The following is a 55119-nucleotide window of genomic DNA, read 5'->3' on the forward strand; positions in this document are numbered from 1 at the left end:
GCATTGGAACCACCTGATCCCATCCCGAACTCAGCAGTGAAACGATGCATCGCCGATGGTAGTGTGGGGTTTCCCCATGTGAGAGTAGGTCATCGTCAAGATTAAATTCCAGAACCCCTGTTTGCTACCGCAAACAGGGGTTTTGTTTTGGGCGGTCGAAAATGCGCCGGGAGGTGGCTGAGACCTTTAGCGCTTATGTCCGGCCTTTCTATGCAATGACCCTGCGCATGGCTATCATGCGTGCCTCATTGTGAGGCGATACTTGCATGCTGACGTTGTTAAAACTTCTGAAAGACGGCCGATTTCACTCCGGAGAAGCACTTGGCGCCGCCCTGGGCGTCAGTCGAAGTGCAGTCTGGAAACAACTCCAGCACCTTGAGGCAGAGCTGAACCTGCCCATCCATAAGGTTCGTGGCAAAGGGTATCAATTGGCTTCGCCGCTGGTGTTCTTGAGTGCTGAGGAGATCGCGCTGTTTGCGCCCTCGTTGGCGTGGCCTGTTCATATTTCCGACTCCATTGACTCTACCAATGCCGAAGCACTGCGCCTTGTCGAGACAGGCTCTGCGGCGCCGTTCCTAGTGCTGGCGGAGCAGCAAACAGCAGGAAGAGGCAGGCGTGGCCGAAAGTGGGTCAGCCCCTTCGCGCAAAATGTGTATTACAGCCTTGTACTGCGTATAGAGGGTGGTCTTCGACAGCTTGAGGGTTTGAGTCTTGTTGTCGGCCTGGCTGTCATGCAGGCCCTGCGTGAGTCGGGTATGCGCGGGGCTGCCTTGAAGTGGCCAAACGATGTGTTGGTTGGGCAGAAAAAAATTGCCGGGATATTGCTGGAATTGGTAGGGGACCCTGCTGATATCTGTCACGTTGTCCTTGGAATCGGGATCAATGTGAATATGCAGAGGGCTGACGAGGTTGATCAGCAATGGACCTCGGTGCAGCTCGAGACGGGGGCTCCTGTCAATCGTAATGTCTTGGTGGCCCAGCTCGGTTTGCAGTTGCAAAGCTATCTTGATCGTCATAGAGCCGCTGGCTTCGCAGCACTTCAGGCGGAATGGGAGCAGAGTCATGCGTGGCAGGGCAAGGCGGTATCGCTCATTGCAGGTGTCAACCAAGTGGATGGCGTGGTGCTGGGTGTCGATGGGCAAGGTGCTTTGCGTTTAAGCGTCGATGGGGTCGAGAAAATATACAGTGGTGGTGAGTTAAGCCTGAGGTTGCGTGATGATTCTTGAGCTCGACTGTGGGAATAGCTTTATCAAATGGCGTGTGCTCGGCTCAGGTGGGGTAGGCGCTTGCGCAGAGGGCGTTGCGGGTTCGGATGTCGCGTTGATAGAAAGCCTGGTGGCGTTGCCTGGCTTGTCGCTGACGCGCTGCCGGTTGGTGAGCGTTCGTGCCCAGGAAGAAACAAGCAGGCTTGCCGAGGCGCTGGTGGAGGCTTTTGGCGTTGCTGTTTCCTGTGCGGCCTCTGCGCGTGAAATGGCAGGCGTACGTAACGGCTACGAGGATTTCGAGCGTCTTGGGCTTGATCGGTGGCTGGCAATGTTGGGTGGATTCAAATTGGCTTCAGGTGCTTGCCTCGTGCTTGATTTTGGTACGGCGGCGACTGCAGATTTTATTGCTGCAGATGGCGAGCACCTCGGCGGCTTTATTTGTCCTGGTATGCCGCTCATGCGAAACCAGCTGCGTACGCACACGCGCAAGATCCGTTACGACGATGCCGCTGCCGAAAGGGCTCTGGAGCGCCTTTCTCCTGGTCGTACGACCGTAGAGGCGGTCGAGCGCGGCTGCACGCTGATGCTCAGGGGGTTTGTGTTGACTCAGCTTGAGCAGGCCCGTAGCTACTGGGGTGATGACTTCACTGTGTTCCTGACCGGTGGAGATGCCGATCTGGTCCGAGATGCCGTGCCCCAGGCCCGACTCGTTCCTGACCTGGTTTTTGTCGGGTTGGCGATGGCGTGTCCTTTATCTTGAGGTGATTATGCGTTGGCTGTTTTTGCTTTTACTCGTCCTCAACGCCTTCTACTACATTTGGCACCAGCAAGAAGCGCCTCTGCGCGCCAAGGATGTCACGCCCTTGAGTCTCTATCGGGGTTCTCAGCAGGACATTCGACTGCTGAGTGAATCGTCGGATGCCGTGGTCCGCAGGGATCGGGCAAAAGCGTCCGATGCGCAAAGCACCTGCTTGTACATCGGCGGCTTTGCGGATCAGCACGAAGCGCAATCTCTCGAGCAGCGTCTAATTAGCCTGGATATAAAGGTCAAGCTTCAGTTGCTGAGTGCGCCCGACGTCACGGGTTACTGGCTTCGCGTAGCCCCGGAAAGCCGACGCCTGGCGGATGATCTGCCCTTTGAAAACCTTGCTAAGGAATTCAATGAGTTAAAACATAAAATAATGCTGTGCGAAGGCATTGCAACTCTCGAATAGTTTGCATAGAATGGCGCCCGCTTCGCAGTGAAGACCTTTAAGGCCTTCAGTGAGAAGCGAGGTCAACGCAGCTAACCTCATATTTTTAAATGAGAAAATGCTTGACAGAAGGCCGGCGTGATGTAGAATGCCGGCTCGCTTAGGAGGGGTTCCCGAGCGGCCAAAGGGATCAGACTGTAAATCTGACGTCTACGACTTCGAAGGTTCGAATCCTTCCCCCTCCACCATTTTTAGCGTGAGCTGCAAGCTCCGCGGGTATAGTTTAGTGGTAGAACCTCAGCCTTCCAAGCTGATGATGCGGGTTCGATTCCCGCTACCCGCTCCAAGTTTGCAGGTTGTGCACGGTGTTTTGCTCTTGTAGCTCAGTTGGTAGAGCACACCCTTGGTAAGGGTGAGGTCAGCGGTTCAAATCCGCTCAAGAGCTCCATATAACAAGGCAGATATGAAAATATCTGCCTTTGTTTTAACAGCTGCCTCGGCTTGATTGTGTTGTGCTTGGCTTTGTAGCTGGGTGTTTTCAAGTCTCTAGGGGTTGGTTGTTGTAAAGTCTTTTTCAGGCCTGCATAATGGTCGGCCTGATTTTGTTTTAGGTCAGTAGCTCAATTGGCAGAGCGACGGTCTCCAAAACCGTAGGTTGGGGGTTCGATTCCCTCCTGACCTGCCAGATTCACGTGGTGTGTCTGGCTTTCTTTTCACAGGATCTTCATAGATGACTCCTAAGGCTGAAGCTCAAAGCTCTCGTTTCGATCTCGTCAAGTGGCTCGCCGTAGTCGCATTGGTGGTCGTGGGCGTTGTTGGCAATCAGTACTACTCTGCTTCGCCGATCCTGTACCGCGTCCTCGCTTTGCTCGCCCTTGCTGCTGTAGCTGCCTTTGTGGGCCTGCAGACTGCTAAAGGCAAGTCGTTCGCGGTCCTGGTAAAGGAAGCTCGCACCGAAATCCGTAAAGTCGTTTGGCCGACTCGCCAAGAAACCACGCAGACCACGTTGATCGTTGTGGCTGTTGTTCTGGTTATGGCGTTGCTGTTGTGGGGGCTTGATTCCCTGCTCGGCTGGCTTGTTTCCTTGATTGTTGGCTAAGGGTGTCCCGTGGCTAAGCGTTGGTACGTTGTGCATGCTTACTCGGGTTACGAGAAGCATGTTATGCGCTCTTTGCTAGAGCGCGTAAAGCTCGCAGGCATGGAAGATGGCTTTGGCGAAATTCTGGTTCCCACTGAAGAAGTGGTTGAAATGCGGAATGGCCAGAAGCGTAAAAGCGAACGCAAGTTCTTCCCTGGCTACGTGCTGGTTCAGATGGACATGAATGAAGGTACTTGGCACTTGGTCAAGGACACTCCTCGTGTCATGGGTTTTATCGGCGGTACTGCTGATAAGCCTGCTCCGATCACCGACAAAGAGGCAGAAGCAATTCTGCGTCGTGTTGCTGATGGTAGCGACAAGCCCAAGCCGAAGACTTTGTTCGAGCCGGGTGAGGTTGTTCGTGTCACAGATGGTCCGTTTGCTGATTTCAACGGCACCGTCGAAGAAGTTAACTACGAAAAGAGCCGGATCCAAGTGGCAGTGCTCATTTTCGGTCGCTCTACTCCGGTAGAGTTGGAGTTCAGCCAGGTCGAGAAGGTCTAGCTGGGCAAGCATCCCAACCCCGCAGCCTTAGGCTGTGGGGTTTTGTCGTCACTGGGATAAACGCGCAAGTAACCGGGGAGCCTTTCGAGGCGTTAGAACCCGTAATTGGAGTGCCTCATGGCCAAGAAGATTACCGCTTACATCAAGCTGCAAGTGAAGGCCGCTCAGGCCAACCCTAGCCCACCCGTCGGTCCAGCTCTGGGTCAGCACGGCGTGAACATCATGGAATTCTGCAAGGCCTTCAACGCCCGTACTCAGGGTCTTGAGCCAGGTCTGCCGACTCCAGTGATCATCACTGTATACAGCGACCGTAGCTTCACTTTCGAAACCAAGTCGACCCCGGCTTCGGTTCTGCTGAAGAAAGCTGCTGGTCTGACTAGCGGTTCCGCTCGTCCTAACACCGTTAAGGTTGGCACCGTGACTCGTGCTCAGCTGGAAGAAATCGCGAAAACCAAAAACGCGGATCTGACTGCAGCTGATATGGATGCAGCCGTGCGTACCATCGCCGGTTCTGCTCGTAGCATGGGCCTTAACGTGGAGGGTGTGTAATGGCTAAGCTGACCAAGCGCCAAAAGGCTATCGCCGGCAAAATCGAAGCAGGCAAGTCCTACAACTTTGTAGACGCTGCTGCCCTGCTGACCGAGCTGTCGACTGTCAAGTTCAGCGAGTCCGTTGACGTTGCTGTAAACCTGGGTGTTGACCCACGTAAATCCGACCAGGTCGTTCGTAGCGCAACTGTGCTGCCACACGGTACCGGTAAGACTGTACGTGTAGCTGTCTTCACCCAAGGCCCGGCAGCTGAAGCTGCTCTGGCCGCCGGCGCTGACCGCGTTGGTATGGACGACCTGGCTGCCGAAATGAAAGGCGGCGACCTGAACTACGACGTAGTTATTGCTTCCCCGGATGCAATGCGCGTTGTAGGTCAGTTGGGTCAGATCCTCGGTCCACGTGGTCTGATGCCTAACCCGAAAGTCGGCACCGTGACTCCAGACGTAGCTACCGCGGTTAAAAACGCCAAGGCTGGTCAGGTTCGTTATCGCACCGACAAAAACGGCATCATTCACACCTCCGTTGGCAAAGTCGGCTTCGACGCCGTCAAGCTGAAGGAAAACGTTGAAGCCCTGATCGCTGATCTGAAGCGTATCAAGCCAGCTTCCTCGAAAGGTATCTACGTCAAGCGCGTTACCCTGAGCACCACTATGGGCCCAGGTCTGGTCATCGACCAAGGCTCGCTGGACGTATAAGACACAGATTGGCGCGAGAGATTGCGCCAATTGAAAAAATTGGGGTCCCTGCCTGGCGGGGGCTATCCAAGACCGTAGGCGGCGCAAGTCTTAAACCACAAGCCTACGCAGATGGTGCTCCCGGTTCCTTACCGAATCAGACACCAAAACGACATCCGGCTTCGGCCAGATGAAACGGTAACAAGCAGGAGTTAAACCCGTGGCAATTAATCTCGAAGACAAGAAGGCCATCGTCGCTGAAGTCAACGAGGCTGCCAAAGCTGCTCTGTCCGCTGTCGTGGCTGATGCCCGTGGTGTGACAGTAGGCGCTATGACCGGACTCCGTAAAGAGGCTCGTGAAGCTGGCGTATACGTACGTGTTGTACGTAACACCCTGCTCAAGCGCGCTGTTGCTGACACTGAATACAGTGTTCTCAACGACGTGTTCACCGGCCCGACTCTGATCGCGTTCTCCAAAGAACATCCAGGCGCTGCTGCCCGTTTGTTCAAAGAATTCGCCAAGAGTCAGGATAAGTTCGAGATCAAGGCAGCTGCGTTCGAGGGCAAGTTCCTCGCAGCTAACCAAATCGACGTACTGGCAACACTGCCGACCCGCGACGAAGCCATTTCGCAGCTGATGAGCGTGATTCAAGGCGCTACCAGCAAGCTGGCTCGTACTCTGGCTGCAGTTCGCGAGCAAAAAGAAGCTGCCGCAGCCTAAGGCTGAGCGACTTCTCTCGCGTATTTTTGTTTATTTCGATGGCCGCGTAGGCCGTCCCCCAATTCAGGAAATACAGCAATGTCTATCTCCCAAGACGATATCCTCAACGCCGTAGCTGAAATGTCGGTTCTGCAGGTTGTTGAGCTGATCAAAGCTTTCGAAGAAAAATTCGGCGTTTCCGCTGCCGCTGCTTCCGCTGGCCCAGCTGCTGCTGCTGCCGTTGTTGAAGAGCAAACCGAATTCAACGTCATGCTGACCGAAGCTGGCGAGAAGAAAGTAAACGTGATCAAGGCAGTACGTGAACTGACCGGTCTGGGCCTGAAAGAAGCCAAGGCTGTAGTTGACGGCGCTCCTGCCCTGGTTCTGGAAGCTGTTGCCAAAGACGCAGCTGACAAAGCCAAAGCAGTACTGGAAGAAGCAGGCGCTAAAGTCGAGCTGAAGTAAGCATCGACCTTGCGTCTCCAGCCCAAGCGTTAAGCTGAAGGCTGATGGCTGGTGGCTCTTGCCACCGGCCTTTTTCCGTTCTTGGCTGTCGACTCGGTCGCCGCCATTAACGCGCTGTAGCCACCCGATGCGGTGGTGCAAACCATGGGGTTTGCAAGATTTTCTGGCTGCTCCCGTCGGAGGGGCCAAACAAGCAGGTGACCAAGCTGGGGAACGCTGATGGCTTACTCATATACTGAGAAAAAACGTATCCGCAAGGACTTTAGCAAGTTGCCGGACGTCATGGATGTCCCGTACCTTCTGGCTATCCAGCTGGATTCGTATCGTGAATTCTTGCAGGCGGGAGCGACCAAAGATCAGTTCCGCGACGTGGGCCTGCATGCGGCCTTCAAATCCGTTTTCCCGATCATCAGCTACTCCGGCAATGCTGCGCTGGAGTACGTCGGTTATCGCCTGGGCGAACCGGCATTTGATGTCAAAGAATGCGTGTTGCGCGGTGTTACGTACGCCGTACCTTTGCGGGTAAAAGTCCGCCTGATCATTTTCGACAAAGAATCGTCGAACAAAGCGATCAAGGACATCAAAGAGCAAGAAGTCTACATGGGCGAAATCCCATTGATGACTGAGAACGGTACCTTCGTTATCAACGGTACCGAGCGTGTTATCGTTTCCCAGCTGCACCGTTCCCCGGGCGTGTTCTTTGACCACGACCGCGGCAAGACGCACAGCTCCGGCAAGCTCCTGTACTCCGCGCGGATCATTCCGTACCGTGGTTCGTGGTTGGACTTCGAGTTCGACCCTAAAGACTGCGTGTTCGTGCGTATCGACCGTCGTCGCAAGCTGCCGGCCTCGGTACTGCTGCGCGCGCTCGGCTATACCACTGAGCAAGTGCTGGACGCCTTCTACACCACCAACGTATTCAGCCTGAAGGATGAAACCCTCAAGCTGGAGCTGATCGCTTCGCGTCTGCGTGGTGAAATTGCCGTCCTGGACATCCAGGATGAAAAAGGCAAGGTCATTGTTGAGGCTGGCCGTCGTATCACTGCGCGCCACATCAACCAGATCGAAAAAGCCGGTATCAAAGAGCTGGAAGTGCCTCTGGACTACGTCCTGGGTCGCACTACCGCCAAGGTCATCGTTCACCCGGCTACAGGCGAAATCCTGGCTGAGTGCAACACCGAGCTGAACACCGAGATCCTGGCCAAAATCGCCAAGGCCCAGGTCGTTCGCATCGAGACCCTGTACACCAACGACATCGACTGCGGTCCGTTCATCTCCGACACTCTGAAGATCGACTCCACCAGCAACCAATTGGAAGCGCTGGTCGAGATCTATCGCATGATGCGTCCTGGCGAGCCACCGACCAAAGACGCTGCCGAGACCCTGTTCAACAACCTGTTCTTCAGCCCTGAGCGCTATGACCTGTCTGCGGTCGGCCGGATGAAGTTCAACCGTCGTATCGGTCGTACCGAGATCGAAGGTTCGGGCGTGTTGTGCAAGGAAGACATCGTCGCGGTACTGAAGACTCTGGTCGACATCCGTAACGGTAAAGGCATCGTCGATGACATCGACCACCTGGGTAACCGTCGTGTTCGCTGCGTAGGCGAAATGGCCGAGAACCAGTTCCGCGTTGGCCTGGTGCGTGTTGAGCGTGCGGTCAAAGAGCGTCTGTCGATGGCTGAAAGCGAAGGCCTGATGCCACAAGACCTGATCAACGCCAAGCCAGTGGCTGCGGCGGTGAAAGAGTTCTTCGGCTCCAGCCAGCTCTCGCAGTTCATGGACCAGAACAACCCGCTCTCCGAGATCACCCACAAGCGCCGTGTTTCGGCACTGGGCCCAGGCGGTCTGACCCGTGAGCGTGCAGGCTTTGAAGTTCGTGACGTACACCCGACGCACTACGGTCGTGTTTGCCCGATCGAAACGCCGGAAGGTCCGAACATCGGTCTGATCAACTCCCTGGCTGCGTATGCGCGCACCAACCAGTACGGCTTCCTCGAGAGCCCGTACCGCGTGGTGAAAGACGCTCTGGTCACCGACGAGATCGTGTTCCTGTCCGCCATCGAAGAAGCTGATCACGTGATCGCCCAGGCCTCGGCCACGATGAACGACAAGAAAGTCCTGGTCGACGAACTGGTAGCGGTTCGTCACTTGAACGAGTTCACCGTCAAGGCGCCGGAAGACGTCACCTTGATGGACGTTTCGCCGAAGCAGGTAGTTTCGGTTGCAGCGTCGCTGATCCCGTTCCTCGAGCACGACGACGCCAACCGTGCGTTGATGGGTTCCAACATGCAGCGTCAAGCTGTACCGACCCTGCGCGCTGACAAGCCGCTGGTGGGTACCGGCATGGAGCGTAACGTAGCCCGTGACTCCGGCGTTTGCGTCGTGGCTCGTCGTGGCGGCGTGATCGACTCCGTTGATGCCAGCCGTATCGTGGTTCGTGTTGCCGATGACGAAGTTGAAACTGGCGAAGCCGGTGTCGACATCTACAACCTGACCAAATACACCCGCTCGAACCAGAACACCTGCATCAACCAGCGTCCGCTGGTGAGCAAGGGTGATCGCGTTCAGCGTAGCGACATCATGGCCGACGGCCCGTCCACCGACATGGGTGAACTGGCACTGGGCCAGAACATGCGCATCGCGTTCATGGCATGGAACGGCTTCAACTTCGAAGACTCCATCTGCCTGTCCGAGCGTGTTGTTCAAGAAGACCGTTTCACCACGATCCACATTCAGGAACTGACCTGTGTGGCACGTGACACCAAGCTTGGGCCAGAGGAAATCACTGCAGACATCCCGAACGTGGGTGAAGCAGCGCTGAACAAGCTGGACGAAGCCGGTATCGTTTACGTAGGTGCTGAAGTCGGCGCAGGCGACATCCTGGTAGGTAAGGTTACTCCGAAAGGCGAGACCCAACTGACTCCGGAAGAAAAACTGCTGCGTGCGATCTTCGGTGAAAAAGCCAGCGACGTTAAAGACACCTCCCTGCGCGTACCTACCGGTACCAAGGGTACTGTCATCGACGTACAGGTCTTCACCCGTGACGGCGTTGAGCGTGATGCTCGTGCACTGTCCATCGAGAAGACCCAGCTCGACGAGATCCGCAAGGATCTGAACGAAGAGTTCCGTATCGTTGAAGGCGCGACCTTCGAACGTCTGCGTTCCGCCCTGGTAGGCCACAAGGCTGAAGGCGGCGCAGGTCTGAAGAAAGGTCAGGACATCACCGACGAAGTTCTCGACGGTCTTGAGCACGGCCAGTGGTTCAAACTGCGCATGGCTGAAGATGCTCTGAACGAGCAGCTCGAGAAGGCCCAGGCCTATATCGTTGATCGTCGCCGTCTGCTGGACGACAAGTTCGAAGACAAGAAGCGCAAACTGCAGCAAGGCGATGACCTGGCTCCAGGCGTGCTGAAAATCGTCAAGGTTTACCTGGCAATCCGTCGTCGCATCCAACCGGGCGACAAGATGGCCGGTCGTCACGGTAACAAAGGTGTGGTCTCCGTGATCATGCCGGTTGAAGACATGCCGCACGATGCCAATGGCACACCGGTCGACGTCGTCCTCAACCCGTTGGGCGTACCTTCGCGTATGAACGTTGGTCAGATCCTTGAAACCCACCTGGGCCTCGCGGCCAAAGGTCTGGGCGAGAAGATCAACCGTATGATCGAAGAGCAGCGCAAGGTCGCAGACCTGCGTAAGTTCCTGCACGAGATCTACAACGAGATCGGCGGTCGCAACGAAGAGCTGGACACCTTCTCCGACCAGGAAATCCTGGATCTGGCGAAGAACCTGCGCGGCGGCGTTCCAATGGCTACCCCGGTGTTCGACGGTGCCAAGGAAAGCGAAATCAAGGCCATGCTGAAACTGGCAGACCTGCCAGAAAGCGGCCAGATGCAGCTGTTCGACGGCCGTACCGGCAACAAGTTCGAGCGCCCGGTTACTGTTGGCTACATGTACATGCTGAAGCTGAACCACTTGGTAGACGACAAGATGCACGCTCGTTCTACCGGTTCGTACAGCCTCGTTACCCAGCAGCCGCTGGGTGGTAAGGCTCAGTTCGGTGGTCAGCGTTTCGGGGAGATGGAGGTCTGGGCACTGGAAGCATACGGTGCTGCTTACACTCTGCAAGAAATGCTCACAGTGAAGTCGGACGATGTGAACGGTCGGACCAAGATGTACAAAAACATCGTGGACGGCGATCACCGTATGGAGCCGGGCATGCCCGAGTCCTTCAACGTGTTGATCAAAGAAATTCGTTCCCTCGGCATCGATATCGATCTGGAAACCGAATAACACGTGACGCGAATCGAGAGCGGGGCCGTTTAGCCCGCTCTCTGCTCCGCCAGGAGGAAAGGCCTTGAAAGACCTACTGAATTTGCTGAAAAACCAGGGTCAAGTCGAAGAGTTCGACGCCATCCGTATTGGATTGGCATCGCCTGAGATGATCCGTTCGTGGTCGTTCGGTGAAGTTAAAAAGCCGGAAACCATCAACTACCGTACGTTCAAACCTGAGCGTGACGGCCTGTTCTGCGCCAAGATCTTTGGCCCGGTAAAGGATTACGAGTGCCTGTGCGGTAAGTACAAGCGCTTGAAGCACCGTGGTGTGATCTGTGAGAAGTGCGGCGTTGAAGTTGCACTGGCCAAGGTTCGTCGTGAGCGCATGGCGCACATCGAGCTGGCTTCGCCGGTTGCCCACATCTGGTTCCTGAAATCGCTGCCGTCCCGTATCGGCTTGCTGATGGACATGACCCTGCGTGATATCGAACGCGTTCTCTACTTCGAGAGCTATGTCGTTATCGATCCAGGCATGACCACCCTTGAAAAAGGTCAGCTGCTGAACGACGAGCAGTACTTCGAAGCGCTGGAAGAATTCGGTGACGATTTCGATGCCCGCATGGGTGCCGAAGCTGTCCGTGAACTGCTGCACGCTATCGACCTGGAGCACGAGATTGGCCGTCTGCGTGAAGAGATTCCGCAAACCAACTCCGAAACCAAGATCAAGAAGCTGTCCAAGCGTCTGAAGTTGATGGAAGCCTTCCAGGGTTCCGGCAACCTGCCAGAGTGGATGGTGCTGACCGTTCTGCCGGTTCTGCCGCCAGACCTGCGTCCGCTGGTACCGTTGGATGGTGGTCGTTTCGCGACTTCCGACCTCAACGACCTGTACCGTCGCGTGATCAACCGTAACAACCGCTTGAAGCGCCTGCTCGACCTGTCCGCTCCGGACATCATCGTGCGCAACGAAAAGCGTATGTTGCAAGAAGCTGTCGATGCCTTGCTCGACAACGGTCGTCGTGGCCGCGCTATCACCGGTTCGAACAAGCGTCCTCTGAAATCCCTGGCTGACATGATCAAGGGTAAGCAAGGTCGTTTCCGTCAGAACTTGCTCGGTAAGCGTGTTGACTACTCCGGTCGTTCGGTAATTACCGTAGGCCCGACCCTGCGTCTGCACCAGTGCGGTCTGCCGAAGAAGATGGCTCTCGAGCTGTTCAAGCCGTTCATTTTCGGCAAGCTGGAAATGCGCGGTCTCGCGACCACCATCAAAGCCGCCAAGAAAATGGTCGAGCGCGAACTGCCAGAGGTTTGGGACGTTCTCGCTGAAGTGATCCGTGAACACCCGGTTCTCCTCAACCGTGCACCGACCCTTCACCGTCTGGGTATCCAGGCGTTTGAACCGGTACTGATCGAAGGTAAGGCTATTCAGCTGCACCCGCTGGTCTGTGCTGCGTACAACGCCGACTTCGACGGCGACCAAATGGCCGTGCACGTACCGCTGACACTGGAAGCCCAGTTGGAAGCGCGCGCGTTGATGATGTCGACCAACAACATTCTGTCGCCAGCCAACGGTGAGCCAATCATCGTTCCGTCGCAGGACGTTGTACTGGGTCTGTACTACATGACCCGTGAAGCGATCAACGCCAAGGGCGAAGGTCGTGTGTTCGCTGACCTGCAGGAAGTTGACCGTGTGTTCCGTGCCGGCGAAGCCGCACTGCACGCCAAGGTCAAGGTGCGGATCAACGAAACCGTCAACGACCGTGACGGCGGCAGCGTGACCAACACCCGTATCGTCGACACCACTGTCGGCCGTGCGCTGTTGTATCAAGTTGTGCCAAAAGGTCTGTCGTACGATGTCGTCAACCTGCCGATGAAGAAAAAGGCGATCTCCAAGCTGATCAACCAGTGCTACCGCGTGGTTGGTTTGAAAGAGACCGTGATCTTCGCTGACCAGTTGATGTACACCGGTTTTGCTTATTCGACCATTTCCGGCGTTTCCATCGGCGTTAACGACTTCGTTATCCCGGATGAAAAAGCCCGCATCATCGGTGCAGCCACCGACGAAGTGAAAGAGATCGAAAGCCAGTACGCTTCCGGCCTGGTAACCCAGGGCGAGAAGTACAACAAGGTGATCGACCTTTGGTCCAAGGCGAACGACGAAGTATCCAAGGCGATGATGGCCAACCTCTCGAAAGAGAAAGTCATCGACCGCCACGGCGTCGAAGTTGACCAGGAATCCTTCAACTCGATGTACATGATGGCCGACTCGGGCGCGCGGGGTTCTGCTGCGCAGATCCGTCAGCTCGCCGGTATGCGTGGCCTGATGGCCAAGCCGGACGGTTCCATCATCGAAACGCCGATTACTGCGAACTTCCGTGAAGGTTTGAGCGTACTTCAGTACTTCATCTCCACTCACGGTGCTCGTAAAGGTCTGGCGGATACCGCGTTGAAAACCGCTAACTCCGGTTACCTGACGCGTCGTCTGGTAGACGTTGCACAAGATCTGGTTGTAACCGAGATCGATTGCGGTACCGAGCACGGCCTGCTGATGACTCCGCACATTGAAGGCGGTGACGTTGTAGAGCCGCTGGGTGAACGCGTATTGGGTCGTGTTATTGCCCGTGACGTATTCAAGCCAGGTACCGAGGAAGTTATCGTTCCTGCCGGCACTCTGGTCGACGAGAAGTGGGTCGAGTTCATCGAACTCAACAGCATCGACGAAGTGATTGTTCGCTCGCCGATCAGCTGCGAAACCCGCTATGGCATTTGCGCCAAGTGCTACGGCCGTGACTTGGCTCGTGGTCACCAGGTGAACATCGGTGAAGCGGTCGGCGTTATCGCTGCCCAGTCCATCGGTGAGCCGGGTACCCAGCTGACCATGCGTACGTTCCACATCGGTGGTGCGGCAAGCCGGACCTCCGCAGCTGACAGCGTTCAGGTGAAGAATGGCGGTACCGTCCGTCTGCACAACCTGAAGCACGTTGAGCGAGTGGATGGCCACCTGGTTGCTGTGTCCCGTTCCGGTGAGCTGGCAATCGCTGATGACTACGGTCGTGAGCGTGAGCGCTACAAGCTGCCGTACGGTGCTGTGATCTCGGTTAAAGAAGGTGACAAGGTCGACGCTGGCGCAATCGTGGCCAAGTGGGATCCGCACACTCACCCAATCGTTACCGAAATGAAAGGTACCGTGACCTACGTGGGCATGGAAGAAGGCATCACGATCAAGCGTCAGACTGACGAATTGACCGGTATGACCAACATTGAAGTACTCGACGCGAAAGATCGTCCAGCTGCCGGTAAAGACATCCGTCCTGCCGTGAAGATGGTCGATGACAACGGCAAGGACTTGTTGCTGCCAGGCACTGACGTAATCGCTCAGTACTTCCTGCCAGCCAACGCCCTGGTCGGTGTAGCGGATGGTGCGAAGATCGCGATCGGTGATGTTATCGCGCGTATCCCGCAAGAAACTTCGAAGACCCGTGACATCACCGGTGGTCTGCCGCGTGTTGCCGACTTGTTCGAAGCTCGTCGTCCGAAAGAAGCGTCGATTCTGGCTGAAGTCAGCGGTACCATCGCGTTCGGTAAAGAGACCAAGGGCAAGCGCCGTCTGGTCATTACCCCGAACGACGGTAGCGATCCGTATGAAGAGCTGATTCCGAAGTGGCGTCACCTGAACGTGTTCGAAGGCGAACAGGTAAACCGCGGCGAAGTTATCTCCGACGGTCCAAGCGATCCACACGACATCCTGCGTCTGCTGGGTGTGAGTGCGCTGGCCAAGTACATCGTTAACGAGATCCAGGACGTTTACCGCCTGCAAGGCGTGAAGATCAACGATAAGCACATCGAGACCATCCTGCGTCAGATGCTGCGTAAAGTTGAAATCGCTGAGTCTGGCGATTCCAGTTTCATCAAGGGCGACCAGATGGAATTGACTCACGTGCTGGTGGAAAACGAGCGCCTGACGAACGAAGAGAAATTCGTTTCCAAGTTCACTCGCGTGCTGCTGGGTATCACCAAGGCGTCGTTGTCCACTGAGTCGTTCATCTCGGCGGCCTCCTTCCAGGAGACCACTCGCGTACTGACCGAAGCAGCGGTAACCGGCAAGCGCGATTACCTGCGCGGCCTGAAAGAAAACGTGGTCGTGGGTCGTCTGATCCCGGCAGGTACCGGTTTGGCTTACCACAGCGAGCGCAAGCGCCGCCGTGATGCTGACAAGCCGCTGCGCGTAAGCGCCAGTGAAGTGGAAGCTGCACTGACCGAAGCGCTGAACTCTAGCGGTAACTGAGTTCTGCGATAAATAAGTCTGGGCCCTGGCAGCCCCCATTCGTCGGATCGAGGCAATTTTGTCGCGGTTCGATGAGAGGGGAGGTCGGGGCCTTGCCTTGACTGGGGACAAGATCCTCTTTAGACTCTTGTACCCCTAAATTTGGCGGGAATTCGTTCCTGCCATTTTGCTTTTCTTGCAAGACAATAGCGTCGCAAGACAACAGTGGAGCTAGTAGATGGCAACTATCAACCAGCTGGTACGTCAGCCGCGTAAGCGTATCGTCGAGAAATCCGACGTACCTGCGCTGCAGAACTGCCCGCAACGTCGTGGCGTATGCACTCGCGTGTATACCACTACGCCGAAAAAACCTAACTCGGCACTGCGTAAAGTATGCCGTGTGCGTCTGACCAACGGTTTCGAGGTTTCCTCGTACATCGGTGGTGAAGGCCACAACCTGCAAGAGCACAGCGTGGTACTGATCCGCGGCGGTCGTGTAAAAGACTTGCCAGGTGTTCGTTACCACACCGTACGCGGCTCCTTGGATACTTCCGGCGTTAAAGGTCGTAACCAGGGTCGTTCGAAGTACGGTACCAAGAAGCCTAAGTAGTAGCGGCTTTTTGTAAAACTGAATCATCTTATTTTCTGAGTCGATAAGAGTAAGGTCGGAGGCGTCCCGAAAGGGCACCGATTCCGAGCGAACCTGAAGACCGTTTGAGGGCTTATCCATGCCAAGAAGACGCGTAGCAGCCAAGCGCGAAGTGCTTGACGATCCAAAATACGGAAGCCAAATTCTGGCCAAGTTCATGAACCACGTGATGGAAAGCGGCAAGAAAGCCGTTGCCGAGCGTATCGTTTATGGCGCGCTGGAAAAGGTTAAAGAACGCAAGAACAGCGACCCCCTGGAAATCTTCGAGAAAGCTCTCGACGCCATCGCTCCGCTGGTCGAAGTGAAGTCGCGCCGTGTAGGCGGTGCTACTTACCAGGTTCCGGTTGAAGTTCGTCCGTCCCGTCGTAACGCTCTGGCAATGCGCTGGTTGGTAGACTTCGCCCGTAAGCGCGGCGAGAAGTCTATGGCTCTGCGTTTGGCTGGCGAACTGTTGGACGCTGCTGAAGGTAAAGGTGCTGCTGTTAAGAAGCGTGAAGACGTGCACCGTATGGCTGAAGCTAACAAAGCTTTCTCGCACTACCGCTTCTAATCTTAGCTTCACTAATTTTGCGAGGGCTTTATGGCTCGTACTACTCCGATTAGCCGCTACCGTAACATCGGTATCGTTGCTCACGTGGATGCTGGTAAAACCACCACCACCGAGCGCGTACTGTTTTACACCGGCAAAAGTCACAAAATGGGCGAGGTGCATGATGGCGCCGCGACCACAGACTGGATGGTTCAGGAGCAGGAGCGTGGTATTACCATTACTTCTGCTGCTATTACCGCCTTCTGGAAAGGTTCCGAGAAGCAGTACAAGGATGAGCATCGCTTCAACGTAATCGATACCCCGGGCCACGTAGACTTCACCATTGAAGTTGAACGTTCCCTGCGCGTACTCGACGGCGCTGTCGTTGTGTTCTGTGGTACTTCGGGTGTTGAGCCTCAGTCGGAAACCGTATGGCGTCAAGCCAACAAATACGGCGTTCCACGTCTTGTTTATGTAAACAAGATGGACCGTGCTGGTGCCAACTTCCTGCGCGTGATCGGTCAGATCAAGCAGCGTCTGGGTCACACCCCGGTGCCAATCCAATTGGCTATCGGTTCCGAAGACAACTTCCAGGGTCAGATCGATCTGATCAACATGGAAGCTGTTTACTGGAATGACGCTGACAAAGGTATGGTCCCTGTTCGCAAGCCTATCCCTGCAGAACTGCAGGAACTGGCTGACGAATGGCGCAATAACATGGTTGAGGCTGCTGCCGAAGCCAGCGAAGAGCTGATGAACAAGTACCTCGAAGGTGAAGAACTCACCAACGCGGAAATCAAGGCCGCTCTGCGTCAGCGTACTATCGCTGGTGAGATCGTCTTGGCTGTTTGCGGTTCTTCCTTCAAGAACAAGGGTGTTCCCCTGGTTCTCGACGCCGTTATCGACTACCTGCCTGCCCCAACTGACATTCCTGCTATCAAGGGTACCAACCCTGATAACGAGGAAGAAGAGATGGAGCGTCACGCCGATGACAGCGAGCCGTTCTCGGCTCTGGCGTTCAAGATCGCTACTGACCCATTCGTGGGTACTTTGACCTTCGTCCGCGTTTACTCGGGCGTGTTGGCCTCCGGCGACGGCGTGATCAACTCGGTTAAAGGCAAGAAAGAGCGCGTGGGTCGTATGGTGCAAATGCACGCAAACGCCCGTGAAGAGATCAAGGAAGTACGCGCTGGTGACATCGCGGCCCTGATCGGCATGAAGGACGTCACCACTGGTGAGACTTTGTGCGACGCTGCTAAGCCAATCATCCTGGTTCGCATGGACTTCCCGGAGCCGGTTATTTCGGTTGCCGTTGAGCCTAAGACCAAGGATGACCAGGAAAAAATGGGTATCGCTCTGGGCAAACTTGCTCAGGAAGATCCATCTTTCCGCGTCAAGACTGATGAAGAGACTGGTCAAACGATCATCTCCGGCATGGGCGAGTTGCACCTGGACATCCTGGTTGACCGGATGCGCCGTGAGTTCAACGTCGAAGCCAACATCGGTAAGCCTCAGGTTTCCTATCGTGAGCGCATCACGAAGAACTGTGAAATCGAAGGCAAGTTCGTTCGTCAGTCCGGCGGTCGTGGTCAGTTCGGTCACTGCTGGATCCGTTTTGCTCCTGCTGACGAAGGTCAGGAAGGTCTGCAATTCGTGAACGAAGTAGTTGGTGGTGTTGTTCCTAAGGAATACATCCCGGCTATCCAGAAGGGTATCGAAGAGCAGATGAAGAACGGTGTTGTTGCCGGCTATCCGCTGATCGGCCTGAAAGCAACCGTTTTTGACGGTTCTTACCACGACGTCGACTCCAACGAGATGGCGTTTAAGGTGGCTGCTTCCATGGCAACCAAGCAACTGGCCCAGAAGGGCGGTGGTGAGTTGCTTGAGCCAATCATGGCGGTAGAAGTTGTTACACCTGAAGACTATATGGGTGATGTCATGGGCGACCTTAACCGTCGTCGCGGCATGATCTTGGGTATGGAAGACACGGTTTCCGGCAAAGTGATTCGCGCCGAGGTTCCGTTGGGTGAGATGTTCGGTTACGCGACCGACGTTCGCTCCATGTCCCAGGGTCGCGCAAGCTACTCTATGGAATTCAAAAAATACAACACAGCTCCGGCGCACATCGCTGAAACTGTATCCAAAAAACAAGGCTGATTCAGTCCTTTAGGCAAGGAGTTAATTGTCGTGGCTAAAGAAAAATTTGATCGTTCCCTACCGCACGTAAACGTTGGCACCATCGGCCACGTTGACCACGGTAAAACCACTCTGACCGCTGCTCTGACTCGCGTCTGCTCCGAAGTTTTCGGTTCGGCTCGTGTTGACTTCGACAAGATCGACAGCGCACCAGAAGAAAAAGCTCGTGGTATCACCATCAACACCGCGCACGTTGAGTACAACTCGACTATTCGTCACTACGCTCACGTTGACTGCCCAGGTCACGCTGACTACGTGAAGAACATGATCACTGGTGCTGCCCAGATGGACGGCGCGATCCTGGTTTGCTCGGCCGCTGATGGTCCGATGCCACAAACCCGTGAGCACATCCTGCTGTCCCGTCAGGTAGGCGTTCCGTACATCGTGGTTTTCCTGAACAAGGCTGACCTGGTAGACGACGCTGAGCTGCTGGAACTGGTTGAGATGGAAGTGCGCGATCTGCTGAGCACTTACGACTTCCCAGGCGACGACACTCCGATCATCATCGGTTCTGCTCGTATGGCTCTGGAAGGTAACGACGAAAACGAAATGGGCACCACTGCCGTTCGTAAACTGGTTGAAACTCTGGACACCTACATCCCAGAACCAGTTCGTCTGACCGACAAGCCGTTCCTGATGCCAATCGAAGACGTATTCTCGATCTCCGGTCGCGGTACTGTTGTGACTGGTCGTATCGAGCGCGGTATCGTTCGCGTTCAAGATCCACTGGAAATCGTTGGTCTGCGTGACACCACCGTCACCACCTGCACCGGTGTTGAAATGTTCCGCAAACTGCTCGACGAAGGTCGTGCTGGCGAGAACTGCGGCGTTCTGCTGCGTGGTACCAAGCGTGACGACGTTGAGCGTGGCCAGGTTCTGGTTAAGCCAGGTTCGGTTAAGCCGCACACCAAGTTTACCGCAGAAGTTTACGTTCTGAGCAAAGAAGAAGGCGGCCGTCATACTCCGTTCTTCAAAGGCTACCGTCCACAGTTCTACTTCCGTACTACTGACGTGACTGGTAACTGCGAACTGCCAGAAGGCGTTGAAATGGTAATGCCAGGCGATAACATTCAAATGACTGTTACCCTGATCAAAACCATCGCAATGGAAGACGGTCTGCGCTTCGCAATCCGCGAAGGCGGCCGTACCGTTGGTGCTGGTGTTGTAGCTAAAATCATCGAGTAATTATCTCTTCTGAGATAGCTCGATTTTTTGAGAAGGCCCCCGCTTAGCGGGGGCCTTTTTTATTGGGTTGACACCTATCTGGGGCGTCTATAGAATTGCGCCTCCTTTTAACGGGCGTATTGCGCTCGCTGGGAATAGCAGCCGGAGTCTGAAATCCAATGCAAAATCAGCAAATCCGTATCAGGTTGAAGGCTTTTGACCATCGTCTGATCGACCAATCCACCCAGGAAATCGTGGAAACCGCGAAACGTACTGGTGCTCAAGTGCGTGGTCCAATTCCACTGCCTACCCGTAAAGAGCGGTTCACCGTTCTGGTCTCCCCGCACGTCAACAAAGACGCGCGTGACCAGTACGAGATCCGTACTCATAAGCGCGTACTGGACATCGTCCAGCCAACGGATAAAACCGTTGATGCACTTATGAAGCTCGATCTGGCGGCCGGTGTGGAAGTACAGATCAGCCTCGGCTAAGACTTGGGTCTTAGTCGTGTAACGCTCTGAAATGGGCGGCCATAGCGGGTGAAAGCCCCGTACACTCATGAGGTTTACAACATGACTATTGGTGTAGTCGGTCGTAAATGCGGTATGACCCGTATTTTCACCGAAGAAGGTGTCTCCATTCCGGTCACGGTCATTGAGATCGAGCCGAATCGCGTCACCCAGTTCAAAACTGAAGAAACCGATGGCTATCGTGCAGTGCAAGTCACTGTAGGCGAGCGTCGTGCTTCGCGCGTGACTGCTGCTCAAGCAGGTCACTTCGCTAAAGCAAACGTTGCAGCTGGTCGCACTGTTATGGAGTTCCGTCTCGAAGACGGCGACTACCAGGCTGGCGATCTGATCAACGCTGAAATCTTCGCCGCTGGTCAACTGGTTGATGTAACCGGTCAGTCCAAGGGTAAAGGCTTCCAGGGTACGATCAAGCGTTGGAATTTCCGTGGCCAAGACAACACTCACGGTAACTCCGTTTCCCACCGCGTCCCGGGCTCTATTGGCCAGTGCCAGACTCCTGGTCGTGTATTCAAGGGCAAAAAAATGTCCGGTCATATGGGCGCTGAGCGCGTGACCGTGCAGTCCCTCGAAGTAGTGCGCGTCGACGCTGAACGCAATCTGTTGTTGGTCAAGGGTGCTGTTCCTGGCGCTACTGGCGGCAACCTGGTTGTACGTCCAGCGGCCAAGGCTCGCGGTTAAGGGGAAGCTGACATGCAATTAAATGTAAATGACGCTCAAGCGATCGAAGTTTCCGAACTGACATTTGGCGGCGAATTCAACGAGACGCTGGTTCACCAAGCAGTCGTGGCCTACATGGCCGGCGGCCGTCAAGGTAGCAAGCAGCAAAAGACCCGTTCCGACGTACGTGGTGGCGGTAAGCGCCCTTGGCGTCAGAAAGGTACTGGCCGTGCTCGTGCCGGTACTATCCGTAGCCCAATCTGGCGTGGCGGCGGTACCACTTTCGCAGCTCGTCCACAGGATCACTCTCAGAAGCTCAACAAGAAGATGTATCGCGCAGCACTGCGCTCCATCCTTGCTGAACTCGTGCGTACTGATCGTCTGGTTGTGGTTCAGGACTTCGCTGTTGAAAGCCCGAAAACCAAAGATCTGCTGGGCAAGCTGAACAACATGAGCCTGACCGACGTTTTGATCGTGTCTGAAGCTGTTGATCAGAACCTGTACCTGGCTGCTCGCAACCTGCCACACGTTGATGTACGTGACGTGCAAGGTTCCGATCCAGTTAGTCTGATCGCATACGACAAGGTGTTGATCACCGTGTCGGCCGTGAAGAAATTCGAGGAGCTGCTGGGATGAACCAGGAACGCGTATTTAAAGTTCTGCTTGGCCCGCACGTTTCCGAAAAGGCTACGGTTCTGGCTGACAAGAAAGGCCAGTTCGTTTTCAAGGTTGCAACCGATGCAACCAAGCTGGAAATCAAGAAGGCCGTCGAAAGCCTGTTCAGCGTGAAAGTAGAGCGTGTTACTACCCTGAATGTTCTGGGTAAGAGCAAGCGCACTGCTCGCGGTCTGGGCAAGCGTAATGACTGGAAGAAGGCAGTTATCTCCCTTCAGCCAGGCCAAGATCTCGATTTCAGCAGCAGTGCTGAGTAAGGAAGGGGTGCATCATGGCAATCGTTAAATGCAAACCGACTTCCCCTGGCCGCCGTTTTGTGGTCAAGGTGGTCAACCAGGAGCTGCATAAAGGCGCTCCTCACGCACCGCTGCTCGAGAAGAAATCGAAGTCTGGTGGTCGTAACAACAATGGTCGTATTACCACTCGTCACATCGGTGGTGGCCATAAGCAGCATTATCGTCTGGTCGACTTCCGTCGCAACGACAAAGATGGCATCGCTGCCACTGTCGAGCGTATCGAATACGATCCAAACCGTACTGCTCACATCGCTCTGCTGCTGTACGCAGATGGCGAGCGTCGCTACATCATCGCCCCTAAAGGCGTGAGCGCTGGCGACCAGCTGATCGCAGGTGCCCTGGCACCGATCAAGCCGGGCAACGCTCTGCAACTGCGTAACATTCCAGTTGGTAGCACCGTACACGGCATCGAATTGAAGCCAGGTAAAGGCGCGCAAATCGCTCGTTCCGCTGGTGCTTCGGCTCAGCTGATCGCTCGTGAAGGTGTCTACGTGACCCTGCGTCTGCGTTCTGGTGAGATGCGTAAAGTGCTGGCTGAATGCCGCGCGACCCTGGGTGAAGTCTCGAACTCCGAGCACAGCCTGCGTTCGCTGGGTAAAGCTGGTGCCAAACGCTGGCGTGGCGTTCGCCCAACCGTTCGTGGTGTTGCCATGAACCCGGTTGACCACCCACACGGTGGTGGTGAAGGTCGTACCTCTGGTGGTCGTCATCCGGTATCGCCATGGGGCTTCCCGACTAAGGGCGCGAAGACTCGTGGTAATAAGCGTACCGACAAAATGATCGTCCGTCGTCGCAAGTAAATAGAGGGATACGACAGTGCCACGTTCTCTGAAAAAAGGTCCTTTTATTGATCTTCACCTACTGAAGAAGATCGAAGTGGCGGCGGAAAAGAACGATCGCAAACCAGTTAAGACCTGGTCGCGTCGTTCGATGATCCTGCCACAAATGGTCGGTCTGACCATCGCAGTACACAACGGTCGTCAACACGTCCCAGTTCTCGTTAACGAAGACATGGTCGGCCACAAACTAGGCGAGTTTGCCGGTACCCGCACTTATCGTGGGCACGTGGCAGACAAGAAAGCCAAGCGTTAAGGGGTAAGGAAATGGAAGTAGCCGCTAAGTTGTCGGGCGCTCGAATCTCCGCCCAGAAAGCCCGCTTGGTCGCCGACCAGATCCGCGGGAAGAAGGTGGGCGAAGCGCTCAACCTGTTGGCTTTCAGCAGTAAGAAAGCCGCCGAGATCATGAAGAAAGTGCTGGAGTCGGCCGTAGCCAACGCCGAGCATAACGAAGGCGCAGACGTTGATGACCTGAAGGTCAGCACCGTTTTCGTCAACGAAGGGCGTTCGCTGAAGCGCATCATGCCACGTGCCAAAGGCCGTGCTGATCGCATCGTCAAGCGGTCTTGCCATATCACTGTCAAGGTTGCTGACAAGTAACGGAGTCGAAGAGATGGGTCAGAAAGTACATCCCATTGGCATTCGCCTGGGAATCGTCAAGGAGCACACCTCCGTCTGGTACGCAGACGGTCGGACTTATGCGGACTACTTGTTCGCTGATCTGAAGGTGCGTGAGTATCTCCAAGACAAACTAAAAAGCGCGTCCGTAAGCCGTATCGATATCCATCGTCCGGCCCAAACTGCACGTATCACCATCCACACCGCTCGTCCAGGTATCGTTATCGGGAAGAAAGGTGAAGATGTTGAGAAACTGCGTCAGGACCTGACCAAGCAAATGGGTGTGCCTGTGCACATCAATATCGAAGAGATCCGCAAGCCGGAGCTCGACGGTATGCTGGTTGCGCAGAGCGTAGCTCAGCAGCTGGAGCGTCGCGTAATGTTCCGTCGCGCTATGAAGCGCGCCGTACAGAACGCCATGCGCATTGGTGCCAAAGGCATCAAAATCCAAGTGAGCGGTCGTCTCGGCGGTGCTGAAATCGCACGTACTGAATGGTATCGCGAAGGTCGTGTGCCACTGCACACCCTGCGTGCCGACATCGACTATGCCAACTACGAAGCTCACACCACTTACGGTGTGATCGGTGTAAAGGTTTGGATCTTCAAAGGCGAAGTAATTGGTGGTCGCCAAGAAGAACTGAAACCACAAGCACCAGCGCCTCGTAAAAAAGCTGCTAAGTAAGGGGTACGCCAAATGTTGCAACCTAAGCGTACGAAGTTCCGCAAGCAGATGACAGGCCACAACCGTGGTCTGGCTCAGCGCGGTAGCAAAGTCAGCTTCGGCGAGTTCGCGCTGAAGTCTGTAGCTCGTGGTCGTCTCACCGCTCGTCAGATCGAGTCAGCGCGTCGTGCTCTGACCCGTCACGTAAAACGTGGCGGCAAGATCTGGATCCGTGTATTCCCGGACAAGCCGATCTCCAAAAAACCTCTCGAGGTTCGGATGGGTAAAGGTAAGGGTAACGTGGAATACTGGGTAGCCCAGATTCAGCCAGGCAAAGTCCTGTATGAAATCGAGGGTGTTTCTGAAGAGCTGGCGCGTGAGGCTTTCGCCCTGGCTGCTGCAAAGCTGCCGCTCGCCACCTCCTTTGTTAAACGGACGGTGATGTGATGAAAGCGAATGAACTTCGTGAAAAATCCGCACAGCAGCTGAACGAGCAACTGCTCGGCCTGCTGCGCGACCAGTTCAATCTGCGTATGCAGAAAGCAACTGGCCAGTTGGGGCAGTCTCATCTGCTCTCGCAAGTTAAGCGTGACATCGCTCGCGTGAAGACTGTGCTCAACCAGCAGGCAGGTAAGTGATCATGGCTGAAGCCGAAAAGACTGTCCGTACGCTGACTGGCCGTGTTGTCAGCGACAAGATGGACAAAACCATCACCGTTTTGATCGAGCGTCGCGTTAAGCACCCGATCTACGGTAAATATGTTAAGCGTTCGACTAAGCTGCACGCGCACGACGAAACCAATCAGTGCCACATCGGCGACAAAGTCACTATTCGTGAAACTCGTCCGCTGGCCAAGACCAAGTCTTGGGCACTGGTTGATGTTCTCGAACGCGCTGTGGAAGTCTAAGGACTAGGGGTCGGAGAAATTATATGATTCAGACTCAATCCATGCTCGATGTGGCCGATAACAGCGGCGCTCGCCGTGTTATGTGCATCAAGGTGCTGGGTGGCTCCCATCGTCGTTACGCTGGTATCGGTGACATCATCAAAGTTACCGTGAAGGAAGCAATTCCTCGCGGTAAGGTGAAAAAAGGCCAAGTGATGACTGCTGTTGTAGTCCGCACTCGTCACGGCGTACGCCGTGCAGATGGCTCCATTATCCGCTTTGATGGCAACGCTGCTGTTCTTCTGAACAACAAGCAAGAGCCGATCGGCACCCGTATCTTTGGGCCAGTGACCCGTGAACTTCGTACTGAGAAGTTCATGAAGATCGTCTCGCTCGCCCCAGAAGTGCTGTAAGGAGATCCGACATGCAAAAGATTCGTCGTGACGACGAGATCATCGTGATCGCCGGCAAAGACAAAGGTAAGCGCGGTAAGGTGCTGAAGGTTCTCGCTGACGACCGTCTGGTCGTTGGTGGTCTGAACCTGGTCAAGCGTCATACCAAGCCTAACCCGATGTCGGGCGTACAGGGCGGTATCGTCGAGAAAGAAGCGCCACTGCACGCTTCTAACGTCGCCATCTTCAACGGCGAAACCAACAAGGCTGATCGTGTTGGTTTCAAAGTAGAAGACGGTAAGAAAATTCGTGTCTTCAAGTCGACCCAAAAAGCGGTTGATGCTTGAACACTGCTAGGTAGATAAGACCATGGCACGACTACAAGAGATTTACCGGAAGGAAATCGCCCCCAAGCTTAAGGAAGAACTTAAGCTCGGGAACGTGATGGAAGTTCCGCGCGTTACCAAAATCACCCTGAACATGGGTCTGGGCGAAGCGATCGGCGACAAAAAAGTCATCGAGCACGCTGTTGCTGACCTGGAAAAGATCACCGGTCAAAAGGTCGTTGTGACTTACGCTCGGAAATCCATCGCTGGCTTTAAAGTCCGTGAAGGTTGGCCGATCGGCGTCAAAGTGACCCTGCGCCGTGAGCGTATGTACGAATTCCTGGATCGTCTGCTGTCGATCTCCCTGCCTCGGGTTCGCGACTTCCGCGGCCTGAATGCCAAGTCCTTCGATGGTCGTGGTAACTACAGCATGGGCGTGAAAGAGCAGATCATCTTCCCGGAAATCGACTACGACAAGATCGATGCTCTCCGCGGTCTGGACATCACCCTGACCACCACTGCCAAGAACGATGATGAAGGCCGCGCTCTGCTGCGTGCATTCAAATTCCCGTTCCGCAACTGATTGGAGTAGGACCATGGCCAAGATGAGCATGAAAAACCGCGAGCTGAAGCGTCAGCTCACGGTTGCCAAGTACGCCAAGAAGCGTGCAGCACTGAAAGCGATCATCGTTGATCTGAACGCAAGTCCAGAAGCGCGTTGGGAAGCTACAGTTGCTCTGCAGAAGCAGCCACGTGACGCAAGCGCTTCGCGCATGCGTAACCGCTGCCGCCTGACCGGTCGTCCACACGGCGTTTACCGCAAGTTCGGCCTCGGCCGTAACAAACTGCGTGAAGCGGCAATGCGTGGTGACGTACCAGGTCTGGTTAAAGCCAGCTGGTAAGTACTTTCAGCGTCCAGGTGGGAGGTATCGCAAGATACTGACCACCGGTGACCTTGAATCTGGAACAAGCCCCTTTTGGGGCTTGTTTCATTTCCGGAGTGTGTCTAGAATACCCGGCTCGCCTGAGCCCGTGTTTTCTATGCTCGGAGATTCTCGGCGACATATGTAGCCGCAAGGCTAATTTTTTTGTATTAGGAGCGTCTAGCCCATGAGTATGCAGGACCCGTTAGCGGACATGCTAACTCGTATCCGTAATGCCCAGATGGCTGAAAAGTCCGTCGTAAGCATGCCATCTTCCAAGTTGAAGGTAGCTGTTGCCAAAGTCCTGAAAGACGAAGGCTACATTGCGGGTTATCAGATCAGCAGCGAAACCAAGCCACTGCTGTCCATCGAGCTGAAGTACTTCGAAGGCCGTTCGGTCATCGAGGAAGTGAAGCGCGTTAGCCGTCCAGGCCTGCGTCAGTACAAGTCCGCTGAGGATCTGCCGAAAGTTCGTGGCGGTCTTGGCGTGTCTATCGTCTCCACCAACAAAGGTGTGATGACGGATCGTGCTGCGCGCGCTGCCGGTGTCGGCGGCGAAGTTCTTTGCACTGTGTTCTAAGGGGGGATAAGCATGTCTCGCGTCGCTAAGAACCCCGTTAAGCTGCCAGCCGGTGTCGAAGTCAAATTCGCAGGCCAACAGCTTTCGGTGAAGGGTGCCAAGGGTACTCTTGAACTGAACATCCATTCGTCCGTTGAGATCGTTGAAGAAGCTGGTGAGCTGCGTTTCGCTGCTCGCAATGGCGATCAACAAACTCGCGCAATGGCCGGTACCACGCGTGCGTTGGTAAACAACATGGTCCAAGGCGTAAGCCAAGGCTTCGAGCGTAAGCTCCAGCTGGTCGGTGTTGGTTACAAAGCGCAAGCAAAAGGCACGGTTTTGAACCTGGCCCTTGGCTTCTCGCACCCAGTGGATTACGAACTGCCGGAAGGCATCACCGCTGAGACTCCTAGCCAGACCGATATCCTGATCAAGGGCATCGATAAGCAGCTGGTAGGTCAAGTGGCTGCTGAGATCCGCGACTTCCGTCCACCAGAGCCGTACAAAGGCAAAGGTGTGCGCTACGCGGACGAAGTCGTCCGTCGTAAAGAAGCCAAGAAGAAGTAGGGCATAGCAAATGACCGACAAAAAAGTTACTCGACTGCGTCGCGCTCGCAAAGCACGCCTGAAAATGCACGAACTCGAAGTCGTGCGTCTCTGCGTGTTCCGCTCGTCGCAGCACATCTACGCCCAGGTCATCTCGGCCGACGGCAACAAAGTCCTGGCAAGCGCCTCGACTTTGGATAAAGAACTGCGTGATGGTGCCACTGGCAACATCGACGCGGCCACAAAGGTTGGCCAGCTGGTCGCTACGCGTGCTAAGGCCGCTGGCGTCTCGCAAGTGGCTTTCGACCGCTCTGGCTTCAAGTACCACGGCCGCGTTAAAGCGCTGGCTGATGCTGCTCGTGAAGCTGGGCTGGAGTTCTAAGTTATGTCAAATAACGACCAAAAGCGCGACGAAGGCTACATTGAGAAGCTGGTTCAAGTTAACCGCGTAGCCAAAACCGTTAAAGGCGGCCGTATCTTCACTTTCACCGCGTTGACCGTGGTGGGTGATGGTAAAGGGCGCGTTGGCTTCGGCCGTGGCAAGTCGCGTGAAGTGCCTGCTGCGATCCAGAAGGCAATGGAAGCTGCTCGCCGCAACATGATCCAAGTTGATCTGAACGGCACCACGCTGCAGTACGCAATGAAGTCCGCTCATGGCGCTTCGAAGGTGTACATGCAGCCTGCTTCTGAAGGTACCGGTATCATCGCTGGCGGCGCTATGCGTGCTGTCCTCGAAGTTGCTGGCGTTCAGAACGTTCTGGCCAAGTGCTACGGCTCGACTAACCCGGTAAACGTGGTTCACGCCACTTTCAAAGGTTTGAAAGCTATGCAATCCCCTGAATCCATTGCCGCCAAGCGTGGCAAAAGCGTCCAGGAGATCTTCTGATCATGGCTACCGTTAAAGTAACGCTGATCAAAAGCATGACCGGCCGCATCCCTAACCACAAACTGTGCGTTAAAGGTCTGGGTCTGCGTCGCATCGGTCACACTGTAGAAGTCCAGGATACTCCCGAGAATCGCGGGATGATCAACAAGGCTTACTACATGCTGCGTGTAGAGGGTTAATCGATGAAACTCAATGATCTGAGTCCAGCGCCGGGTTCCCGTCGCGAAAAGCATCGTCCGGGCCGTGGTATCGGTAGCGGTTTGGGTAAGACTGGTGGCCGTGGCCACAAAGGTCAAACCTCCCGCTCCGGTGGCACCATTGCTCCAGGCTTTGAAGGCGGTCAACAGCCGCTGCATCGTCGCCTGCCTAAGTTCGGTTTCGTTTCCCTGAAAGCCATGGACCGCGCAGAAGTGCGTCTGTCCGAGCTGGCCAAAGTGGAAGGCGACATCGTTACTGTGCAGACCCTGAAAGATGCCAACGTGATCAACGTCAACGTACAGCGTGTGAAAATCATGCTGTCCGGTGAAGTGACTCGCGCTGTCACTATCGGCAAGGGAATCGGCGCCACCAAAGGTGCGCGTTCGGCTATCGAAGCAGCTGGCGGCAAGTTCGAGGAATAAATGGCTAAGCAAGGTGCTCTCTCAGCGCTCGGCAAAGGCGGTATGTCTGAACTTTGGGCTCGTCTGCGTTTTCTGTTCCTGGCGATTATCGTCTACCGAATAGGCGCACACATCCCGGTTCCAGGTATCAACCCGGACCGACTCGCAGACCTGTTTCGACAGAATGAGGGGACCATTCTTAGCTTGTTCAACATGTTTTCCGGCGGCGCGCTGGAACGGATGAGCATCTTTGCACTGGGGATCATGCCGTACATTTCGGCATCGATCATCATGCAACTGATGACCGCCGTCAGCCCGCAGCTGGAGCAGTTGAAGAAGGAAGGTGAAGCTGGCCGTCGCAAGATTAGCCAGTACACCCGCTACGGCACTGTCATCCTCGCCCTGGTTCAAGCTATCGGCATGTCCGTTGGCCTGGCCGGGCAGGGTGTTGCGTTCACTGGTGACTTTGGCTTCCATTTCGTCGCGGTATCCACTTTTGTGGCTGGTGCGATGTTCATGATGTGGCTGGGTGAGCAGATTACTGAGCGTGGTGTTGGCAACGGTATCTCGATGTTGATTTTCGCAGGTATCGTCGCCGGTCTTCCGAGAGCAATCGGGCAGTCTTTCGAGTCTGCGCGTCAGGGTGATATCAATATTTTCGCCCTGGTTGCCATCGGTTTGCTGGCAGTAGCGATTATCGGTTTTGTGGTGTTCATTGAGCGTGGCCAGCGTCGTATTGCTGTTCACTACGCCAAGCGTCAGCAGGGCCGTAAGGTTTTTGCTGCGCAGACCAGCCACTTGCCGCTGAAAGTGAATATGGCCGGTGTTATTCCGGCAATTTTCGCGAGCAGCATTTTGCTGTTTCCGGCTTCGTTGGGTACCTGGTTTGGTCAGTCTGAAAATATGGGCTGGCTGCAGGACCTCTCTCAGTCGATCGCTCCTGGTCAGCCGTTGAATATTCTGCTGTTTAGTGCAGGGATTATTTTCTTCTGCTTCTTCTATACGGCGTTGATGTTCAATCCGAAAGACGTAGCGGAAAACCTGAAGAAGTCCGGTGCCTTTATTCCGGGTATTCGTCCAGGTGAGCAGTCTGCACGCTACATTGATGGCGTTCTGACTCGTTTGACCCTGTTCGGTGCTCTATATATGACGGCCGTGTGCTTGTTGCCCCAGTTCCTGGTGGTTGCAGCAAACGTTCCGTTCTACCTTGGCGGGACCTCGTTGCTGATCGTGGTCGTGGTTGTGATGGACTTCATGTCCCAAGTACAATCGCACCTCGTTTCGCACCAGTACGAATCCCTGATGAAGAAAGCCAACCTGAAGGGCTACGGCAGCGGCATGTTGCGCTGAGTACCCCATAAGGTTCGAGGAGTTGGTGATGAAAGTTCGTGCATCGGTGAAAAAGCTGTGCCGTAACTGCAAGATTATTCGCCGCGAAGGTGTTGTTCGAGTAATTTGCAGCGCGGAACCGCGTCACAAACAGCGCCAAGGCTGAGTGTGATCCGCTTGAAGCCCGGCAGCTAGTGCGCTGCCGGGTTGATTATTTGTTATTACAGCGATATTATCTCGCGCCCTATTTCTTGGCTTCCGGGGCGTAGGTAGCTGTCAATTGGAGTCCCACTGAATGGCCCGTATTGCAGGCGTTAACATTCCAGATAACAAGCACACTGTTATCTCGCTGACCTACATCTATGGTGTTGGTCGCACTACTGCGCAGAAAATTTGCGCAGTTGCTGGGGTAAACCCAGCCGCTAAGATCAAGGATCTGAGCGACGAGCAGATTGAACAGCTGCGTGGCGAAGTGGCGAAGTTCACCACTGAAGGTGACCTGCGTCGCGAAATCAACATGAAAATCAAGCGTTTGATGGACCTCGGTTGCTATCGCGGTCTGCGTCATCGTCGTGGTCTTCCAGTACGCGGTCAGCGTACCAAGACTAACGCGCGTACCCGTAAAGGTCCGCGTAAGCCGATCCGCAAGTAATCGCCCCAGCGAATCGACAGGAAAATTATCATGGCAAAACCTGCTGCTCGTCCTCGTAAAAAAGTTAAAAAGACAGTGGTTGATGGCATCGCCCACATCCATGCTTCTTTTAACAACACCATCGTGACCATCACCGACCGTCAAGGTAACGCGCTTTCTTGGGCTACCTCCGGTGGTTCGGGTTTCCGCGGTTCCCGCAAGTCCACCCCGTTTGCTGCTCAAGTAGCTGCTGAACGTGCTGGTCAAGCTGCGCTGGAATACGGCCTGAAAAACCTCGACGTTAACGTCAAAGGTCCAGGTCCAGGTCGTGAGTCTGCTGTCCGTGCTTTGAACGGCTGTGGCTATAAGATCGCCAGCATCACCGACGTGACGCCAATCCCGCACAACGGGTGCCGTCCGCCGAAGAAGCGCCGCGTGTAATCCAGGAGATTGTAAAGAATGGCTCGTTACATTGGTCCAAAATGCAAACTCGCTCGTCGCGAAGGCACCGATCTCTTCCTGAAGAGCGGCGTGCGCGCGATCGAATCGAAGTGCAACATTGAAGCAGCACCTGGTATCCACGGCCAACGCCGCGGTCGCCAGTCCGATTACGGCACCCAACTGCGTGAAAAGCAGAAGGTCCGTCGTATCTACGGCGTTCTCGAGCGTCAGTTCAGCGGCTACTACAAAGAAGCTGCTGGCAAGAAAGGTGCAACCGGTGAAAACCTGCTGCAACTGCTCGAATGCCGTCTGGACAACGTTGTATACCGTATGGGCTTTGGTTCGACTCGTGCCGAATCCCGTCAGCTGGTATCGCACAAGTCGATCAGCGTTAACGGTCAGACCGTAAACGTTCCGTCCTACCAGGTTCGTGCTGGTGACGTGGTCGCAGTTCGCGAGAAAGCAAAAAACCAACTTCGCATTGTCCAAGCTCTCGATCTGTGTGCCCAACGTGGCCGCGTAGAATGGGTAGAAGTAGACACTGAGAAGAAGTCGGGCGTTTTCAAGAACGTTCCTGCTCGCAGTGATCTGTCCGCCGACATCAACGAAAGCCTGATTGTCGAGCTCTACTCCAAGTAAGGGCTAGAAAATAGGTGCATCCATGCAGATTTCGGTAAATGAGTTCCTGACACCCCGCCACATTGATGTGCAGGTTGTCAGTCCAACCCGCGCCAAGATCACTCTCGAGCCTCTCGAGCGTGGTTTTGGCCACACCCTGGGCAACGCGCTGCGCCGCATCCTGTTGTCCTCAATGCCCGGCTGTGCAGTAGTCGAGGCCGAGATTGACGGTGTGCTCCACGAGTACAGCGCCATCGAAGGTGTACAGGAAGACGTAATTGAAATCCTGTTGAACCTTAAAGGTCTGGCTATCAAGCTGCACGGCCGTGACGAAGTTACGCTGACCTTGTCGAAGAAGGGTTCGGGGGTGGTTACCGCTGCCGATATTCAGCTGGATCATGATGTCGAGATCGTTAACCCCGATCACGTAATCGCTAACCTGGCGTCTAACGGCGCCCTGAACATGAAGCTCACCGTAGCTCGTGGTCGTGGTTATGAACCGGCCGACTCGCGTCAGAGCGATGAAGACGAAAGCCGCAGCATTGGTCGCTTGCAGCTTGACTCTTCGTTCAGCCCGGTTCGCCGTATCGCATACGTGGTGGAAAACGCCCGTGTCGAGCAGCGTACTAACCTGGACAAGCTGGTTATTGATCTGGAAACCAACGGTACTCTGGATCCTGAAGAGGCTATCCGCCGCGCTGCAACCATTCTGCAACAGCAGTTGGCTGCGTTCGTCGACCTCAAAGGTGACAGCGAACCAGTGGTAATCGAGCAGGAAGACGAGATCGATCCGATCCTGCTTCGCCCGGTTGACGATCTGGAACTGACTGTACGTTCGGCTAACTGCCTTAAGGCGGAAAACATTTACTACATCGGCGACCTGATTCAGCGTACCGAAGTAGAACTGTTGAAGACTCCGAACCTGGGCAAGAAATCCTTGACTGAAATCAAGGACGTTCTGGCCTCCCGCGGTCTGTCCCTCGGCATGCGCCTCGACAACTGGCCGCCTGCAAGTCTTAAGAAGGACGACAAGGCGACTGCCTGATCGTCGTAATCACCGAACGTGAGTTTGGTAAGGAATGAACCATGCGTCATCGTAAAAGTGGTCGTCACCTGAGCCGTACCAGCTCGCACCGCAAGGCCATGTTCCAAAACATGGCGGTGTCGCTGTTCGAGCACGAGCTGATCAAAACTACACTGCCGAAAGCTAAAGAACTGCGTCGCGTTGCTGAGCCGCTGATTACTTTGGCCAAGACAGACAGCCTGGCTAACCGCCGTCTGGCTTTCGACCGTACTCGTTCGAAAGCTATCGTTGGTAAGCTCTTCAACGACCTGGGCAAGCGTTACGCTACCCGTGAGGGTGGCTACCTGCGCATCCTCAAGTGCGGTTTCCGCGCTGGCGACAACGCGCCTATGGCGTACGTCGAGTTGGTTGATCGTGCTACTGCTGGCGAAGCTGTAAGCGCCGAGTAAGACGACAAGCTGTAACGAAGAACCGGGCCTAGTGCCCGGTTTTTTGTGCGCGTAATAAAAGCGTCACGTGTACAAGCTTTCGTCAGGTCAAGATTGGCACTATGAATGAAGGGATTGTCGGTAGTTTTTCTCTATTGATGTCTGCAATTTAATGAATTTGTAGACGTCATGTTGATGATCGATACTTCCTCCAAGCCGATAGCCGGCAGTTCCAAGTCCGACCTGAGGAAAATTGAGCATGAGCCAGAACAAAATCCTTACTACTGCCAGTGGCGCGCCCGTTGCGGATAACCAGAATTCCCGTTCCGCCGGCCCTCGTGGCCCGCTGCTTCTTGACGACTTTCACCTGATCGAGAAGCTTGCCCATTTCAACCGTGAGAACATCCCTGAGCGTCGCGTACACGCCAAAGGCTCGGGTGCTTACGGTACATTCACCGTGACAAAAGACATTACTCAATACACCAGTGCCAAACTGTTCGAGTCTATTGGCAAGCAAACCCCAACCTTCCTGCGGTTTTCCACGGTAGGCGGCGAGCGTGGTTCGGCTGACACCGAGCGCGATCCGCGTGGTTTCGCCCTGAAGTTCTACACTGAAGAAGGCAACTGGGACATCGTGGGTAACAACACGCCGGTATTCTTCATTCGTGATCCATTGAAGTTCCCTGACTTCATCCACACCCAGAAGCGTCTGCCGCAAAGCAACTTGAAAAGCGCGCAGATGATGTGGGACTTCTGGTCGCACTCCCCTGAGGCGCTGCACCAGGTCACCATCCTGTTTTCGGACCGTGGCATCCCCGATGGCTACCGTCACATGCACGGCTTCGGCAGCCATACCTACAGCCTGATCAACGCCAAGGGCGAGCGTCACTGGGTGAAGTGGCACTACAAGACCAAGCAAGGCATCAAGAACCTGGCGCCTGCCGAGGCTGCACGCCTGGCCGGTACCGATCCTGATTACGCCCAGCGCGACTTGTTCGGTGCAATCGAGCGCGGTGATTTCCCGAAATGGCGCGTCTGCATCCAGATCATGACTGAAGCCCAGGCAAACGCTCACTATGAGAACCCTTTCGACGTAACCAAGACCTGGTCGCAGAAAGAGTTTCCGCTGATCGAAGTGGGTGAGCTGGAGCTCAATCGCAATCCGCAGAACTATTTCGCCGAAGTGGAACAAGCTGCGTTCGGTCCGAGCAACATGGTGCCAGGTGTGGGCTTGTCGCCAGACCGCATGCTGCAGGGGCGTGTGTTCGCGTACGCAGATGCCCACCGCTACCGCGTCGGCACGAATCACCAGCAACTGCCGGTGAATGCCCCGCGTAGCCCGGTAAATAGCTACCAGCGTGACGGCTCGATGGCATTCGGCAGCAACGGTGGTGCGGCGCCCAACTATGAGCCTAACAGCTACAGTGACGCACCGAAGCAAGCGCCGCAGTACGCTGAGCCTGCCCTGGCGCTGAGCGGTGCCGCGGATCGCTACGATCACCGCGAAGACACCGATTACTACAGCCATGCAGGTGCGCTGTTCCGCCTGATGAATGATGAGCAGAAAGCATTGCTCACCAGTAACATCGCCGGTGCAATGTCCGGGGTTTCCAGCGATGTGGTTCAGCGTCAATTGCAGCACTTCTACAAGGCAGACCCTGCTTATGGAGAAGCAATCGCAAAGGCACTGGGTGTATCGCTTAACTAACTCTAAACGATAAGCAGAACCGCCCTCATTTGGGCGGTTTTTGCGTTATTTCAGCTACTTTTCTCCGGAAATCTTCACTTTTCTGCCGTTGATCCCGTGACCTATAGGTCAGCATGGTTCAAACTACAGGCTTTCAAGCAGGGAGATGTAGGGCGATGCAAGGTCACCCCGACGTAATCGATTACCTCAACACGTTGCTGACGGGCGAACTGGCAGCTCGTGACCAATATTTCATCCACTCGCGTATGTACGAAGACTGGGGCTTTACCGAGCTCTACGAGCGTATCAACCACGAAATGGAAGAAGAGGCACAGCACGCCGACGCTCTGATGCGCCGTATCCTGATGCTCGAAGGCACGCCACGTATGCGGCCCGACGATCTGGATGTGGGCACCACGGTGCCTGACATGCTCGCTGCCGATCTTCGCCTTGAGTACAAGGTCCGTGCCGCCCTCTGCAAAGGCATCGAGCTTTGCGAGCAGCACAACGACTACGTCACCCGGGAAATCCTGCGGGTGCAGTTGAACGATACCGAAGAAGATCACACTTACTGGCTGGAAAAACAGCTTGGCCTGATCAAGCTGATCGGCCTGGAGAACTACCTGCAATCGCAGTTCTGATTTCCGGCTACAAAAAAGCCCCTGTCATCTTGATGTGACAGGGGCTTTTTATTGGGCCCTGGAAAGTCAGGCCCGATCGCGCGCCAGCAGCGGTTTCAAGTAGTAACCGGTGTGGGACTGTGGCATCTCGGAGACCTGCTCCGGTGTCCCCACTGCAATGATCTGGCCGCCCTTGGAGCCGCCTTCCGGCCCCAGGTCTACCAGCCAGTCGGCGGTCTTGATCACATCCAGGTTGTGCTCGATCACTACCACGGTGTTGCCGTGGTCCCGCAAGCGGTGCAGCACGTCCAGCAGTTGCTGGATATCCGCGAAGTGCAGGCCGGTGGTTGGCTCATCGAGGATATACAAGGTCTTGCCTGTATCGCGCTTGGACAGCTCGCGCGACAACTTCACCCGCTGCGCTTCACCGCCGGACAGGGTGGTCGCCGATTGCCCCAGCTTGATATACGACAGGCCCACATCCATCAGTGTTTGCAGCTTGCGCGCCAACGCCGGGACTGCGTCGAAGAACACCCGGGCTTCCTCGATGGTCATCTCGAGGGTTTCGTGGATGCTCTTGCCCTTGTATTTGATCTCCAGGGTTTCGCGGTTATAGCGCTTGCTCTTGCACACATCGCATGGCACGTAGATGTCCGGCAGGAAGTGCATCTCGACCTTGATCAAGCCATCGCCCTGGCAGGCCTCGCAGCGCCCACCCTTGACGTTGAACGAGAACCGGCCCGGCCCGTAGCCCCGCGAGCGGGACTCCGGTACACCGGCGAACAGCTCGCGAATCGGCGTGAACAGCCCGGTGTAGGTTGCCGGATTGGAGCGCGGTGTACGGCCAATCGGGCTCTGGTCGATATCGACCACCTTGTCCAGGTGTTCCAGGCCCTTGATGCTGTCGTGCGCTGCAGCTTCCAGCGTAGTCGCGCCATTCAGGGCGGTGGCACTCAGCGGGAACAGCGTGTTGTTGATCAGCGTCGACTTGCCCGAGCCGGACACGCCGGTCACGCAGGTCAACAGGCCCAAGGGGATTTCCAGGTCCACGTTGCGCAGGTTGTTGCCACGCGCTCCCTTGAGGTGCAGCGCGAGCTTCTTGTTGCGCGGTGTGCGCTTGGCCGGCACTTCAATCTTCACGCGGCCAGACAAGTATTTGCCGGTCAGCGAGTCCGGGTGGGCCATGACTTCGGCAGGTGTGCCTTCAGCGACGATATGTCCGCCATGCACACCCGCACCCGGGCCAATGTCGACGACATAATCCGCCAGGCGGATCGCGTCTTCATCGTGCTCGACCACGATCACCGTGTTGCCGATATCCCGCAGGTGTTTCAGCGTACCCAGGAGGCGGTCGTTGTCGCGCTGATGCAGGCCAATCGAAGGTTCATCAAGGATATACAGCACGCCCACGAGGCCTGCACCGATCTGGCTGGCCAGTCGAATCCGCTGGGCCTCACCGCCGGACAAGGTATCGGCGCTGCGATCCAGCGACAGGTAGTCCAGGCCCACGTTAACCAGGAACTGCAGGCGCTCGCGGATTTCCTTGAGGATCTTGTCGGCAATTTCCCCGCGGCGTCCGGTCAGCTTCAGTACGCCAAAGTATTCACAGGCATCGCCGATTGGCAGGTTGGTCACCGCCGGCAGGGTCTTCTCGCCGACCCAAACATGCCGGGCCTCACGGCGCAGGCGCGTGCCACGGCAATCCGGGCACGGCTGGGTGCTGAGGAATTTCGCCAGCTCCTCGCGCACGCTTGCCGACTCGGTCTCGCGGTAACGGCGTTCCAGGTTCGGCACGATGCCTTCGAACGGGTGCGAGCGCTTGACGATGTCGCCACGGTCGTTCAGGTACTTGAAGTCGACGTTCTGCGAACCACTGCCGTTGAGAATGACCTTCTGCTGGTCGGCCGGCAGTTGATTGAAGGGCACTTCAAGACTGAACTTATAGTGGGAGGCCAACGACCCGAGCATCTGGAAGTAATAGACGTTGCGCCTGTCCCAGCCGCGTATCGCCCCCTCCGCCAGCGTCAGTTCGCCATTCACCAGGCGCTTGATGTCGAAGAATTGCTTCACGCCCAGGCCATCACAGGTCGGGCAGGCGCCAGCCGGGTTGTTGAAGGAAAACAGCTTGGGTTCCAGCTCGCTGATGGCGTGGCCACAGATCGGGCAGGCGAAGCGCGCGGAGAAGATGATTTCTTCGCCTGGCTCGTCGTCCATCGGTGCGACCAGGGCGATGCCATCGGCCAGCTTCAACGCGGTCTCGAACGACTCCGCCAAACGCTGCTGCAGGTCGGCGCGCACTTTGAAGCGGTCGACCACCACATCGATCGAGTGCTTCTTCTGCTTGTCGAGCTTGGGCGCTTCGTCCAGCTCATAGAGCTTGCCATTGATGCGCGCGCGTACAAAACCTTGCGCACGCAGCTCTTCGAAGACCGAAAGGTGTTCACCCTTGCGCTCGCGAATCACCGGTGCCAGCAGCATCAGCTTGGCGCCTTCCGGCTGCGCCAGCACCAGGTCGACCATCTGGCTGACGGTCTGGGCCTCCAGCGGAATGTCGTGGTCCGGGCAGCGTGGAATACCTACTCGCGCGTAGAGCAGGCGCAGGTAGTCGTAGATCTCGGTAATGGTGCCCACGGTGGAACGTGGGTTATGGGAGGTCGACTTCTGTTCGATGGAGATCGCCGGCGACAGGCCTTCAATGGTGTCGACGTCTGGCTTTTCCATCATCGACAGGAACTGGCGGGCGTAGGCCGACAGCGACTCCACATAGCGGCGCTGGCCTTCGGCATACAGCGTGTCGAACGCCAGGGACGATTTGCCGGAGCCGGACAGGCCGGTGATGACGATCAGTTTGTCCCGGGGCAGGGTCAGGTCGATGTTCTTCAGGTTGTGGGTTCTAGCCCCACGAATCAGGATCTTGTCCAAGATGGCCTCGCACGGCGGGCGTAAATAATGCCGGAGTATACGGCTAAAGACTGGATGAATATACACTGTCAAAAGGCCGCTTGCAGCCTTACATGAAAGCTGCGCGGCAAACCGCCGCATATACCCTCTCAATCGATGGGACTGGTAGAATCGCCGCCGGTTCACACGAGGTTTTTCCATGCACGATCCCCACAGCGAACGCATGAGTAGCGGCGAGACCCGAGCAGCAAGCGGTCTGGCCCTGGTGTTCGCCTTCCGTATGCTTGGCATGTTCATGGTGTTGCCGGTGCTGGCGACCTATGGGATGGACCTCGCAGGCGCGACCCCCGCATTGATCGGCCTGGCGATTGGCGCCTATGGCCTGACCCAGGCAATTTTCCAGATTCCTTTCGGGATCATTTCCGACCGCATCGGCCGTCGCCCGGTGATTTACCTGGGGCTGATCGTGTTCGCCCTCGGCAGTGTGCTCGCGGCCCAGTCCGATTCGATCTGGGGTGTGATCGCCGGACGAATCCTGCAAGGCGCCGGGGCAATTTCCGCCGCTGTCATGGCGCTGTTGTCGGACCTGACCCGCGAGCAACACCGCACCAAGGCCATGGCCATGATCGGCATGACCATCGGTCTGTCCTTCGCCGTGGCGATGGTGGTCGGCCCCTTGCTGACGCGTGCCTTCGGTTTGCACGGGCTGTTCCTGGCCACTGGCGGCATGGCGTTGTTCGGTATCGTGATCGTGGCCTTTATGGTGCCGCGCTCCACCGGCACCCTGCAGCACCGTGAATCGGGTGTCGCGCGCAAGGCGTTGTTACCGACGCTCAAGCACCCGGACCTGTTGCGCCTGGATTTAGGTATCTTCGTATTGCACGCGATGCTGATGTGCAGCTTCGTCGCCTTGCCTCTCGCACTGGTGGAAAAAGCCGGTCTGCCCAAGGAGCAGCACTGGTGGGTCTACCTGACAGCGCTGCTGGTTTCGTTCTTCGCCATGATCCCGTTCATCATCTACGGCGAGAAGAAACGCAAAATGAAACGAGTTTTGCTCGGCGCCGTCACGACGCTGATGCTCACTGAGCTATTCTTCTGGCAGTTCGGCGACAGCCTGCGGGCGCTGGTAATCGGCACGGTGGTGTTCTTCACCGCGTTCAACCTGCTGGAGGCCTCGCTGCCGTCGCTGATCAGTAAAGTTTCACCGGCCGGGGGCAAGGGCACTGCGATGGGGGTGTATTCCACCAGCCAGTTCCTGGGTTCCGCACTGGGCGGCATCATGGGCGGCTGGATGTTCCAGCATGGCGGTTTGTCGGTTGTGTTCCTCGGATGCGCCGGGCTGGCTGCACTTTGGCTGGCCTTTGCTGTTACCATGCGCGAACCTCCCTACGTCACAAGTCTGCGTTTGCCGCTGTCGCCAGAGGCGATCCGTGAAAGCGGTCTGGTAGAGCGCCTGAAGGCCGTCGTAGGGGTAACAGATGCAGTCGTGGTCGCTGAAGAGGCGGCCATTTACATCAAACTGGACACCGAATTATTGGATCGCGCGACGCTCGAGCAACTGGTCAACCCAGTGCCGACAGCGCGCCCAGCCTAGGAGAACGTTATGGCCCGTGGGGTTAACAAAGTCATATTGGTCGGTACATGCGGCCAGGATCCCGAAGTTCGCTACTTGCCTAACGGTAACGCCGTGACCAACCTGAGTCTGGCGACCAGCGAACAATGGACCGACAAGCAGACCGGCCAGAAGGTCGAGAAAACCGAATGGCACCGCGTATCGATGTTCGGCAAGGTCGCCGAGATCGCCGGTGAGTACCTGCGCAAAGGTTCGCAGGTCTACATCGAAGGCAAGCTGCAGACCCGCGAGTGGGAAAAAGACGGCATCAAGCGTTACACCACCGAAATCGTGGTCGACATGCAAGGCACCATGCAACTGCTGGGCGGCCGTCCACAGGGCGACCAACAGGGCCAGGGCGGCATGTCCAACTCGGCACCGCGTCCACAACAGTCGCGTCCGCAGCCAAGCCAGCAGCCACAGCGTGAGTCGCGTCCAGCGCCACAACAGGCCGCGCCGCAGCCTGCGCCGGATTTCGACAGCTTTGACGATGATATCCCGTTTTAAGGTTTAACCACCGGAACGAGCAAAACCCCCGACGGCGCAAGCCTCGGGGGTTTTTTATTGCCGTTTGTCAGGCGTCTGTCGAGGCCGCTCGCACCACCATTTCCTTGAAGCGTTGCAGCACTGCCGAGCCATCACCCACCCGCGTCGCCAGATGCAAGGGCGCCACCAGGCTGCGGCAATCGCTCAACTCCCGGTAGACGATGCCATCCCCGCGCAGCCGCTGCATCGAGGCCGGCACGATGGACACCCCAAGGCCCGCAGCCACCAGGCTCAACGTGGCGGTCATGCGCGGGGCTTCCTGGACCACCTGCGGGCTGAACCCCGCTTCACGGCAGGCCACCAGGATTGCGTCATACAACCCCAGTCCGACACGACGGCGATAGAGCACGAAAGACTCGGTGGCCAGCGCAGACAAGGGCAGGGGGATGTCAAAGTCGATCGCCAACGGATGATCGGTCGGCAGCGCCAGCAACATCGGCTCCACCAGGATCGGCTCGTCCTGCAATGATTGCGTGCCGCTGAGCGGTGAGCGGATAAACGCCGCGTCGAGTTTCTCATGCGCCAGCGCGTCCAGCAGTTCGCCGGTTCCGGCTTCCTCCAGTACGACCGAGACTCCCACGAAGGTTTCCCGAAACAGCCGCAATACACTCGGTACAAACGGGTGCAAGGCCGCTGAGCTGGTAAAGCCGATGGCCAGGCGCCCGCGTTCTCCCCGAGCGGCGCGACGCACGACATCGGCGACACCGTCGACGCGCGCCAGCACCTCGCGTGCTTCATCCAGCAGGGCCAACCCGGCCGGGGTCGGCCGCACGCCGCGTGGCAGGCGTTCCATCAGCACCACGTCCAATTCGGCTTCAAGGCTTTGCAGCAAGCGCGTCAACGGTGGCTGCTGCATGCCCAGGCGTTGCGCAGCGCGGGTGATGTAGCCTTCTTCGGCAATGGCAACGAAGGCTTTGAGTTGGCGAAGCTCCAGCATAGGAATACTTTTGAGGTATGGGAGGTAGCCAATCCTGGCATTTGTTCTCATGGCTCACAAGAATTAGGCTGTAGCCAACCTCAAAAAGAAGGAAAGCCGTGATGACCTGGTCAGCCAAGCAGTACACGATGTTCGAACAGCAGCGCACTCGTCCTGTCCGTGACCTGGTCGCGGCCATTCCGAATACTGAGGTGCGCAATGCCGTTGACCTGGGCTGCGGCCCCGGCAATTCCACCGAAGTACTCGCCGAGCGCTTCCCGCAGGCGCACGTCACGGGCATGGACAGCTCCGATGACATGCTGGTCGATGCCCGCAAACGGCTGCCGGCGTTGAGCTTCGAACTGGCGGATATCGGTGCCTGGCGCCCTGCACAGGCTTTCGATGTGATCCTGGCCAATGCCTCCCTGCAATGGCTGCCCGACCACGCCACGCTCTACCCGCATTTGGTCAACCAACTGACGCCCGGCGGTACGCTGGCCGTGCAGACACCGGACAACCTCGACGAACCTGCCCACCGGCTGGCCCGCGAGGTGGCTGCCGACGGCCCATGGGCGGCCAGGATCGGTGCGGTCAAACACAATGAGCGGCACAGCGCGAACTACTATTACGAGTTGCTGAGCAAACACAGCACCGTGGACGTGTGGCGCACCACGTACCTGCATCCACTGGCCGACCACGCGGCTGTGGTGGAGTGGTTCAAGGCCTCGGCGTTGCGGCCGTTTCTGGCGCCGTTGACCGACGAAGAAAAGGCCGCCTTCCTACGTGAGTATCAGGCGCGAATTACCCAGGCTTACCCAGCCCTGGACGATGGCACCGTGTTGCTGCCATTTCCGCGCCTGTTCATCATCGCCACGCGCTGACGCGCTCCACACGAGTGGCGGTTACGCGGCCGCCGCTTGTGCCTGCAAATACTCCTGTGCCGACACCACGCCGGCATAACCAAACGCCAACGATGCCATGTAGGTGTCATGCACGTGCGCCGCCGGGATCACCTTGCCATTGAATTCCAGGTCCCGCGTGGCGCAGGCGTCATGGATCAGTGTGACCTTGTAGCCCAGGTCCGCCGCCGCTCGCACCACCGCATCAATGCACATATGGCTCATGCTGCCGACTACCACCAACTCCGTGATGCTGCGTTGTTCCAGCAGTGCGCGCAGGTTGGTCTCGCGAAACGCATTGACGAAATGCTTGAGCACCACCGGCTCACTGCCCTCATTCAGTACCTTGGGGTGCAAATAAGCGCCCTCGGAGCCCGGGGTGAAGAAGGGCGCGTCATCCGAGGTAAATTCATGGCGCACATGAATCACCGCATCGCCCGCCTGGCGAAAGGCCTGGAGCACCTGCGCGGCCTTGTCTGCCGCGGCTTCCACGCCGTCGAGCGGCCACTTGCCCTGGGGGAAGTAGTCGTTCTGGATATCGATTAGGATGAGCGCTTGCTTGGCCATGGATGTTGCCTCGTGATGGGTTGATGGGGCCAGTATGTTAGCTGGCGCCGGCGCGCGGGATTGGCTGCACCGACAATAACAGGGGGAAAACTGACAATGGCGGTTGTGGAGCTGGGCGTGTTGATCTACCACGGTGCGCAGTTGGCGGCTGTCCACGGCCTGACCGATTTGTTCGGGGTGGCCAACCGGATTGCTGCCGAGCATCAATCCGCGCAACTGCCGTTGCTGCGGGTCAGCCACTGGCAGGTGGATGCCCATGGCACGCCTGCGCGGGTATTCGACACTCACCCCGGCCCTGAGCAACCGATGATGGCCCTGCTGGTGCCGCCTTCAATCGGTGAGTTCAGCGAAGAACAGGCACCGCCCGCGCTGCTCGAGTGGATTCGCCAGCAACACGCGGTGGGCACTGTGCTCGGCGGTGTGTGTATCGGCTCGATCATGCTGGCGCGCAGCGGCCTGTTGGACGGGCGCAGCGCCACCACCCATTGGTCCTCCGCCAGTGCCTTCGCCACACGGTATCCGGCGGTGCGCCTGGAGGCCGATAAACCTATCGTCGATGACGGCGACCTGATCACCACTGCCGGGCTGATGGCCTGGTCCGAACTGGGCCTGCGCCTGGTCGATCGCCTGATGGGCCCGAGCATCGCCGCCGGTACCGCGCGCTTCCTGGTGATCGAGCACAGTGACAGCGCCAGCCAATGCGGCAGCAACTTTGCGCCGATCCTGGGGCACGGCGACAGCGCGATCCTCAAGGTGCAGCATTGGCTGCAAGCCAGTGGCGCAGTGGACGTGTCGGTGGCGGCGATGGCGCAGGAGGCGGGCCTGGAAGAACGCACCTTCCTGCGGCGGTTTCTCGCCGCCACCGGCTTGAAACCTACCGAATACTGCCAGCACCTGCGCGTCGGCAAGGCGCGGCAGATGCTGGAATTCACCAACGGCACCATCGACCATATCGCCTGGACCGTGGGCTACCAGGACCCCAGTGCATTTCGGGCCATCTTCAAGAAGATCACTGGCCTGGCCCCCAGCGATTATCGCAACCGTTTCGGCGTGTGAATCGTGCAGAACGCCGCAGCATCAAGGCGGCGTCGTGCAGAATCAAACAGGCCAACTGCCATCGCTTTTTCGACAACCGGTTGATTTCACTCGCATCCTCCTTGAAACCGCCTTGGCCTGATCCCTGCAACCTTCCCACCACACACATGGTGGGAAGGCCAAGGGGGACGCATGACCCCGAAGAATCGCAAGAAACTCGTAGTTGCCCACTCCACGCGGGAGGGGGCGCCACAGCATGAGGTGGAAACCAATCGTGCGCTGGCGCGCTGGCTGGCGCAGATCCTCGGGCTGAAGTTCGGCGGCAGCTATGACCCCGACCAGCACGCCGACCGAGCCCTCTACCTGTTGCCCACGCAGACCCTGGTCGGCGCGGCCCAGGCCCGCGCGCTGAACGTCAACGGCCCCGAAGACCTTTGGGGCGGCTATGTGGATCACGACTTCATCTGCACCAAAGCCATTAGCCATGGCGTTTTGGGCCCGGATGCGGTGACGCCACCCGGTTGGTCGCCGTTGTTCTGCGAGCGGGTACGCGACGTCGTGCTCGACGGCCTCAGCGTATTTGCCCTCAAGGATGCACGCGAAGCCGCGACACGCTTGCTCTACAGCGGCCCGATCCGTTTGAAACCGGTGCATGCCTGCGCCGGGCGTGGCCAGGAAGTGATCCGCAGTCTCGACGCGTTTGATGCGGTGCTGGCGCGACCGAACGCCGCGCAACTGTTTGAGAGCGGCGTGGTGCTGGAGCAGGACTTGCACGACGTCATCACCCACAGCGTGGGCCAGAGCTTTATTGGCGAGCACGTGCTCAGTTATTGCGGCGAGCAGTTCCTGACACAAGACGCACACGGCGAAGAGGTGTACGGCGGTTCCGATTTAATCGTGGTGCCGGGCGACTACCAAAAGCTGCTCGCCCTCGCGCTGCCGGACGACGTGCGCCAAGCCATAGAACAAGCACAGGTTTTCGACGCGGCCGCCGATGAGGCCTACCCTGGCTTCTATGCCTCGCGGCGCAACTACGACATCGCCCAGGGCCTGGACAGTGACGGCCAGCGCCGCAGTGGCGTGCTCGAACAATCCTGGCGCATGGGCGGGGCCAGCAGCGCGGAAGTCGCGGCGTTGCAAAGCTTCATCAACCACCCCGGCCTGCGCGCGATCCGGGTGTCCTCGGTGGAAACCTACGTGGACCAGGCGCTGCCCGCCGATGCCATCGAGGTGTACCGCGGCCCGGCGGAAAACAGCGAGTTTCTTCTCAAGTACGTGACGGTTAAATCTTATGACGGCTAGAAGCGAAAGCATTGCGATCGATATCGACGACGAACAGATGAGCGCCACCTTCCTGAGCCCCAAATCCAAAGTACCGGGCGTGTTGTTTGTGCACGGCTGGGGCGGTAGCCAGGAGCGCGACCTGGAGCGTGCCAAAGGCATCGCCGGCCTCGGCTGCGTGTGCCTGACCTTCGACCTGCGGGGGCATGCCGGCACCGGTATCCCGTTGTCGCGCGTCACCCGCGAAGACAACCTGCGCGACCTGCTGGCAGCCTATGACCGGCTGCTCTCGCACCCGGCCATCGACACCTCCGCAGTGGCGGTCGTGGGCACCAGCTACGGCGGTTACCTGGCGGCGATTCTGACCTCGTTGCGCCCGGTGCGCTGGCTGGCGCTGCGTGTGCCGGCGCTGTATCGCGATCAGGAATGGCTCAAGCCCAAGCGCGATTTGGACAAGGCCGACCTGATGGATTACCGCAGCACGCTGGTCCACGCTGAGACCAATCGCGCGCTGCATGCCTGCGCGCAATTCACCGGGGATGTGCTGATCGTCGAATCGGAAACCGACGACCATGTGCCCCATGCGACCATCATGAGCTACCGCGCGGCCTGCCAGCAGACGCACTCGCTGACTCACCGCATCATCGATGGCGCGGATCACTCCCTTAGCGATCCAGTGTCCCAGCAGGCCTACACCTCGATCCTGGTGGACTGGATTACCGAGATGGTGGTGGGCGAGCGGTTGAGCATCATCCAGTCTCAATAGGGGATGTTCTTTTGATCGCTATCGCTGGCAAGCCGACACCTACAGGGGAACGCATCGCAATGTAGGCGCTGGCTTGCCAACGATAGCGATCCACCCGGCAACATCTTTCTCAAACCGGTGTCTTCTTCACCCGCAACGCCTTGGCCTTCGCCTCGACACCGACGTACATCACCAGCGCGATCAGCAGCGGCAGAATAAAGTAGATCGCGCGGTAGGCAATCAGCCCGGCAAGCAAACTGCCGCGCGAGGCTTCATGTTGCAGCAGGGCAATAAACACCGCCTCCAGCACGCCCAGCCCGGCGGGGATATGCGTGATCACGCCGGCAATCGCGCTGATCAGTAACACGCCGAGCACGAGCGGATAATCCAGCTTCGCCGGCAGCAAGGTGAAAATCACCGCTGCCATCAACGACCAGTTCAACGCCCCCAGCGCCAATTGCAGGCATGCCATGCGCAGCGACGGCAGGTTGATCTCGATCCCGCGAATCGACCAGGCGCGCTTTTTCGAAAACTGGCAGGCAGCCAGATACCCCAGGCTGGCCAGGACCAGCAACACACCAATGCCCTGCAAGGCACCGCTGCTGACTTTCCACCCTGGCGGCATCGTCACCAAACCGCTGCTGAACACCACCCCGGCCAAGGCCATATAGCCAAACCAATTGGTGGCCAGGCTCAGGCCGAGGATCTTGGCGATGTTGCCAGTGCTCACCCCCAGCCGCGAATACAGCCGATAGCGCATCGCGATGCCGCCGACCCAGGCGCTCAGGTTGAGGTTGAACGCATAGCTGATGATGCCCACTGGCAGGATCTGTTTCCAGCGCAGGGGCTGACGGATGTAGGTGCGGCCGATCAGGTCGAAGCAGGCGTAGACGACAAAGCTGCACGCTGTCAGCCCCCCCGCGATGATCAGCGTGCGCACCTTGAAATTGCCGAGGGTCTCGAACACCTCGCTCCAGTCGATGCGCCGGGCGAGCAGTGTGAACAGCGCGATCAACAACAGGAAGAACGCGACAGTCAGCGGTTTCTTCCAGCGCGCGAACCGAGAACCGCTGGCTTCAGACGTCATGGGGCGAACGCTCGAAAGGTTTCAGGCGGGGCTTGTGCGCCGGCAACCAGCCCGTCAGCGCGGGGAAGTGGCGCATCACATGGAACACCAGGAAACCCACGGTCAGCCGCCACAGCCACAGGCGCGGCTTGCGGTTCTCCGGCATGGTCCGGCAATGCGTGTCAGCGAGTACTTCCAGGCGCTCGTAGAGCTGCTGGTTGAAGGCGCGGTCACGAATCAGCACATTGGCTTCCAGGTTCAACGACAGGCTCAGCGGGTCGAGGTTGCTCGAACCGACGGTGCTCCATTCGTCATCCACCAGCGCGACCTTGCCGTGCAGTGGCCGCTGGCAATACTCGTGAATCACCACACCGTCCTTGAGCAGGTAGTCGTAGAGCATGCGCGCAGCCAGCTTGGCCAGCAGCACGTCAGGCTGGCCCTGCATGATCAGTTGCACGTGCACGCCACGGCGCGCGGCGTTACGAATCTCGCGCAGCAGGCGGTAGCCGGGGAAGAAATACGCGTTGGCGATCACCACGCGTTTCTGCGCCTTGCTCAGGGCGTGGATATACGCCTCTTCGATGTCGTCGCGATGCTGGACGTTGTCGCGATAGATCAGGCGCACCAGGCCTTTGCCTTTCTCGGTGGCCCACAGCGAAGGGCGTTGCTGGCGCCGGCGCCAACCGCGGCGTGTGCGGACCTGTCGACCGCTTTGCGCGAGGGCGAAATGATGCAGGTCGGCCACCGCCGGGCCCGTCACCTGCACCGCGTAATCCTGCTTGGCCTCGGGGCCGAAATCGCCCAGATGGTCGGCGGAAAAATTGATCCCGCCGATAAACGCCACGGCCGCATCCACCACCACAATCTTGCGGTGCAGGCGGCGAAACCAGTTGGTGCGGATGCCCAGTGTCTTGGACGCCGGGTCAAACATCTGCACCGTCACTCCTGCCTCCGCCAGCTCACCGAGAAACCCCGGGCTCAGCTCGCCGCAGCCAAAACCATCCAGGCTTACGACCACCTTGACCCCGCGTTGCGCCGCCTCGATGAGGATGCCCTGCAGCTCGTGGCCGACCTTGTCTTCGAAAAGGATAAAGGTCTCCAGCAGGATCTCCCGATGCGCTTCACGCATCGCTTCGAAGACCCGAGGGAAATACGCCTCGCCGTTCTCCAGCAACTCGACCCGGTTGTCGCTCTGCCAGCCGTAATCCAGGTCGCGGGCCTTGGCTTCATCCGGCGGCTGATCGGTAGCGATGTGTTCCACGGCAACGTTCATAGCTCAATCTCCACCGACAGGGGCGCGTGATCTGACAAATGTGACCAGGGGCGGGCAGTGAGCACTCGCGGGTTATGCACCTTCACGTTGCGCACATAAATGCGGTCCAGCGGCAGCAATGGCAGGCGCGCCGGGAAGGTGCGTGCGGGTTTGCCGTGGGTTTCGATGAACACTTCCTTCAGGCCGCTCTGGCTGAGATCGGCACGCTGGCGCCAGTCGTTGAAATCGCCGGCAACCACCAACGGTGCATCGGCCGGAATCTCGCGGATGCGCTGCTCCAGCAAACGCAATTGCTGCTGGCGATGCACCTCGCGCAGGCCCAGGTGAATGCAGATCGCGTGTACCTCTTGGCCGGTGCCCGGCAGGCGCAGCACGCAATGCAACAGGCCACGGTTTTCATGCCCGCTTTGCGAAATGTCGAGGTTGTCGTAGCGCACGATCTGGAATTTCGACAGCAGCGCATTGCCGTGGTCGCCATGCGGGTAGACCGCGTTGCGCCCGTAGGCGAACTGCGGCCAGATGCTGTCGGCGAGGAACTCGTACTGCGGCATGTTCGGCCAGTCGCTATAGCGCTGGGGATGGCGCTCGTGGGTGCCATGGATTTCCTGCAGGAACACCATGTCGGCACCGATACTGCGCACCGCTTCACGCAACTCGGGCAGGATGAAACGCCGATTCAGCGCAGTGAAGCCCTTGTGAATATTCACCGTCAACACGGTAAAACGCGTTATCGCGGTGGTGGGGGCGATGGGTACCCATTCCGGCTGTGTCATGGCAACACCCCGGGTTCCGGCAACTTGCCGGGTTCGGTGAGGAGGTGCTTATCCAGCCCGAAACGCCCGAGCAACTGGCGGGCATCGAAGGGCGCCCGGACCTTGATGTCGTTGTCGAAAAAACAGAAGACCTCGCGCTGCTTGCGCGCGGCGGGCTTGCGCTGCGGGTCGACCAGGTGCGCATCCGCCGGCTGCTTGCCGTGTGCCCAGCGCTCGATGCGATCACCCCAGCGCTCGAGGGCTTCATCGGTGTAGCCGCTGGCGTACAGCTGCTTGTCGCCATGCAAACGCAGGTAGAGGAAATTGGCGGTGACGTCTTCGAGGTACGGCCACTTGCCGGCGGTGTCCGCCACCACCAGGGCCACGCCGTGCCGAGCCAGCATCTGCACAAACTCAGGCACCGCAAAACTCTTGTGCCGGATCTCCACCGCATGACGCAGGGCGCGCTTGCCATGAGCCTGCAGGCTCGCCTTGCCGTTCAGGCGTGGCTCATGCTGGCGGGCGATGGTCGCGGCTTGCAGCGTGTCAGTGGGCAAATCGGCGAGGAAGGCTTCGAACAGCGGTGGGTCGAAGGTGAAGCTGGGCGGAAATTGCCAAAGGATGGGGCCAAGTTTTTCCTGCAGCTCCAGTACCCCGGAGGCGAAGAAATTCGCCATTGGCTTGTGCACCTCCCGCAGGCGCAGGATATGCGTGATATAGCGCGGTGCCTTGACGCTGAACATGAAGTCTTCAGGGGTGTCGGCGTACCACTCGGCGTAGCGCTTGGGGGTTTGCAGCGCGTAGAACGAGCCATTGATTTCAATGCTGTTGACGGCACGTGATGCAAACTGCAACTCGCGTTTCTGGGTCAGCCCCTCGGGGTAGAAATCCCCGCGCCAGGGCGTGTAGCGCCAGCCGGAAATGCCGATATGAATCGCCGCCATGGTGACTCCCGTGAATGGTGGGTCGAGTGACCTCCGTTCTGGAATGACTGCGCTATTTGCGCGAAAGTTTCCACGGTCCTACAGACGGCACCGGCTAAAACTGTGGGAGCGGGCTTGCTCGCGAAGGCAATCTGTCAGCAATCAATTCATCGACTGACCCACCGCCATCGCAGGCAAGCCAGCTCCCACATGGGGTTGAGGCGTGGCCGGATCAGTGCCCGGAAAAACTGTGGGATTGAAGGTGTTACCGGATCAGTGCTCGGTAAAAAACTGTGGGAGCGGGTTTGCTCGCGAAGGCAATCTGTCAGCAATCAATTCATCGACTGACCCACCGCCATCGCCGGCAAGCCAGCTCCCACATGGGATTTAGGCGTGGCCGAATCAGTGCCCGGAAAAAAACTGTGGGATTGAAGGTGTTACCGGATCATTGCTCGGTAAAAACTGTGGGAGCTGGCTTGCCTGCGATAGCAATCTGTCAGCAATCAATTCATCGACTGCCCCATCGCCATCGCAGGCAAGCCAGCTCCCACATGGGATTTAGGCGTGGCCGGATCAGTGCCCGGAAAAAAACTGTGGGATTGAAGGTGTTGCCGGATCAGCGCCCGGTAAAAACTGTGTGGCTTGCCTGCGATAGCGATTTGTCAGCAATGAATTCATCGACTGACCCACCGCCATCGCCGGCAAGCCAGCTCCCACATGGGATTGAAGGTGCTACCGGATCAGTGCCCGACCACACTGCGTGTCGAACTCTCGGGATACACCGGACCAAGGCGGTCCAGCCGGCCACTCCACGCGGTCAGCGCCAGGGCCACCAGCACCACCAGCCCGCCAATCCACGCCGTGTGGATCAGGCCCATATGGGCCACGATCAATCCACCCGCCCAGGCACCACCGGCGATTCCCAGGTTGAACGCGGCGATATTCAGCCCCGACGCCACGTCCACCGCATTCGGCGTGTGATGTTCGGCCTGGCGCACCACATACACCTGCAGGCCGGGCACGTTGCCGAAGGCGACCGCGCCCCACACCAGCACGGTGGCCAGGGCCAGCCAAGGATTGCTGGCGGTCATCGTCAGGACAAACAGCACGGCCGCGAGCAGGGCAAAGATGATTTTCAACGCGCTGATCGGGCCGCGTTTATCCGCCAGCTTGCCGCCCCAGATATTCCCGGCCGCGACCGAGATGCCATACACCAGCAGCACCAGGCTGACCGTGCCGGCGCTGAAGCCGGAGATGTCCTGAAGGATCGGCGCCAGGAAGGTAAACGCGATAAACGAGCCACCGTAGCCGACGGCTGTCATCGCGTACACCAGCAGCAAACGCGGTTGCTTGAGCACTTGCAGTTGTTGCAGCAGCGACGCGGGTTTGCTGTGGGCGATGTGCTTGGGCACGTAGATCAGGCTGCCGATAAACGCGATCACACCCAGGGCGGACACGGCGAGGAAGGTTTCGCGCCAGCCGAAGTGCTGGCCGATAAAGGTGCCCAGCGGCACACCCGTGACCAGGGCGACGGTGAGGCCGGTAAACATGATGGCAATCGCGCTGGCGGCCTTTTCCTTGGGCACCAGGCTGGTGGCGATGGTCGAGCCGATCGAGAAAAACACCCCGTGGGCCAGGCCGGTAACGATCCGCGCCAGCACCAGCGATTCATAACTCGGCGCCTGCCAGGCCAGCAAGTTGCCAAGGGTGAACAGCACCATCAGCGACAGCAGCAGGAATTTGCGCGGCACCTTGCCGGTGAGCGCGGTCAGCACCGGCGCGCCGATGGCCACGCCCAGGGCGTAGAGGCTGACCAACAGGCCGGCGGACGGCAGGTCGACACCCAGGTCGGCGCCGATGGTGGGTAACAGGCCAACGATGACGAACTCGGTCGTCCCGATGGCGAAGGCGCTGAGGGTCAGCGCGAGCAAGGCAATGGGCATGGCTGCAACTCCGGTGGGTTTCATTCAGGAGCGCAGTGTCTGGTTTTGGCCTGTGCGGAAAAAGCCAGGGATCGGCATTTGATATTTGCCTACAGGTCAAAGATCTCGAAACAGGGGAACGATCAGGGTTCAAACCCGTCAGTTCCTTACACACCCTGTTGATGGAGGCCCGGCGTTTTGCTGAATCTCAAGACTGCATTACTGCTCGGCGCGCTGCTGTTTTGTGGCAGCGGCGCACTGCAAGCCGCGGCCACCGCGCCTGAACCCGAAGCGCCGGCCAAGCCGGAATTGCTCGTCGAAGGCGGCCTGCTCGGTGCCATCAGCTCCAGCATCGATGACGTGCAGGAGAAGCTCGACCTCAATCAGAACCTGATCGATGAATGGCGTTTGCGTGCCGACCGCGCCGCGGATGAAGTCGGCCGGCTGGTCGATCAGACGGCCGAGCGCTCGCCGTGGAGCGTCGCCGGGGATTTCCTGTTGCTGTCGGGTGTGTGGATAGGCGCCTTCGCGGTGTTGACGTTGCTTGCGCGCTTCAGCGTACGGCGCCTGAGCCAGCGCACGTTCATTCAGCAGCGCAAGCGATTGCAGGCGGTGCTCGGGTATGTGCTGCCCTACACGATCCCCGCGCTGATCTGCCTGCCGCTGACCCTCTACGTCAGCCATTTTTTACCCACCTCTATCGGTCGCGCGCTGGCGCTGTGTTTTGCCTACGCCACCAGCAGCGGCATCTTCTCGACCTCGATGCTGCTGTGCGTCATCGTGATGTTCAACGTAGGGCACAAGCGCCCGGCGGTGCAGATCATTCGCGGTTACTGCCCCAAGCCGCTGTTCCTGATCGGCTTCCTCGCTGCCCTCAGTGATGCGCTGACCAGCCCGCAGATCGCCCGTCAGCTCGGTGGCAATATCACCAGCAGCATCGCGGTGTTTACCGGCCTGTTTGCCGCGGTGATCTTCGGCGTGCTGGTGGTGCGCCTGCGCCGCCCGGTGGCGCACCTGATCCGCAACCGACCCTTGGCCCAGCGCCTGAAACACCCGGCGCTGCAACAGTCGCTGCGGGTGTTTTCGGGGCTGTGGTACTGGCCGATCCTGTTGATGGTGCTGGTCTCGGCAATCAACCTGATCGGCGCCGGTGATGACAACCAGAAGGCCCTCCGTTGCGCGCTGTTCACCACCATCCTGTTGATCGGCACGGTGTTCCTCAGCACCGTGCTGCAACACCTGTTCAAGTCGCGCAGCCAGGTGGCGATCCAGCGTAGCAGTGCCTACAAGGAGCGCTTCCTCAGCCTGCTGCACGCGATCCTGCGCATCGCCATGGCGATCGCCTTTATCGAAATCCTCGGGCGTATCTGGGGTGTCTCGCTGTTCGAATTCGCCCAGCGCAATTCGGTGGGCCGCGCCATCAGCGACTCGCTCAGCAGCATCGGGCTGATCCTGCTGGTGACGTGGCTGTTCTGGGTGGTGCTCGACACCGCGATCCAGGAAGCGCTGAAGCCACCGGTGAACAAACGCTCCAGCCGTCAGCCCAGCACGCGGGTCAAGACCATCCTGCCGCTGCTGCGCAATGCGGTGAAAATCATCCTGGTGGTGATCTGCGCGATCACCACCATGGCCAACCTGGGCATCAACGTCGCGCCGCTGCTGGCGGGTGCCGGTGTGGTCGGCCTGGCGATTGGTTTCGGCTCCCAGCAATTGGTGCAGGACGTGATCACCGGCCTGTTCATCATCATCGAAGACACACTGTCCATCGGCGACTGGGTGGTGCTCGACTCCGGCCATGCGGGCACCGTCGAAGGCCTGACCATCCGCACCCTGCGCCTGCGCGACGGCAAGGGCTTCGTGCACTCGGTGCCGTTCGGGCAGATCAAGGCGGTCACCAACCAGTCACGCCAGTTTGCTTATGCGTTCTTCTCGGTGCAGTTCACTTACGACACCGATGTGGATAAGGCCGTGGAGCTGATCCGCGAAGCCGGGCAGTCGATCCGCGACGACGTGTTCCTCAAGTACAACCTGCAAGGGCCGCTGGAGGTGTTTGGCGTCGACAAGATGGACCTCAATGGCGTGGTACTCACCGCGCAATTCCGCACCGTGTCGGGTGGGCAATATGCAGTCAGTCGCGCGTTCAACCAGCGCCTGAAAAAGCTTGTGGATAACTGTGATGAGGTGCACTTCGCGCAGACTTATCCACAGCAGGTGCTGCTGCCCAAGCGCACAGCCCCAGTGGATGAGCCGGATGACGAAGTGCCGGCGTCGGTGGTGCTGACGGAGCAGCCGCGTACCCAGTGATTGATGTCGCCCGGGCTGGCCTCATCGCGGGCAGGCCCGGCGCCCACATTGTCGACCGTGTGAACTCGTTCAAATGTGGGCGCTGGCTTGCCTGCGATGGCGTCAGACCAGGCATCCCTAATGCCTGATCAACTTCTCCTGCACCGCCTGCGGGTCCACCTCCAGCAACACCTGCTGCTTGCCCGCGACCATCACCGCCGCCGGCAACCCATCGCGGTACACAATCCGATTGCCGCTGACCGCCGGCACTTTGCTGCCGGGCAACAACGTGCCTACCAGGTTCAGCGGATCGGCCCCGCACACGGCAATCAGACTCCCATCATGCGGGCGCCGTCGCACCTCACGCAGCAGCGGGATTGCTTCCGGCAACGCAAACTGTTCCCCCGCCAAGCCACTGACAAAGCGCCCGCCGCGAATCTCCCCGCGCGCTTCCAGCCGATGCAACGTACGCAGCAATTCGCGCCAGCTCGGTAACCAGTCCGCCTCGCGCTCCAGCAGCCGCCAGAACACCACGCCGTAGCGGCGCAGCAAGGTCATCGCCACATGCTCCAAGGTCTCTGCCGAGTGCGCGCCGGCGGCGGTCGCGGGACGCCGGATCAGCGCCCAGCGCCCGGCATCGTCCATGCCGCCGACAAACGCCCCACGCCCGCGCCGGCTGCTGCGCGCCTGGCGTTTGCTCGCCGGCGTGGTCAACGCCCGCAGCCCGG

At 57.7% G+C, this 55119-nt stretch carries 61 protein-coding genes, 4 tRNA genes and 1 rRNA gene (1 of these 66 only partly in view); 57 read left to right on the plus strand and 9 right to left on the minus strand.

Annotated elements, in window-relative coordinates; all coding sequences use genetic code 11:
• From rrf to bfr, 50 genes are all read left to right on the plus strand, one after another.
• Window positions 1–101, plus strand: a 5S ribosomal RNA gene (rrf, locus tag QMX97_RS12770); the annotation flags it as partial.
• 165 nt (window positions 102–266) lie between these two features.
• The gene (gene birA / locus QMX97_RS12775; protein WP_065909919.1) at window positions 267–1226 is read left to right on the plus strand and encodes a bifunctional biotin--[acetyl-CoA-carboxylase] ligase/biotin operon repressor BirA; all 960 of its coding nucleotides are present in this window, start codon (window positions 267–269) and stop codon (window positions 1224–1226) included.
• Entirely contained in the window at window positions 1216–1965 is a 750-nt protein-coding gene (locus QMX97_RS12780) for a pantothenate kinase (protein WP_106802491.1), read from the plus strand. The genes birA and QMX97_RS12780 overlap by 11 nt, the downstream gene beginning before the upstream one ends.
• 7 nt (window positions 1966–1972) lie before the next feature.
• Window positions 1973–2419, plus strand: a complete 447-nt coding sequence (locus QMX97_RS12785) for a hypothetical protein (RefSeq protein WP_282397036.1) — start codon at window positions 1973–1975, stop codon at window positions 2417–2419.
• A 142-nt stretch (window positions 2420–2561) separates the two neighbouring features.
• Window positions 2562–2646: transfer RNA gene (locus QMX97_RS12790), tRNA-Tyr, on the plus strand.
• Window positions 2647–2670: 24 nt separating this feature from the next.
• Window positions 2671–2744 (plus strand) — tRNA-Gly (locus QMX97_RS12795).
• A gap of 26 nt (window positions 2745–2770) precedes the next feature.
• Window positions 2771–2846, plus strand: a tRNA-Thr gene (locus QMX97_RS12800).
• A 161-nt stretch (window positions 2847–3007) separates the two neighbouring features.
• Window positions 3008–3083, plus strand: a tRNA-Trp gene (locus tag QMX97_RS12805).
• Window positions 3084–3128: 45 nt separating this feature from the next.
• Window positions 3129–3497, plus strand: a complete 369-nt coding sequence (gene secE / locus QMX97_RS12810) for a preprotein translocase subunit SecE (RefSeq protein WP_003194658.1) — start codon at window positions 3129–3131, stop codon at window positions 3495–3497.
• 9 nt (window positions 3498–3506) lie between these two features.
• Window positions 3507–4040, plus strand: a complete 534-nt coding sequence (nusG, locus tag QMX97_RS12815) for a transcription termination/antitermination protein NusG (RefSeq protein WP_003176436.1) — start codon at window positions 3507–3509, stop codon at window positions 4038–4040.
• A gap of 117 nt (window positions 4041–4157) precedes the next feature.
• Window positions 4158–4589 (plus strand): 50S ribosomal protein L11, encoded by a 432-nt coding sequence (gene rplK / locus QMX97_RS12820; RefSeq protein ID WP_003176435.1) that lies wholly within the window; start codon window positions 4158–4160, stop codon window positions 4587–4589.
• On the plus strand, window positions 4589–5284 hold the full coding sequence (rplA, locus tag QMX97_RS12825; RefSeq protein WP_003176434.1) for a 50S ribosomal protein L1: 696 nt from the start codon (window positions 4589–4591) through the stop codon (window positions 5282–5284). The genes rplK and rplA overlap by 1 nt, the downstream gene beginning before the upstream one ends.
• Before the next feature lie 199 nt (window positions 5285–5483).
• A complete protein-coding gene (gene rplJ / locus QMX97_RS12830; protein ID WP_016969477.1) occupies window positions 5484–5984 on the plus strand; it encodes a 50S ribosomal protein L10 in 501 nt (166 codons plus the stop codon).
• A gap of 78 nt (window positions 5985–6062) precedes the next feature.
• Window positions 6063–6428 (plus strand): 50S ribosomal protein L7/L12, encoded by a 366-nt coding sequence (rplL, locus tag QMX97_RS12835; RefSeq protein WP_016969476.1) that lies wholly within the window; start codon window positions 6063–6065, stop codon window positions 6426–6428.
• Window positions 6429–6647: 219 nt separating this feature from the next.
• Window positions 6648–10721, plus strand: coding sequence for a DNA-directed RNA polymerase subunit beta (gene rpoB, locus QMX97_RS12840; RefSeq protein WP_025857208.1), 4074 nt, complete (start codon window positions 6648–6650; stop codon window positions 10719–10721).
• A 64-nt stretch (window positions 10722–10785) separates the two neighbouring features.
• The gene (gene rpoC / locus QMX97_RS12845) at window positions 10786–14985 is read left to right on the plus strand and encodes a DNA-directed RNA polymerase subunit beta' (protein ID WP_065909923.1); all 4200 of its coding nucleotides are present in this window, start codon (window positions 10786–10788) and stop codon (window positions 14983–14985) included.
• A 217-nt stretch (window positions 14986–15202) separates the two neighbouring features.
• Window positions 15203–15574 (plus strand): 30S ribosomal protein S12, encoded by a 372-nt coding sequence (gene rpsL / locus QMX97_RS12850; protein ID WP_002555494.1) that lies wholly within the window; start codon window positions 15203–15205, stop codon window positions 15572–15574.
• Window positions 15575–15692: 118 nt separating this feature from the next.
• Window positions 15693–16163, plus strand: coding sequence for a 30S ribosomal protein S7 (rpsG, locus tag QMX97_RS12855; protein ID WP_002555493.1), 471 nt, complete (start codon window positions 15693–15695; stop codon window positions 16161–16163).
• 30 nt (window positions 16164–16193) lie between these two features.
• Window positions 16194–18299, plus strand: a complete 2106-nt coding sequence (fusA, locus tag QMX97_RS12860) for an elongation factor G (protein WP_065909927.1) — start codon at window positions 16194–16196, stop codon at window positions 18297–18299.
• Window positions 18300–18329: 30 nt separating this feature from the next.
• Window positions 18330–19523 (plus strand): elongation factor Tu, encoded by a 1194-nt coding sequence (tuf, locus tag QMX97_RS12865; RefSeq protein WP_025857206.1) that lies wholly within the window; start codon window positions 18330–18332, stop codon window positions 19521–19523.
• Window positions 19524–19681: 158 nt separating this feature from the next.
• Window positions 19682–19993 (plus strand): 30S ribosomal protein S10, encoded by a 312-nt coding sequence (gene rpsJ / locus QMX97_RS12870; RefSeq protein ID WP_003186070.1) that lies wholly within the window; start codon window positions 19682–19684, stop codon window positions 19991–19993.
• 81 nt (window positions 19994–20074) lie between these two features.
• Complete coding sequence (gene rplC, locus QMX97_RS12875; protein ID WP_003194649.1) at window positions 20075–20710, plus strand: 50S ribosomal protein L3; 636 nt, start codon at window positions 20075–20077, stop codon at window positions 20708–20710.
• 12 nt (window positions 20711–20722) lie between these two features.
• Window positions 20723–21325, plus strand: coding sequence for a 50S ribosomal protein L4 (gene rplD, locus QMX97_RS12880; protein WP_003176424.1), 603 nt, complete (start codon window positions 20723–20725; stop codon window positions 21323–21325).
• On the plus strand, window positions 21322–21621 hold the full coding sequence (gene rplW, locus QMX97_RS12885; RefSeq protein WP_002555488.1) for a 50S ribosomal protein L23: 300 nt from the start codon (window positions 21322–21324) through the stop codon (window positions 21619–21621). Before rplD ends, rplW begins: the two co-directional genes overlap by 4 nt.
• 14 nt (window positions 21622–21635) lie before the next feature.
• The gene (gene rplB, locus QMX97_RS12890) at window positions 21636–22460 is read left to right on the plus strand and encodes a 50S ribosomal protein L2 (RefSeq protein WP_003186055.1); all 825 of its coding nucleotides are present in this window, start codon (window positions 21636–21638) and stop codon (window positions 22458–22460) included.
• Window positions 22461–22476: 16 nt separating this feature from the next.
• Window positions 22477–22752 carry a 30S ribosomal protein S19 gene (gene rpsS / locus QMX97_RS12895; protein ID WP_002555486.1) on the plus strand — a complete coding sequence of 92 codons (276 nt, stop codon included), beginning with the start codon at window positions 22477–22479 and terminating at the stop codon, window positions 22750–22752.
• Between the two features lie 11 nt (window positions 22753–22763).
• Window positions 22764–23096 (plus strand): 50S ribosomal protein L22, encoded by a 333-nt coding sequence (rplV, locus tag QMX97_RS12900; RefSeq protein ID WP_003103908.1) that lies wholly within the window; start codon window positions 22764–22766, stop codon window positions 23094–23096.
• Window positions 23097–23109: 13 nt separating this feature from the next.
• Window positions 23110–23796 carry a 30S ribosomal protein S3 gene (gene rpsC, locus QMX97_RS12905; protein ID WP_003176422.1) on the plus strand — a complete coding sequence of 229 codons (687 nt, stop codon included), beginning with the start codon at window positions 23110–23112 and terminating at the stop codon, window positions 23794–23796.
• A 12-nt stretch (window positions 23797–23808) separates the two neighbouring features.
• Window positions 23809–24222: a 50S ribosomal protein L16 gene (gene rplP / locus QMX97_RS12910; RefSeq protein WP_003176421.1), complete on the plus strand. Its 414-nt coding sequence runs from the start codon at window positions 23809–23811 to the stop codon at window positions 24220–24222.
• The gene (gene rpmC / locus QMX97_RS12915; RefSeq protein WP_002555481.1) at window positions 24222–24413 is read left to right on the plus strand and encodes a 50S ribosomal protein L29; all 192 of its coding nucleotides are present in this window, start codon (window positions 24222–24224) and stop codon (window positions 24411–24413) included. The genes rplP and rpmC overlap by 1 nt, the downstream gene beginning before the upstream one ends.
• Window positions 24414–24415: 2 nt before the next feature.
• Window positions 24416–24682, plus strand: a complete 267-nt coding sequence (rpsQ, locus tag QMX97_RS12920) for a 30S ribosomal protein S17 (protein WP_003176419.1) — start codon at window positions 24416–24418, stop codon at window positions 24680–24682.
• 23 nt (window positions 24683–24705) lie between these two features.
• The gene (gene rplN, locus QMX97_RS12925) at window positions 24706–25074 is read left to right on the plus strand and encodes a 50S ribosomal protein L14 (RefSeq protein ID WP_002555479.1); all 369 of its coding nucleotides are present in this window, start codon (window positions 24706–24708) and stop codon (window positions 25072–25074) included.
• Window positions 25075–25085: 11 nt separating this feature from the next.
• Window positions 25086–25400 (plus strand): 50S ribosomal protein L24, encoded by a 315-nt coding sequence (rplX, locus tag QMX97_RS12930; RefSeq protein ID WP_007896770.1) that lies wholly within the window; start codon window positions 25086–25088, stop codon window positions 25398–25400.
• Window positions 25401–25422: 22 nt separating this feature from the next.
• Window positions 25423–25962, plus strand: coding sequence for a 50S ribosomal protein L5 (gene rplE / locus QMX97_RS12935; protein ID WP_003194642.1), 540 nt, complete (start codon window positions 25423–25425; stop codon window positions 25960–25962).
• Between the two features lie 13 nt (window positions 25963–25975).
• On the plus strand, window positions 25976–26281 hold the full coding sequence (rpsN, locus tag QMX97_RS12940) for a 30S ribosomal protein S14 (RefSeq protein ID WP_003176414.1): 306 nt from the start codon (window positions 25976–25978) through the stop codon (window positions 26279–26281).
• A gap of 208 nt (window positions 26282–26489) precedes the next feature.
• Window positions 26490–26882 (plus strand): 30S ribosomal protein S8, encoded by a 393-nt coding sequence (gene rpsH, locus QMX97_RS12945; protein WP_010566853.1) that lies wholly within the window; start codon window positions 26490–26492, stop codon window positions 26880–26882.
• 12 nt (window positions 26883–26894) lie between these two features.
• The gene (gene rplF, locus QMX97_RS12950) at window positions 26895–27428 is read left to right on the plus strand and encodes a 50S ribosomal protein L6 (RefSeq protein ID WP_003176412.1); all 534 of its coding nucleotides are present in this window, start codon (window positions 26895–26897) and stop codon (window positions 27426–27428) included.
• Window positions 27429–27438: 10 nt separating this feature from the next.
• On the plus strand, window positions 27439–27789 hold the full coding sequence (rplR, locus tag QMX97_RS12955; RefSeq protein ID WP_003186037.1) for a 50S ribosomal protein L18: 351 nt from the start codon (window positions 27439–27441) through the stop codon (window positions 27787–27789).
• A 3-nt stretch (window positions 27790–27792) separates the two neighbouring features.
• On the plus strand, window positions 27793–28293 hold the full coding sequence (rpsE, locus tag QMX97_RS12960) for a 30S ribosomal protein S5 (RefSeq protein WP_010566852.1): 501 nt from the start codon (window positions 27793–27795) through the stop codon (window positions 28291–28293).
• A gap of 2 nt (window positions 28294–28295) precedes the next feature.
• Complete coding sequence (gene rpmD, locus QMX97_RS12965; RefSeq protein ID WP_003176408.1) at window positions 28296–28472, plus strand: 50S ribosomal protein L30; 177 nt, start codon at window positions 28296–28298, stop codon at window positions 28470–28472.
• 3 nt (window positions 28473–28475) lie between these two features.
• Entirely contained in the window at window positions 28476–28913 is a 438-nt protein-coding gene (gene rplO, locus QMX97_RS12970) for a 50S ribosomal protein L15 (RefSeq protein ID WP_003176407.1), read from the plus strand.
• The gene (secY, locus tag QMX97_RS12975; protein ID WP_003176406.1) at window positions 28914–30242 is read left to right on the plus strand and encodes a preprotein translocase subunit SecY; all 1329 of its coding nucleotides are present in this window, start codon (window positions 28914–28916) and stop codon (window positions 30240–30242) included.
• A 28-nt stretch (window positions 30243–30270) separates the two neighbouring features.
• On the plus strand, window positions 30271–30387 hold the full coding sequence (gene rpmJ, locus QMX97_RS12980) for a 50S ribosomal protein L36 (protein WP_002555468.1): 117 nt from the start codon (window positions 30271–30273) through the stop codon (window positions 30385–30387).
• Between the two features lie 129 nt (window positions 30388–30516).
• The gene (gene rpsM / locus QMX97_RS12985) at window positions 30517–30873 is read left to right on the plus strand and encodes a 30S ribosomal protein S13 (protein ID WP_003194635.1); all 357 of its coding nucleotides are present in this window, start codon (window positions 30517–30519) and stop codon (window positions 30871–30873) included.
• A 30-nt stretch (window positions 30874–30903) separates the two neighbouring features.
• Window positions 30904–31293 carry a 30S ribosomal protein S11 gene (gene rpsK, locus QMX97_RS12990; protein ID WP_002555466.1) on the plus strand — a complete coding sequence of 130 codons (390 nt, stop codon included), beginning with the start codon at window positions 30904–30906 and terminating at the stop codon, window positions 31291–31293.
• 18 nt (window positions 31294–31311) lie between these two features.
• Window positions 31312–31932, plus strand: a complete 621-nt coding sequence (rpsD, locus tag QMX97_RS12995) for a 30S ribosomal protein S4 (protein WP_003176404.1) — start codon at window positions 31312–31314, stop codon at window positions 31930–31932.
• A gap of 22 nt (window positions 31933–31954) precedes the next feature.
• Complete coding sequence (gene rpoA / locus QMX97_RS13000; protein WP_003176403.1) at window positions 31955–32956, plus strand: DNA-directed RNA polymerase subunit alpha; 1002 nt, start codon at window positions 31955–31957, stop codon at window positions 32954–32956.
• A 41-nt stretch (window positions 32957–32997) separates the two neighbouring features.
• Window positions 32998–33384: a 50S ribosomal protein L17 gene (gene rplQ / locus QMX97_RS13005; protein ID WP_003176402.1), complete on the plus strand. Its 387-nt coding sequence runs from the start codon at window positions 32998–33000 to the stop codon at window positions 33382–33384.
• A gap of 238 nt (window positions 33385–33622) precedes the next feature.
• Window positions 33623–35071 (plus strand): catalase, encoded by a 1449-nt coding sequence (locus tag QMX97_RS13010; RefSeq protein ID WP_065909929.1) that lies wholly within the window; start codon window positions 33623–33625, stop codon window positions 35069–35071.
• 155 nt (window positions 35072–35226) lie between these two features.
• Window positions 35227–35691, plus strand: a complete 465-nt coding sequence (gene bfr, locus QMX97_RS13015; RefSeq protein WP_003176400.1) for a bacterioferritin — start codon at window positions 35227–35229, stop codon at window positions 35689–35691.
• 66 nt (window positions 35692–35757) lie between these two features.
• Here the strand turns inward: bfr and uvrA are convergent, their stop codons facing one another.
• Window positions 35758–38592, minus strand: a complete 2835-nt coding sequence (uvrA, locus tag QMX97_RS13020) for an excinuclease ABC subunit UvrA (RefSeq protein WP_106802493.1) — start codon at window positions 38590–38592, stop codon at window positions 35758–35760.
• A gap of 178 nt (window positions 38593–38770) precedes the next feature.
• Here uvrA and QMX97_RS13025 point away from each other — a divergent pair, with 178 nt between their 5' ends.
• Complete coding sequence (locus QMX97_RS13025) at window positions 38771–40165, plus strand: MFS transporter (protein WP_065909934.1); 1395 nt, start codon at window positions 38771–38773, stop codon at window positions 40163–40165.
• A 9-nt stretch (window positions 40166–40174) separates the two neighbouring features.
• Window positions 40175–40690, plus strand: coding sequence for a single-stranded DNA-binding protein (locus QMX97_RS13030; RefSeq protein WP_003232445.1), 516 nt, complete (start codon window positions 40175–40177; stop codon window positions 40688–40690).
• Window positions 40691–40757: 67 nt separating this feature from the next.
• On the opposite strand, the gene QMX97_RS13035 is transcribed toward QMX97_RS13030, so the two are convergent.
• Window positions 40758–41666, minus strand: coding sequence for a LysR family transcriptional regulator (locus QMX97_RS13035; RefSeq protein ID WP_282397037.1), 909 nt, complete (start codon window positions 41664–41666; stop codon window positions 40758–40760).
• Window positions 41667–41767: 101 nt separating this feature from the next.
• Here QMX97_RS13035 and tam point away from each other — a divergent pair, with 101 nt between their 5' ends.
• Window positions 41768–42526, plus strand: a complete 759-nt coding sequence (gene tam / locus QMX97_RS13040) for a trans-aconitate 2-methyltransferase (RefSeq protein WP_065909938.1) — start codon at window positions 41768–41770, stop codon at window positions 42524–42526.
• A gap of 21 nt (window positions 42527–42547) precedes the next feature.
• Here tam and QMX97_RS13045 read toward each other — a convergent pair whose 3' ends face one another.
• Entirely contained in the window at window positions 42548–43111 is a 564-nt protein-coding gene (locus tag QMX97_RS13045) for a cysteine hydrolase family protein (protein ID WP_106802497.1), read from the minus strand.
• Window positions 43112–43207: 96 nt separating this feature from the next.
• On the opposite strand from QMX97_RS13045, the gene QMX97_RS13050 reads away from it, so the two are divergent.
• From QMX97_RS13050 to QMX97_RS13060, 3 genes are all read left to right on the plus strand, one after another.
• A complete protein-coding gene (locus QMX97_RS13050; RefSeq protein WP_282397038.1) occupies window positions 43208–44167 on the plus strand; it encodes a GlxA family transcriptional regulator in 960 nt (319 codons plus the stop codon).
• 171 nt (window positions 44168–44338) lie between these two features.
• Complete coding sequence (locus tag QMX97_RS13055) at window positions 44339–45448, plus strand: DUF3182 family protein (protein WP_282397039.1); 1110 nt, start codon at window positions 44339–44341, stop codon at window positions 45446–45448.
• On the plus strand, window positions 45438–46193 hold the full coding sequence (locus QMX97_RS13060) for an alpha/beta fold hydrolase (RefSeq protein ID WP_016969461.1): 756 nt from the start codon (window positions 45438–45440) through the stop codon (window positions 46191–46193). The genes QMX97_RS13055 and QMX97_RS13060 overlap by 11 nt, the downstream gene beginning before the upstream one ends.
• A 109-nt stretch (window positions 46194–46302) precedes the next feature.
• On the opposite strand, the gene QMX97_RS13065 is transcribed toward QMX97_RS13060, so the two are convergent.
• From QMX97_RS13065 to QMX97_RS13085, 5 genes are all read right to left on the minus strand, one after another.
• Window positions 46303–47259: a lysylphosphatidylglycerol synthase domain-containing protein gene (locus QMX97_RS13065; RefSeq protein ID WP_282397040.1), complete on the minus strand. Its 957-nt coding sequence runs from the start codon at window positions 47257–47259 to the stop codon at window positions 46303–46305.
• The gene (gene clsB, locus QMX97_RS13070; protein WP_201145980.1) at window positions 47249–48511 is read right to left on the minus strand and encodes a cardiolipin synthase ClsB; all 1263 of its coding nucleotides are present in this window, start codon (window positions 48509–48511) and stop codon (window positions 47249–47251) included. Before clsB ends, QMX97_RS13065 begins: the two co-directional genes overlap by 11 nt.
• Complete coding sequence (locus QMX97_RS13075; protein WP_106802500.1) at window positions 48508–49284, minus strand: endonuclease/exonuclease/phosphatase family protein; 777 nt, start codon at window positions 49282–49284, stop codon at window positions 48508–48510. Before QMX97_RS13075 ends, clsB begins: the two co-directional genes overlap by 4 nt.
• Window positions 49281–50207 carry a DUF72 domain-containing protein gene (locus QMX97_RS13080; RefSeq protein WP_282397041.1) on the minus strand — a complete coding sequence of 309 codons (927 nt, stop codon included), beginning with the start codon at window positions 50205–50207 and terminating at the stop codon, window positions 49281–49283. Before QMX97_RS13080 ends, QMX97_RS13075 begins: the two co-directional genes overlap by 4 nt.
• Before the next feature lie 719 nt (window positions 50208–50926).
• The gene (locus tag QMX97_RS13085; RefSeq protein WP_106802502.1) at window positions 50927–52129 is read right to left on the minus strand and encodes an MFS transporter; all 1203 of its coding nucleotides are present in this window, start codon (window positions 52127–52129) and stop codon (window positions 50927–50929) included.
• 177 nt (window positions 52130–52306) lie between these two features.
• On the opposite strand from QMX97_RS13085, the gene QMX97_RS13090 reads away from it, so the two are divergent.
• Window positions 52307–54412, plus strand: coding sequence for a mechanosensitive ion channel domain-containing protein (locus QMX97_RS13090; protein WP_106802503.1), 2106 nt, complete (start codon window positions 52307–52309; stop codon window positions 54410–54412).
• Window positions 54413–54529: 117 nt separating this feature from the next.
• On the opposite strand, the gene QMX97_RS13095 is transcribed toward QMX97_RS13090, so the two are convergent.
• Window positions 54530–55119: the end of a DEAD/DEAH box helicase gene (locus QMX97_RS13095; protein ID WP_282397042.1), read on the minus strand. It continues 3658 nt past the right edge of the window; the window shows 590 of its 4248 coding nt (coding positions 3659–4248); its start codon lies beyond the right edge, outside the window; its stop codon occupies window positions 54530–54532.

It is taken from the genome of Pseudomonas sp. PS01298, from assembly GCF_029959745.1.
Lineage (GTDB): Bacteria > Pseudomonadota > Gammaproteobacteria > Pseudomonadales > Pseudomonadaceae > Aquipseudomonas > Aquipseudomonas aylmerensis.

Excerpts from the sequence above, each read along its gene's own strand:
- rpmJ (WP_002555468.1), top strand. The coding sequence starts at position 30,271 with ATGAAAGTTCGTGCATCGGTGAAAAAGCTGTGCCGTAACTGCAAGATT.
- rplK (WP_003176435.1), top strand. The coding sequence starts at position 4,158 with ATGGCCAAGAAGATTACCGCTTACATCAAGCTGCAAGTGAAGGCCGCT.
- QMX97_RS13035 (WP_282397037.1), bottom strand. The coding sequence starts at position 41,666 with ATGCTGGAGCTTCGCCAACTCAAAGCCTTCGTTGCCATTGCCGAAGAA.
- rplB (WP_003186055.1), top strand. The coding sequence starts at position 21,636 with ATGGCAATCGTTAAATGCAAACCGACTTCCCCTGGCCGCCGTTTTGTG.
- rpsJ (WP_003186070.1), top strand. The coding sequence starts at position 19,682 with ATGCAAAATCAGCAAATCCGTATCAGGTTGAAGGCTTTTGACCATCGT.
- rplQ (WP_003176402.1), top strand. The coding sequence starts at position 32,998 with ATGCGTCATCGTAAAAGTGGTCGTCACCTGAGCCGTACCAGCTCGCAC.
- QMX97_RS13065 (WP_282397040.1), bottom strand. The coding sequence starts at position 47,259 with ATGACGTCTGAAGCCAGCGGTTCTCGGTTCGCGCGCTGGAAGAAACCG.
- clsB (WP_201145980.1), bottom strand. The coding sequence starts at position 48,511 with ATGAACGTTGCCGTGGAACACATCGCTACCGATCAGCCGCCGGATGAA.
- rplC (WP_003194649.1), top strand. The coding sequence starts at position 20,075 with ATGACTATTGGTGTAGTCGGTCGTAAATGCGGTATGACCCGTATTTTC.
- rpsD (WP_003176404.1), top strand. The coding sequence starts at position 31,312 with ATGGCTCGTTACATTGGTCCAAAATGCAAACTCGCTCGTCGCGAAGGC.
- QMX97_RS13055 (WP_282397039.1), top strand. The coding sequence starts at position 44,339 with ATGACCCCGAAGAATCGCAAGAAACTCGTAGTTGCCCACTCCACGCGG.
- rpsE (WP_010566852.1), top strand. The coding sequence starts at position 27,793 with ATGTCAAATAACGACCAAAAGCGCGACGAAGGCTACATTGAGAAGCTG.
- rplN (WP_002555479.1), top strand. The coding sequence starts at position 24,706 with ATGATTCAGACTCAATCCATGCTCGATGTGGCCGATAACAGCGGCGCT.
- rplL (WP_016969476.1), top strand. The coding sequence starts at position 6,063 with ATGTCTATCTCCCAAGACGATATCCTCAACGCCGTAGCTGAAATGTCG.
- rplP (WP_003176421.1), top strand. The coding sequence starts at position 23,809 with ATGTTGCAACCTAAGCGTACGAAGTTCCGCAAGCAGATGACAGGCCAC.
- rplX (WP_007896770.1), top strand. The coding sequence starts at position 25,086 with ATGCAAAAGATTCGTCGTGACGACGAGATCATCGTGATCGCCGGCAAA.
- rplV (WP_003103908.1), top strand. The coding sequence starts at position 22,764 with ATGGAAGTAGCCGCTAAGTTGTCGGGCGCTCGAATCTCCGCCCAGAAA.
- QMX97_RS13050 (WP_282397038.1), top strand. The coding sequence starts at position 43,208 with ATGGCGGTTGTGGAGCTGGGCGTGTTGATCTACCACGGTGCGCAGTTG.
- rpoA (WP_003176403.1), top strand. The coding sequence starts at position 31,955 with ATGCAGATTTCGGTAAATGAGTTCCTGACACCCCGCCACATTGATGTG.
- fusA (WP_065909927.1), top strand. The coding sequence starts at position 16,194 with ATGGCTCGTACTACTCCGATTAGCCGCTACCGTAACATCGGTATCGTT.
- rpsN (WP_003176414.1), top strand. The coding sequence starts at position 25,976 with ATGGCCAAGATGAGCATGAAAAACCGCGAGCTGAAGCGTCAGCTCACG.
- rplO (WP_003176407.1), top strand. The coding sequence starts at position 28,476 with ATGAAACTCAATGATCTGAGTCCAGCGCCGGGTTCCCGTCGCGAAAAG.
- tam (WP_065909938.1), top strand. The coding sequence starts at position 41,768 with ATGACCTGGTCAGCCAAGCAGTACACGATGTTCGAACAGCAGCGCACT.
- QMX97_RS13010 (WP_065909929.1), top strand. The coding sequence starts at position 33,623 with ATGAGCCAGAACAAAATCCTTACTACTGCCAGTGGCGCGCCCGTTGCG.
- birA (WP_065909919.1), top strand. The coding sequence starts at position 267 with ATGCTGACGTTGTTAAAACTTCTGAAAGACGGCCGATTTCACTCCGGA.
- rplA (WP_003176434.1), top strand. The coding sequence starts at position 4,589 with ATGGCTAAGCTGACCAAGCGCCAAAAGGCTATCGCCGGCAAAATCGAA.
- rplR (WP_003186037.1), top strand. The coding sequence starts at position 27,439 with ATGACCGACAAAAAAGTTACTCGACTGCGTCGCGCTCGCAAAGCACGC.
- QMX97_RS13060 (WP_016969461.1), top strand. The coding sequence starts at position 45,438 with ATGACGGCTAGAAGCGAAAGCATTGCGATCGATATCGACGACGAACAG.
- secY (WP_003176406.1), top strand. The coding sequence starts at position 28,914 with ATGGCTAAGCAAGGTGCTCTCTCAGCGCTCGGCAAAGGCGGTATGTCT.
- rpsQ (WP_003176419.1), top strand. The coding sequence starts at position 24,416 with ATGGCTGAAGCCGAAAAGACTGTCCGTACGCTGACTGGCCGTGTTGTC.
- QMX97_RS12785 (WP_282397036.1), top strand. The coding sequence starts at position 1,973 with ATGCGTTGGCTGTTTTTGCTTTTACTCGTCCTCAACGCCTTCTACTAC.
- rpsG (WP_002555493.1), top strand. The coding sequence starts at position 15,693 with ATGCCAAGAAGACGCGTAGCAGCCAAGCGCGAAGTGCTTGACGATCCA.
- rpsC (WP_003176422.1), top strand. The coding sequence starts at position 23,110 with ATGGGTCAGAAAGTACATCCCATTGGCATTCGCCTGGGAATCGTCAAG.
- rplE (WP_003194642.1), top strand. The coding sequence starts at position 25,423 with ATGGCACGACTACAAGAGATTTACCGGAAGGAAATCGCCCCCAAGCTT.
- QMX97_RS13075 (WP_106802500.1), bottom strand. The coding sequence starts at position 49,284 with ATGACACAGCCGGAATGGGTACCCATCGCCCCCACCACCGCGATAACG.
- QMX97_RS13045 (WP_106802497.1), bottom strand. The coding sequence starts at position 43,111 with ATGGCCAAGCAAGCGCTCATCCTAATCGATATCCAGAACGACTACTTC.
- QMX97_RS13080 (WP_282397041.1), bottom strand. The coding sequence starts at position 50,207 with ATGGCGGCGATTCATATCGGCATTTCCGGCTGGCGCTACACGCCCTGG.
- rpsL (WP_002555494.1), top strand. The coding sequence starts at position 15,203 with ATGGCAACTATCAACCAGCTGGTACGTCAGCCGCGTAAGCGTATCGTC.
- rpsM (WP_003194635.1), top strand. The coding sequence starts at position 30,517 with ATGGCCCGTATTGCAGGCGTTAACATTCCAGATAACAAGCACACTGTT.
- rplW (WP_002555488.1), top strand. The coding sequence starts at position 21,322 with ATGAACCAGGAACGCGTATTTAAAGTTCTGCTTGGCCCGCACGTTTCC.
- rpsH (WP_010566853.1), top strand. The coding sequence starts at position 26,490 with ATGAGTATGCAGGACCCGTTAGCGGACATGCTAACTCGTATCCGTAAT.
- rpmC (WP_002555481.1), top strand. The coding sequence starts at position 24,222 with ATGAAAGCGAATGAACTTCGTGAAAAATCCGCACAGCAGCTGAACGAG.
- rpsK (WP_002555466.1), top strand. The coding sequence starts at position 30,904 with ATGGCAAAACCTGCTGCTCGTCCTCGTAAAAAAGTTAAAAAGACAGTG.
- QMX97_RS13030 (WP_003232445.1), top strand. The coding sequence starts at position 40,175 with ATGGCCCGTGGGGTTAACAAAGTCATATTGGTCGGTACATGCGGCCAG.
- rplF (WP_003176412.1), top strand. The coding sequence starts at position 26,895 with ATGTCTCGCGTCGCTAAGAACCCCGTTAAGCTGCCAGCCGGTGTCGAA.
- QMX97_RS13085 (WP_106802502.1), bottom strand. The coding sequence starts at position 52,129 with ATGCCCATTGCCTTGCTCGCGCTGACCCTCAGCGCCTTCGCCATCGGG.
- rpmD (WP_003176408.1), top strand. The coding sequence starts at position 28,296 with ATGGCTACCGTTAAAGTAACGCTGATCAAAAGCATGACCGGCCGCATC.
- QMX97_RS13025 (WP_065909934.1), top strand. The coding sequence starts at position 38,771 with ATGCACGATCCCCACAGCGAACGCATGAGTAGCGGCGAGACCCGAGCA.
- QMX97_RS12780 (WP_106802491.1), top strand. The coding sequence starts at position 1,216 with ATGATTCTTGAGCTCGACTGTGGGAATAGCTTTATCAAATGGCGTGTG.
- rpoB (WP_025857208.1), top strand. The coding sequence starts at position 6,648 with ATGGCTTACTCATATACTGAGAAAAAACGTATCCGCAAGGACTTTAGC.
- secE (WP_003194658.1), top strand. The coding sequence starts at position 3,129 with ATGACTCCTAAGGCTGAAGCTCAAAGCTCTCGTTTCGATCTCGTCAAG.
- bfr (WP_003176400.1), top strand. The coding sequence starts at position 35,227 with ATGCAAGGTCACCCCGACGTAATCGATTACCTCAACACGTTGCTGACG.
- rplD (WP_003176424.1), top strand. The coding sequence starts at position 20,723 with ATGCAATTAAATGTAAATGACGCTCAAGCGATCGAAGTTTCCGAACTG.